Below are 48,227 nucleotides of genomic sequence, written 5' to 3' on the forward strand. Positions count from 1 at the left end.
GGTCTAATCCAGCTCTGTTATAAAAAATAAAGGAGGCTCAGGCCTCCTTTTTTGTTGGTGTAATATTTAATTTCAGTATTTATATATATTCTTTAGTGAGCTAAATTAAGATTGATATTCTTAATTCAAAGTTACAAATCAAGTTTCATCTGATCTATCTAACGTAATAATTTTTCGAAACCTATAGTTACGCTACCTTTGCGATTTTCCATCAATGTTCATCTTGGTACCTATTCTGGTTATATAATTTTACCTAAAACTATTCTTTATATTTTTTAATTACTACTAGGTTTGCAAGTCCAGAGTCTGTGGGAGATTAGTATTATATTTAGGTTGGAAGTTTTAAATAAAATAATATTGAGGTAAGAACAGATTATCTATTTAGACTGTAATAAGGATAGTTTTATTTTTAAATTAATAGTCTATTATCCTGGCATGCAATAGCATTCTTGTACCAAGCGCTGATGTTTGTGCAGCTTTTAGCAAGGTCGAAATCCCTATAATTAAATTTTTGTCTGACCATCAACTGGAAGTGTTATGAAAAAAAATTCTTTTGATCCTTGCTGCTATCTTTATGCTTCCCCGCGCTAATGGGCCCCAGAGTTCAAAGAGGGGGTCAACTATGATGTCCTCAAGCAAACAGCTACTGCTCAACCAGAGGTATTTGAGTTTTTCTCTTACTACTGCCCGCCATGTGCGAAATTTGAACCTATCGTTGAGCAATTACAATATGACCTTCCGAAAGAGGTTGCTATCAAGAAGAATCCGGTAGCTTTTTTTGGGCGCGATATGGCACAGAAGATGCTACTGGTTTATGCAACTGCGACCCTGTTTAATGTTGAAAGTAAGTTAACTCCATCACTCTTTAATAAAATCCAGGTACAGCGCCAAGCTCCACAAAATCGTGATGATATTAAACATCTCTTTGTAGAGAATGGCGTGCAGGTAGAGGCATTTTATAATACTGTTGATAGGTTTGCAGTTTCATCCATGGGGAGCCAGTTCGATCGTAACACAGAGAAATATAATATTCGTAGCACACCGACCTTTATTGTCAACGGCAAGTATATGATAAAGATTGAGTCTATCAACTCACAAGAGCAGTTCACTCGGTTGATCAAATATCTTTTGACAAAAGATGCATGATTTATTTTACTCGTATATAACGAGTGTTATTAACGAGTTTTGTTATTTTAAATAAAATAATACAAGAGATGATGTTGAGTAATCTGCATCATCTCTTTTTATTGGAGGTAGATCTCATTGCGTCTCCGACAGATCAATCAACGTTGATATTTTGTGGTTTATAGCAGGTCTTTCCCGTGATTGTATTGGCGTAGCCAAACAGGGGAGGGGGGATTGATGCCATTTATAAGTGATTATTGAGTTAACTGTCAGGTTGTATAGTATCTATCACCCTGGTTCGTCCTATGGAAACATCAACAGTGGCCCGCGCCAGCGTCAGAGCCGTGGTAAAAGACAGCAGACCAGATGTCGTTAACGTGGAGGGTAGTGGGACCTCTACCTGGTATGTGGAGCCTCTGTATTTCATTGTGTTTGACGGTGATCCATTGGCTTCCACGCTCATGCTCATAAGGTCGGATTGGCCTATACGACACGACTTCATAGGGTCTTCTAAATACATTTGTATGCCAACAAACTTGGTGTTGATAGCACTATTTTAAACAAGGGTAGGGGTAACTCGAGACTCACTTGATATAACAAAATGATTTCTAGGGAGAAAAGGGAACCTTAACTATGGTCAGCGAAGGGGCTTTTTTTGTATTATTCCCCTCTTGACCTTATTTAGCCTAAAGGCTCCTGTACCGGGAGTGGTGACGAGGAAGACATGCAACAGCTTGAAGAAGTAGTCGGCCAAGCCAGAGCCGAAATTGAGGGCGTGAGCGATATCGCGACCCTCGACGAGATCCGGGTCAAATATCTGGGTAAAAAAGGCTTTTTTACCGAGCAGATGAAGGGCTTGGGAGCCCTGTCTGCTGAAGAGCGTCCTGCGGCAGGTGCCGTGATCAACCAGGCCAAACAGCAGGTTCAGGATGCGTTGAACGAGCGTCGTGAAGCCCTCGAAGTCGCCGTGCTGAACCAGAAGCTGGCTGCTGAGACCATCGACGTCAGCCTGCCGGGCCGCCGCATCGAGAATGGCGGTCTGCACCCGGTGACTCGCACCATTGAGCGTATCGAACGCCTGTTTGGCGAGATGGGCTTCAAGGTTGCCCGTGGTCCCGAGATTGAAGATGGTTTCCACAACTTCGATGCGCTGAATATTCCGGCTCACCATCCGGCGCGTACCGATCACGATACCTTCTACTTCAATCCTGATCTGATGCTGCGTACCCACACCTCCGGTGTGCAGATCCGCACCATGGAACATCAGCAGCCGCCGATCCGCATCATCGCGCCGGGCCGCGTCTATCGTAACGACTATGACATGACCCACACCCCGATGTTCCATCAGGTTGAAGGTCTGCTGGTTGACGAACATGCCAGCTTCACCGAGCTGAAAGGGATCCTGCACGACTTCCTGCGCAACTACTTCGAGGAAGACTTGACCATTCGCTTCCGTCCTTCCTATTTCCCGTTCACCGAGCCGAGCGCTGAAGTCGACGTGATGGGCAAGAACGGCAAGTGGCTGGAAGTGCTGGGCTGCGGCATGGTGCACCCGAACGTGCTGCGTTCGGTCGGTATCGATCCGGAAAAATACTCCGGCTTTGCCTTCGGCATGGGCGTTGAGCGCCTGACCATGCTGCGCTACGGGGTCAACGACCTGCGTGCCTTCTTCGAAAACGACCTGCGCTTCCTCAAGCAGTTCAAGTAAGGGCGAGAGAACATGAAATTCAGTAAATCCTGGGTGATGGAGTGGGTCCGCACCGAGTTGAGTGACAATGCACTGGCCGAGCAGATCACCATGGCCGGTCTGGAAGTGGACGCCGTGGAAGCGGTGGCTGGCCAGTTCAACAATGTGGTGGTGGGTGAAGTGGTCGAGTGCGCCCAGCATCCGGACGCCGACAAACTGCGGGTGACCAAGGTCAACGTGGGCGAGGCCGAGCTGCTGGACATCGTCTGCGGCGCGCCGAACTGCCGTCAGGGCTTGAAAGTGTGCGTGGCCAAAGTAGGGGCGACCCTGCCGGGTGATTTCACCATCAAGAAAGCCAAGCTGCGTGGCCAGCCGTCCCACGGCATGCTCTGCTCCTTCAGCGAGCTGGGTATCGACGTCGAAGCCGATGGCATCATCGAGCTGCCGCTGGATGCGCCTATCGGCACCGATATCCGCGAATACCTCGCGCTCAACGATGTCAGCATCGACGTGGATCTGACCCCGAACCGTGCCGATTGCCTCGGCATCGCGGGTCTGGCCCGTGAAATCGGCGTGCTCAACAGCGTTGACGTGGTCGAGCCGACCTGGGCGCCTGCTGTTGCCACTATCGACGCTACCTTCCCGATCCGGGTTGAAGCAACCGCCGATTGCCCCCGTTATTTGGGCCGCGTCATCAAGGGGTTGAACCTGCAGGCTCAGAGCCCGCTCTGGATGCAAGAGAAGCTGCGTCGTGGCGGCATTCGTTCCATCGATGCCATCGTCGACATCACCAACTACCTGCTGCTGGAATACGGTCAGCCGATGCACGCCTTCGATCTGGCAACGCTGGAAGGGGAACTGGTGGTGCGCCGTGCCCATGCGGATGAGCCGATGACCCTCCTTGACGGCAACGAAGTGAAGCTTAAAGAGACCACCCTGGTGATTGCCGATGCCAAAGGCCCTGCCTGCATGGCCGGTATCTTCGGCGGCGATCGCACCGGTGTGTCCGAGACCACCACCGACATCCTGCTGGAGTGCGCCTTCTTCGCACCGCTCTCCATCACCGGTCGTGCCCGTGCCTACGGTCTGCACACCGACTCCTCCCACCGCTTTGAGCGTGGGGTGGACCCCGAGCTGCAAGCCAAGGTGATGGATCGTGCCACTCGTCTGCTGCTAGATATCTGCGGCGGCGAAGCCGGCCCGGTCATCGAAGTCAAATCCGACGCCCATCTGCCGAAAGCGGCACCCATCAAGCTGCGTCGCACCAAGCTCGACAAGGTGATCGGTATCAGCGTGGCAGATGCTCAGGTGGTCGAGATCCTGACTCGCCTCGGCATGCAGGTCACTGTGGATGCTGACGGTTGGACTGCGCTGGCGCCCTCCTGGCGTTTCGACATCGCCATCGAGGAAGACCTCATCGAGGAAGTGGCCCGCATCTACGGCTACAACAACATCCCGAATCTGAAACCCGCCGCATCTCTGGCGATGGTAGAGCAGGCAGAAGGGCAGGTGACCTTGAAGCGCGTGCGTGACCTGCTGGTTGATCGCGGCTTCCAGGAAGCGATCACCTATAGCTTCGTCGATCCCAAGACCCAGCAAACCCTGTTCCCGCAGAGCGATGCCATCGTGCTGCCTAACCCGATTTCGGTCGAGATGTCCGCCATGCGTGTCTCTCTGTTCCCGGGTCTGGTGCAGGCCGTGGTTTACAACCAGAACCGTCAGCAGCCGCGGGTGCGTCTGTTCGAGCAGGGTCTGCGCTTCATCAAGGACGAAAATGCCGAGAACGGCATCCGTCAGGAGCCGATGCTGGCCGGTATCATCACCGGCAACCAGAGCGACGAGCATTGGGACATCAAAACCCGCGCCGCCGACTTCTTTGATTTGAAAGGGGATCTTGAAGCGGTGCTGGATCTGACCGCCGAAGGGGCCACCTTTACCTTCGAGCGTGCCGAGCACAGTGCCCTGCATCCGGGTCAGAGCGCTGCCATTCTGCGCAATGGCGTGGTGATGGGCCACATTGGCGTGATCCACCCGAGCCTCGAGAAGAAGTTGGGTCTGAAGAGCCGCGCCGTCATGTTCGAACTGGAGCTGGACAAGCTGACCCCGGCCAAAGTGCCGGTTGCTGCCGAAGTATCCAAGTTCCCGGCTAACCGTCGTGACATCGCCGTGGTGGTTGATCGTCAGGTTCTGGCAGGGGATGTTCTGGCAGTAATTAAAAAAGTTGGCGGAAATCAGGTAGTTGGAATAAACTTGTTTGACGTATACCAGGGTGCTGGTATGGCCGAGGACAAGAAGAGCCTGGCCATCAGTCTTGTTCTGCAAGATACCCAGCGCACCCTGGAGGAGAAAGAGATTGCCGAGACCGTAGACAATGTCGTGCGGGCCCTTGGTGAAGAGTTGAATGCATCCTTGAGGGATTGATCTATGGCGCTTACCAAAGCCGACATTGCAGAGCACCTGTTCACCCAGCTCGGGATGAGCAAGCGTGAAGCCAAAGATATGGTGGAAGCCTTCTTTGAAGAGATCAGACAAGCGCTTGAGCGTGGTGAACAAGTCAAAATCTCAGGCTTCGGTAACTTTGACCTTCGTGAGAAGAATCAGCGTCCCGGACGTAACCCCAAGACAGGCGAAGATATTCCTATCAGTGCCCGCCGCGTGGTGACCTTCCGGCCTGGCCAGAAACTCAAGGCCAGGGTAGAAAATGTTGAACCCAACGAGTGATAAAAAGCCAGGCAAATGCCTGGCTTTTACTTATCGATGATAAAAAGATCCCTGTTACTGTTGGGAGCAATGCTGGCCATGCCACTGCAGGCCATGATGCTTCCCCTCGATCCGGCAACTCAGGCCTACCTTCGCTCCATCAAAGAGCTCAAGGTGTGCTACCCGGCTGCACTTCCCCCGCCCTATGTCACCCCTGATGGTGGCTTGCTAAAAGATCGCCTGCTCCGTCTTGCTGATATGTTGCCTGTGCCACTGAAGCTCTCCGAGATGGCCGATTGGCAGGCTGCCCGCGCCGCCTTGCTGCGTGGTGCATGCGACATCATCCCCCATATCGGAACCTTGGGTAGAGAGGAGAGCGGCCTGCTGGTAAGCCGTCCCATGATGGAGACGGATGCCGCCATTCTCTATCGGGGCGATCTTCATCAGGCAACGTTTCTGGTCTCTTCCGCCACAGATACCCGCGCAATTTTGCGTGAATTGCATCCGGGGGCTGAGCTCAGAACCCTGAGGAGAGGGGAGAGTATCTACTCAGCTCTTGAGGGGGAGAAGGACACCGCCTATCTGGGGGACTATCTCCAGCTGCGCTACCTGATGCGCGAGTATCCTGCCGATGGCCTGCGTCTGCGCCGTCTGCTGGGTGATGAGCGGGTGGTCAGCTATCGCCTGATGATGCGCAACGATCCCGAGCTGGCCAAGTTTGTCGATACCCTCATTCGCTATATGCCCGCTGGTACCCTCTATACCGACCTGAGCCGCTACATGGATCAGGGAGCGCTCTATATCAACCGGCTCCATTTCAATGACGCCGAACAGGCCTGGCTTTCTGGCAGAAGGCGGGTTGTGCGTCTGGTTATGAACCCGCAGTTGATGCCCTACAGCGGCATCAACGACCAAGGGGAAGCAAAAGGGTGGAGCGTAGATATCCTGAACTGGGTAACTCAGGAGAGTGGCCTCAAATATATGCTGGTGCCGGCAGCCACCAAGGCCGAGGCGATAGAGAAACTGCGTAGCGGTGAGGCCGACATGATGGCAGGTTTGCCGGAGTCTCCCGAGCTCGCCGATGACTTTACTTTCAGCCGGATGATCTCCATCAACCGCTTTGCCCTGATCAGCAAGCGTACCATCAGCGCAGACAAATTCTCCCAGCTGGGCAAACAGCGGATCCTGGTACCGGAATCACTCTACGATCCCTCTCTGTTGGCGCAGTTGGGTGATCAGGAATGGGTCCGCACCGATGACCTGAGCCAGGGCATCGCGCTGCTGCAGCAAGGCAAGGCTGACGCCATGCTGAGCGAGCTGTACCAGTTGCAATATCCCCAGCGCACCCATCAGCTGGAAGGGCTTCAGATCAAGGAGCTGGATGACAGATTCGGACTCGGCTTTGCCATTCGCAAGGATCAGACCGAGCTGGCCGGCGTGATAGACAGAAACCTGATGGCCTTGACCAATACCCAGATCGATGAACTCAACCAGCGTTGGCGCCGTCTGGTGGTGATGCAGCAATCCGGAGTCAGTTATGGTGCCTGGTTTGGTTCCATCGCGCTGGCGCTGCTGATCAGTGGCATCGTGATCGGGGTGATCTGGCGCTCGCGCCAGCAGCTGGCCCGTGAGGTCGCTCAGCGGCTGGCGGCAGAAAAAGCGCTGGCAATCGAAAGTGAGCTGCGCGAAACCATGTTTCAGGCCCTTCCTGTTCCCGTCTATTTGCGCAACGAGCAGGGAAGGGTGATCAAATCCAACAAGCAGGGACACCGGCTTTCACTGCGTTATGGCGCGGAGCTGCTGCTGCCCGAGGTGCAATCACAAAAGAGCGAAGGGGAGTTGAGCCTTGGCGAGCAGGTGTTTGCCTATGTCCAGCATCCGCTGCGGCTGGAGAAGCAGGCGCCAGCGACCGATCTTATCGCCTTGTCCGATATCAGCGCCCTGCGCCAGCAGGCCCGCATCCTGCGTCAGGCTGAGCGGCGGCTGCGTGCATTGACCAATACCGTGCCCGGGGTGGTGCTGCAATTCCTTCTGGTTCAGGAGAGCGTGGGCACCATCGAGTTCATCAGCCGTGGCTGTTACGAGTTGTTGGGGCTGGCCAGCCAGCAGATCCGCCGTGAACCGGCTCGGGTGCTTGACCTGCTGGAGCGTGAAGATTTGCAACTGGCGCGCAGTACCATGTTCTCCATGCTGCATGAGGGCAAGCCCTTCGTCTGTACCCTGCGCTATCACCATCCCGAGCAGGGTCCGCGCTGGTTGCAGCTCTGCGGGCGTGGTCGCAGCCAGCCACAAGGGTGGCGCATCTATGCGGTCATGCAGGATGTGACGGCGCGGGTTGAACAGGAGCAGGCGCTGCAACTCTCTCATGAAGAGGCACAGCAGGCGGTGCAGGCCAAGGGACGTTTTCTGGCGGCCATCAGCCACGAGATCCGCACTCCGATGAACGCTATTCTCGGCCTGCTGGAGTGGCTCGCCAGCACCCCGCTCTCCCAGGAGCAGGGCTCGGCGTTGGCCCGGATCCGTCAGGCCGGGGACGAGTTGCTCGGCCTGCTCAACGATGTGCTCGATTTCAGCCGCAATGAGAACAGCACCTTGTCGCTCTCGCCCCAGCCGACCGATTTCACCGAGCTGTGCGAACACGTGGCGGCGGTGCACTGGACCAAGGCCAGAGCCAAGCAGCTGCAATTGCGTTTGCAGCTTGATCCGGCGATGCCCGCCTTGCAGACCCTTGATCCCCATCGCATCCAGCAGGTTCTGCACAACCTGCTCTCCAATGCCATCAAGTTCAGCCATCGTGGTGAGGTGGTGCTGTGGGCCGAGAGTATGGGCTCGACTCTTCGTTTTGGCGTGGACGATCAGGGGCCGGGGATTACCGACGAGATGCGGCCAACGCTCTTCATGCCGTTTGAACAGTTCGCGGTGGCGGGGCAGCTGAGGGCGCCGGGGACCGGCCTCGGGCTCGCCATCTGCAAGCAGCTTATCGAGCAGATGGGGGGGCTCATAGATGTCGAACCCAGAACGGGAGGCGGCAGCCGCTTCTTCTGCGAGTTGCCCCTCAAACTGCTCAAACAGGCGCATCATTGGCAGCCCAAGGTGCGAGAGCTGGCGCTCTCACTGCCTCCCGATGAGGTGAAGCAACTCGCTCCCTGGTTGGCAAGATTCGGGGTCACGGTATCTGGCACGGCACACGACAGGTTGCAGGCTCAGGTCGACGAGAAGGGATTCTATTACTGGGAGTGGCTGGGGGAGCCCTGGGTGCCCGGTACCGTCATCAATCTGTTGCAACCCAGGCTGGATGTCGCAGAGCCCTCTTCGGCAGCCCGCCCCGGTCTTGGCATGCGGGTGCTGCTGGTAGAAGATCACGATGTCAATCGGGAGCTGATCAAGCTACAGCTGGGACAGCTGGGGGCCGAGGTGCTGACCGCTGCCAATGGCCAGCTGGCACTCGATGTACTGGCCGATCATGAGGTGGATCTGGTGTTGACCGATCTGCAGATGCCGGTTATGAATGGCGCCGATCTCTGCCGCAAGCTGCGTGGCTCGCCTCGCTGGCGCAATCTGCCTGCCTATGTGATTACTGCAGATCTCAGTGAACAGGCGGCTATAGAACTGCAATCGTGCGGTTGCAACGGGCATCTCGACAAGCCTGTCGCGTTAAGGGAGCTGGCCGCCATGCTGCACCAGCTTGGCAAGAAAGAGGGGAGGATTGCCGAGCCTGCAACTGCTTCATCGCTGCTCTCAAAAGAGCTGGCCCAGCTCTATCTGGATACAACCAGAGCCGATCTGGCTGCTCTGGAGCAGTGTCTGGCAAATAAGGATGAGCAAGGGGTTAATGCCGCTTTACACAAATTGAAAGGGGCCGCCAGAATGGTAGGAGCAACCGCCATCGTCACTGTCATTGACGAGTGGCAGCAATCGAAGCACAGCGAATTGACTGTCAGGTTAACCCGGGCGCTGGATGGGGTCAGCCAGCATTTGACCAAGAGGGCTGAAGATGATCATCACTGATGAAGAACTGCTGGCGCTGCTTAACTCGGAAGATCCCGGGTTGGCCGGTTTTCGTCCTATTGCGCTCTATGCTCTCGATTGCGCCTCTTACGAGATGGCCAAGCAGGCGATGCTGCCAAATTATGTGGCGCTGCACCGCACCCAGCCTGATGCCTGTTGGCAGTGGGAGGGGCTCTTCTCGGCAGGAGCCATCGCACTCTATGATCCCGACTCGCACCGTACGGCGGATTATTTTCCCCAGCTCCAGCTGCATAACGGTATCTACGCCATCGAAGAGGATTGGCAGGGAGGTTTGCTCTCAAGCTATAAGGCGTGGAGCAACTGGCTTGCCGCCAGCCGGATCCTGCTGCTGGAAGATCACCCGTTTCAGGGGATGCAGTTGCAGCAAACCATCGCCGGACTGGGGCTGACCTGTCACTGGGTGCAGGATGAGCAAGCCTGCCTTACTGCGTTGGGTGAGGGGAGCACTCGTCTGCTCATCTGCGATCTCAGCCTGGTGGATCAGGATGCCATCAGCCTGCTGATGGGCCAGCCACAGTTGCAGTCAGACGGGCTGCCGATCATTTTGCTCTCCGCCCATGAGCAGACCCTGATCGATGGTGCTCGTCGCCTGCTGCACGATGCCGGCTTCAATATTCTGGCGGCACTGGCCAAACCGCTCGATTGCGATGAACTGCTCAGGTTGCTGCGCGGTCTCTATCTTGGCCCGCTGCGCCAGCGTCGACTGAGCGGTCAGCGCCGCACCATCACGACCTGGCAGGGTCAGGTACTGGGGCAACTTGGCTTGCTCTCTAGCCCCACCACTTCAGCACCGGTCTGGCTGGCCGTAAGCGGCTTGCCCCCTCGTTGGGAGCGGCTCAAGGAGTGGCTGGCGGAGCAGTCGCGAACCCCGTCCGAGCTGACGCTGCTTATCCATCGCCGTGATCACCTGCTCAGCAATCCGGATCGTTTTGCGCTGGTGCTGCAGGCCAGTCTGGCGGGGAGCAAGCTGGCGCTACTGCTCGACAACAACCAGCATCTGCCGTTCGATCTGCTGGAGCGGCTGCCGCTGCAATCCTTGTTGCTGGGGCAGGGGATGCTCTCCGATATCGAGTCGTTGAGTGCCGATTCGCTGCTTGGCCGCTTTATGGCGCGGGTGCGGGAACTCGGAGTCGACATCTATCTGGATGACCCCTACAACCTGCTTGATGTCGAGATGTGGCAAGAGCGCGGTATCGCGGGGCGTTGGTAGCCCATGCCCCGCTATCTCTGCTGGCCCATGCAGCGGGAGCGTCTGGCTAAAGGGCTGGAGGGGTGGCCTTATCCGGTGGCCCGCTCGGCCCTGCCGGTTGCGATGAATCTCTCCGGGGAAGCCTGTCTGCTGCGCGAGCAGCTCGGGGTCGAGCCGGCGCAGATGCTGGCTGCCTATGAGGATCTCAGCGCCCAGAGCATCTATCTGCGTTTCATGCGGGCCAAGAGAACCCCCTCGCCAGAGCTGGTATCACACTTTCTCGACTACAACCCGGAGCAGCAGATTGCCCTGTTGCTTACGGATATGGCGGGACGTCCGCTGGCACAGGCCCAATCCATTCGTCGCCGCCTTCATCCTGATCGGGCTGAATTTTCCTGCATCGTAGCGGATCACTTTCAGCACCGCGGGGCGGGGCGACGGATCTTGCTGGCGCTGGCCCTGCTCGCCAGAGCCGGGGGGATTGCCGAGTGGACGGCCGAAGTGCTGGCCCAGAATCGCCCCATGTTGCTGATGCTAAAGCGGTTGGGGCTGCCGCTGACTCTGGTGACCGGTCGCGAGATGGTCTTTGCGCGCCTCGATTTGAGCGTGCTGGACGAGTGGCTGCCAGCAGAGGTTGTCCACGCCATGACTAAGACCAAGGGCGAATAGAGCCACTTTTTACCCTGTGCTAAGGTCACATCTACTGCGCAGGGAGAGACGGAGCATGTTATGGGGCAGACAATCAAAAATATCGTGATCCTCACCGGAGCGGGGATCTCTGCCGAGTCGGGGATCAAGACCTTCCGCGCCTGCGACGGTTTGTGGGAGGAACACCGCGTCGAGGATGTGGCAACGCCGGAAGGGTATGCCAGAGATCCGGAACTGGTGCAGCGCTTTTACAACTCCCGCCGCAAACAGCTCCAGCAACCTCAGGTACATCCCAATCCCGCCCACTATGCGCTGGCTCGCCTCGAGCGTCTTTTCCCCGGCACCGTGACCCTGGTGACCCAGAATATCGACAACCTGCACGAGAGCGCAGGGAGCAAGAACCTGATCCACATGCATGGCGAGCTACTCAAGGCCCGCTGTCCCGAGTCTGGTCAGGTGATCGAGTGGCGTGGCGATCTTCATCAGGAGGAGCTCTGCTCCTGCTGTCAGTTCCCCCAGCCGCTGCGCCCCCATGTGGTCTGGTTTGGCGAGATGCCGATCGGGCTTGATCGCATCTACAGCGCGCTGGCCCAGTGTGATCTCTTTATCTCCATCGGCACCTCGGGGGCTGTCTATCCGGCGGCCGGTTTTGTGCACGAGGCGGGGTTGAATGGTGCTCACACCATAGAGCTCAATCTCGAGCCGAGCGAGGTGGGCAGCCAGTTCGATGAAAAACGCTACGGGCCAGCCTCCCTGCTGGTGCCGGCCTACGTGGATGAGTTGCTTGAAGTGTGTGGCATCCATCAGCCCAGACAGATCGAGGGGCACAACTGGATGGAGATGCGCGACCGCTAGAGGCGGCGGCAAAGAGAAAGGCGACTGTGAGTCGCCTTTTTTGTTGTTATCTACTTTTGCTTCGGCGGCCAGGGGGCGCAGGATTGCCTGATCACTAAATCCGGGTCAACCGTGATCAGGTGGTCTGCAACAGCCTCGCCGTTGATGCGAGCCAACAGGCGGGTGACGGCGAGGCGCCCCAGCTCCTCTTTGGGCTGGTTGACGGTAGTGAGCGGCGGCGACATGAATTCGGCCAGCGCCACATTGTCATAGCCGACGATGGAGATATCCCGCGGGATCACCAGCCCCGCCTGATGGGCGGCACTGATGGCTCCCATCGCCATCATGTCGTTGCAGACAAAGAGGGCGGTGGGGCGCTCGGGCAATGCCAGCAGACGAGTCATCGCCTGATGGCCGCTGGCGCAGTCAAAATCACCCTCCTGGATCCACTCTTGATTGAGCGTGAGACCTGCCTCCTGCAACGCCTGCTCAAAGCCAGCTTGGCGCTGGTTGGCGGGGGCGCGGCTGTGGGGCCCTGTGATGCAACCGATGGCGGTGTGGCCCAGCTCAATCAGATGGCGGGTTGCGAGATAACCGCCGTGGAAGGAGTTGTCGGCGATAAGATCCACATCCTCGCTGACCAGCCCCCAATCCATCACTACCACCGGCAGGCTCTTGAGCCAGTCGAGCTGGTTGAACACCTCTTGCTGACCCTCGCTGCACATGATCAGCAGGCCATCTACCCGCTTGCGCAGCATCATCTTGAGGTAGGAGAGGGCCGTCTCGGCCTGACCCTCGGTATTGCCCAGCATCAGGTTGTAGCCCTGTTCGAAGCAGTAGCGCTCCACTCCGCGCACTACCTCGGCAAAGAAAGGGTTGCTGGAGGTGGTGACCAGCATGCCGATACTGTTGGTTTCCTTCACCTTGAGGCTGCGGGCAACCAGACTCGGGGCATAGTTGAGCTCACGCATGGCCGCAAAGACCCGCTCGCGGGTCTCCTCGGCCACAAAGCGGGTCTCGTTGATGACGTGGGAGACGGTGGTGGTAGAGACACCCGCCAGCGCCGCCACCTCCTTGATATTGGCCATCAGTGCCCCTGCGCAGTCTGCTCAAGCAGGAAGGTGTCGACCTCCTGCTTGCTCGGGATGGAGCTCTGGGCACCGAACCGGGTGACGGAGAGTGCCGCCGCCCCATGGGCAAAGCGCACCGCGCTGTGGAAATCGGCACCGGCCAGCTCGGCGGCCAGCAGGGCGCCGTTGAAGGTATCGCCCGCGGCAGTGGTATCCACCGCCTTGACCCGAAAGCCCGGGATCAGCTGTTGCTGCTGTGCGTTGCTGCAATAGACGCCCTGGGAGCCCAGGGTGATCATCACGTCCGCAATGCCCATCTGGTGGAAGTGGGCGGCCGCCTCGCGGGCGCTCGCTTCGTCGGTGACTTTGACGCCGGTCAACAGCTCCGCTTCGGTCTGGTTGGGGGTGATAAGGTCCACCAGTGTCAGCAGCTCGCTCGAGAGCGGACGGGCGGGGGCGGGGTTGAGCACCACCCGGGTGCCGTGGGCACGGGCCAAACGCGCAGCTTCATGGACGCTCTCGAGCGGCACTTCCAGTTGCAACAACAGGGTGTGGGCGTCGGCGATCATGGCTTCGTGGTTTTTCACCACGGCAGGGGTGATGGCACCGTTCGCTTCGGCTGAGATGCCGATGCTGTTCTCCCCCTCATCGCTCACATAGATGATGGCGATACCGGTCGGGAGCTTGGGATCGAGTTCGACAGCGCTGACGTCGATACCATCTTTGGCAAAGCCGGTTTTCATCTGGTGGCCGATGGCGTCATCACCGATGCGTGCGATAAAGGAGACGGGGGCGCCGAGGCGGGCGGCAGCGACTGCCTGATTAGCCCCCTTGCCACCGGGCACTACCTGATAGCTGTGGCCGGTCAGGGTTTCACCCGGGCGAGGAAAGTGGGGAACGCGCAGCACGTGGTCTGCATTGACACTGCCCAGAACGACGAGACGATTCATGTTGACTACTCCTGATGCATCTTGGCTTGAACACAATGACTGAGTGAGCTCAAGCCGGGAGGCACCGCAATTGAGGGGAAAAGGGGAGGCGAACCTCCCCTCGAGAACTTACTTGCTGACTACTTGCAGCGGTACCGGAATGGATTTCTCGACCGGCTGGCCCTTGAGCACCTTGTCGGCAGTCTCGACGCCGATGGCACCGATCAGGGCAGGTTGCTGGGCCACGGTGGCGGCCAGTTTACCCTTGGCAACGGCGGCTTTGCCATCGTCAGTGCCGTCGAAGCCGACGATCATCACCTCTTTACCGGCAGCCTGCACCGCGCGGATGGCACCCAGCGCCATCTCGTCGTTCTGGGCGAACACAGCCTGTACGGTCGGGTGGGCAGCCAGCAGGTTTTCCATGACGTTCAGACCCTTGGTGCGGTCAAAGTCGGCAGGCTGGGAAGCCAGCACCTGCAGCTTGTTGGCCGCCACGGCAAGGGCAAAACCTTCGCCACGGTCGCGGGCGGCGGAGGTACCGGCAATCCCTTCCAGCTGGATCACCTTGGCACCGGTGCCCAGTTTCTCGGTGATAAAGTCACCGGCCAGCTTGCCGCCTGCCACGTTGTCGGAGGCAATGTGGGCCTTGACCTCACCCTGCGCGGCGCCGCGGTCCAGAGTCAGTACCGGAATGCTGGCGCGGTTGGCCAGACGGATGGCGTTGCCGACCGCTTCGGAGTCGGTGGGGTTGATCAGGATGGCGCCGACCTTGCGCACGGTGAGATCTTCCATGTTGGAGAGCTCTTTGGCCGGGTCATTCTGGGAGTCCAGTACCACCAGCTCGTAGCCAAGCTCTTTGGCTTTGGCTTCGGCACCCTCTTTCATGGTGACGAAGAAGGGGTTATTGAGGGTGGAGACCACCATGGCCAGGGTTTGATCGGCGGCCTGGGCGGTGCCCAGCACGGACATGATGGCGGCAGCGAGCAGGGTATTGAGCTTTTTCATCATTTCATTCCTTGTGTGTGGCTTGTCTTATCAACGATTGCTTTTGTTATCGATCATCACGGCAAGCAAGATCACGCTGGCCTTGGCGATCATCTGGTAATAGGAGGATACGTCGAGCAGGTTGAGGGCGTTATTCAGGAAGCCGATGATCAATGCACCTATCAGGGTACCCATGATACGGCCCTTGCCGCCCATCAGGCTGGTACCACCCAGCACCACGGCGGCGATGGCATCCAGCTCGTAACCCATGCCCGCCGTCGGCTGGGCAGAGGAGAGACGAGAGGTAACGATAAGCCCTGCCAGCGCCGAGAGCGCGCCGCACAGACCATACACCGCCAGCTTCACCCGATCCACATTGATACCGGAGAGGCGAGTGGCAGACTCGTTACCGCCCAGCGCGTAGATGTAGCGACCGAGGCGGGTGTGGTTGAGCATGAACCAGGCGAGCAGGAAGACGATGGCCATCAGCCAGATGGGCACCGGCAGACCGAACAGGTAACCGGTACCGAGCCAGGCGAAGTGATCGGCGCCGTCACTGAAACCGGTAGAGATGGGGCGCCCCTCGGTATAGACCATGGTGATACCGCGCAGGGCGGTCATGGTGACCAGGGTGGCGATAAATGCCTGAACCTTGCCCTTGGCAATGATGAGACCGCTGACGCCGCCCAGCAGGGCACCGGCACCCAGAGTGAGAGGCACCACCAGCCAGATGGGCAGCTCCATGGCGACCATGGTCGCGGCCAGCGCGCCGCACAGGGCCAGTACCGAGCCGACCGACAGATCGATACCGGCGGTGAGGATAACCAGCGTCATACCGACCGCCATGATGGCGTTGACCGAGGTTTGGCGCAGGATGTTGAGCAGGTTGTCGGCGGTGAAGAAGTTGGGGCTCAAAAAGGAGACCACACCAATCAGGACCAGCAGCGCGACCAGGGATTTGTTCTCGATCCACCACGCCTTGCTCATGACGCCACGGCGGGAAAGGGTTTGGGTTGTCATTGGGATGCCTCTTGCTCTGCTTGCCACTGTTTACCGACTGCCGCCGCCATCAGCTTCTCCTGATTGGCATCGCGGGTGTTGAACTCTGCGCTGATGCGCCCTTCGTGCATCACCATGATGCGATCACTCATGCCGAGCACTTCCGGCATCTCGGAGGAGACCAGAATGATGCTCATCCCCTCCTTCTTGAACTGGTTGATCAGCTGATAAATTTCCTTTTTCGCCCCCACGTCGACGCCGCGGGTCGGCTCGTCGAGGATCAGCACTTTTGGCCTTGTCAGCAGTCCCTTGGCGATGGCCACCTTCTGCTGGTTGCCGCCGGAGAGCAGCTTTATCAGCTGATCCTGACTCGGGGTCTTGATGTTGAACAGGCGCACATAGTCGCTCACCGCCTGCCGCTCGGCCTTGCCGTCAATCTTGCCGTTGCTGATGAACTCGTCGAGGGCGCACAGACTCATGTTTTCGCGCACCGACAGCTCCAGCACCAGCCCGTCGCCTTTGCGATCTTCGGAGATATAGGCGATGCCTGCGGCCAGACCATCGGCCGGGCTTTTGGGCACCAGAGCATGACCGTCCACAGCTACTTCACCGGCGCTGATGGGACTGGCGCCATAGATAAGCTTCATCAGCTCGGTGCGGCCGGAGCCCATCAGGCCGCTGAAGCCCAGAATTTCCCCCTGACGCAGGGAGAAGCTCACCCCGCGCACGCCGGGACCGGCCAGATCTTTCACCTGCAGGCTGACGGGGCCGAGCTCGCGCTCAAGACGCGGGTACTGCTCTTCCAGTCGGCGACCTACCATCATCTCGATGATCCTGTCTTCATCCAGATCGCTCACCGCCTTCTCGCCGATCCACTTGCCATCGCGCAGCACAGTGACCCGGTCGCAGATCTCGAAGATCTCCTTGAGGCGGTGGGAGATATAGACGATGCCGCAACCCTGCTCACGCAGCTCGCGGACAACCTTGAACAGCTGCTCGGTCTCGGTATCGGTCAGCGCATCGGTGGGTTCATCCATGATGATGACGCTGGCATCGAACGACAGCGCCTTGGCAATCTCCACCATCTGTTGTTCGCCGATGGAGAGATCCCCGAGTCGGGTATCCGGGCCATGCTTGACGCCAAGTCGCGCCAACAGGCCACTTGCCCGCTCGCGCAGCTGTTTGTGGTCGATGCTGCCAAAACGGGTGCGCGGTTCGCGGCCGAGGAAGATGTTGGCGGCAATCGACAACTCCGGCAGCAGGTTCAGCTCCTGATGGATGATGCTGATCCCCTGATCCTGAGAGTCGCGCGGCCCCTTGAAGTGAACCGGTTGACCGCGGTAGCTGACGCTGCCCGCATCGGCCTGATAGATACCGGTCAGCACCTTCATCAGGGTGGATTTGCCGGCGCCATTTTCACCGAGCAGGGCCATCACCTGGCCCGGATAGACCCGCAGACCCGCTTCGTCGAGGGCGCGCACACCGGGGAAGGTCTTGACGATCCCGGTCAGCTCCAGAATGGGTGAGAGGGGGGAGGTTGTGCTCATTTGCAGCTTCCTTGAAGAGGCTTAAAACGCCACACCGGCGCAGAGGATCAGGTTGGCGTAGGGAGTCACCTCGCCGCTGCGCACGATCGCCTTGCTCTGGCGGGAGCGGGTTTTGAACTCCTCATGCAGGCAGTATTCGATGGCGATGGGCTTGCCCTGCGCGGCTGCGTGGGCCTCAAGCTGATCGACCAGCGCCTGATGGGTGGCGGGGCTGATCTGCTTGATCTCGCTCGCCATGATCACCTTCTCCACCACCAGATCGGTGAGCAGGGCGGTCAGTACGGTTTCAAGACAGGGCGTCCCCGCCATCAGCGCCAGATCGATCCGCTCCGGCCCTGCCGGAATGGGCAAGCCCGCATCGCAGACGGTGATCTCGTCGGTGTGACCCATCTGTGCTATCAGAGCACTCAGGGGAGCATTGAGCAGTACGCCTCGTTTCATACAGCACCTCATCAGGCTTTCGCCATCGCAGTTTCTTATCAGGCAACCGGTTACGCAACCGGTTGCGTTATGGCGCAAAGATAGGCTTTTTAGGATGGAAGAGCCATGGCAAAACCACGGAAATGTGAAAACGATCTCAAAGGCGGGGGAGGAGAAAGAAAGAAAGGTGCCAGCAGAGCCTCGGCACCCTGTCTATTGATTTTTTACTTAGTTGGAGAGGGCTTTGTTGACCGCCGGACGGGTCAGCATACGCCGATAATGATCGGCCACTTTGGGGAATTCACTGATCTCGACGCCATCGCTTTTCAGCCAGCCCGCGACCACGAACAGATAGATGTCCGCCACGCTGAACTGCTCGCCCAGTACCCAGGGACCGGCCAGATAGTGCTGCTCAATCTGGGCAAAGCCATCGCGCATATTGCTGGCGACTTTCTGCTGCATGGCGGCAATGGCCTGTTCGTCATCGGCCCAGCGGCTGCCACGGCGACCGTGGGCGTGGGAGACATGCACGGTGGAGGCGAGGAAACTGTTGACCTCCTGCATGCGGGCCAGCAGGAACGGGTTGTCCAGCGGTGCCAGTTTGGCTGCGGGGAAGCGCTGCGCCACATAGAGCAGCAGGGCCGGGGTCTCGGTCAGGGTGCCCTGCTCGGTGATCAGGGCAGGCACCCGCCCTTTGGGGTTGATGGCAAGATACGCAGGGTCACGTTGCTCCCCTGCGGCGAGGTTGACGAGACGGGGTTGGAACGGGGCATTCGCTTCCAGCAGGGCAATCTGCACGGCCATGGCACAGGTGCCGGGAGCGAAATAGAGGGTCAGATCGGACATGAATACTCCTGATTGGCTCAGGCCACCCGCGATATCGGCGGAAAACATGTTTTCCGTGATACCTCGAGGGGTCATGAAAAAAGAGAGGGGGCAACGCTTGCCCCCACAACCAATCTACACCCCTAAGGGGTAATGAAAAAGCGCAGAATTAATCGGCTTTGGCAGTTTTGTTGTTATCTATACATTAAGCCCTCGGTAAAAGTATGAGAGTGCGATAGGTTAGATCATGTCAGAGAGGTTACTGTGGTACCGAAAGGGCTGGGGTGCAATCGCACCCCGATAGTTTTCTTTATGTAGTTAGTCTTTATTGGAAGACTCTTCATCTGTTTCCAATTTTCGATTAAATCTTTCATGCAGCCGTCTTTTATTCCTGAGGTTTCTTATGTTCATAATGAAATCTACGTTTGAAGCAATCACAACGTAAATGGCAAGTAATTGAACATACGTCAGTAGTAGAATAAAAAATATTCCAAGGAAGTGAACCGCGTCGGGATAATTCTTATATATAAATCCATGGGTTATAAAAGGGGTGATGGCAGTGCCAATAAGCAGGCAGCACATAACTAATGCAGATACTGCAACCACTCCAACCATTAATATGATTCGACGTTCATCATCATCAGAAAAAATAGACTCTACGTTCTGTGTCTGAATTATGCTGAGAATTGCATTTGGATATACAAAGGCAATCCAGATGCCCATGATGGTAAAAATCATTGCGGAGGTATTTTGAAGAATAGATATTAAAGGCTCAATATCCACCATATTTAAGGTGGTTCGGTAACATAAGCTAATTAATATGATTAAAATAGCCACACCTAAGTGTATGGCAGTCATTCTTTTTTTGTTAACTATGGTCGAACTCATAATTATTCACCACAATACTAAATAATGCTCTCAGCGACTGGACTGGAAACTACATGCCCCCCACTAAAGGGCGAGAGCAGTCTATCACGAGTAAGATGCAATGCATTAAAGAGACGTTGAGTAGTATAATGGCCAGAGTCTTCATTTTGCTCACCTAACTCACTGACGAGTAGTGTATTTTTAACTACAAACTTGTCCAGCCAGCAGATACCACCAACACCATCCTTTTTGAATCCCAAGTTAGACCAGTCATCACCAACGTGACTAAATTCTTCATGGTATGTATCTAGCATACCTCTTAATTCATCAGCAGTTGGTGAAGCATCTACGATTATTTCAATCCGTCTTGTATCGCGTGTTATTTCATTTGAGATAAATGGGAGTGAGCCACATAACCGGCGCCATCCAGAGCTTTGCATTTCTCTAGCACTGATTACCTCACGTCGAACAAAATGTGTTATTTCAGAGGCTATCTGCCCTAAATCAGCTTGATTTGTTAGCTTCGTAAACTGTTCTGACTCAATGCTAAACCACAGGTTTTCGCCTGACTCAGAACGAAAATGGACAGATGTATACATTCCACCTTTGCTATTTTCTTTTGTTTCTCTGAATTTTGGACGCAATGTACTATGTAACCACATGAAGTCTTTAAGAAAAGAATTCATTAGTTTCGTATCAGCAATGGAGCTTGGAAATTTAATTGAGGCAAAAATATTGTGTCTAGGAATGAACCAATAATAAGATGGCTCACCCCATATGATGTCATCGCCATTGCCAGCATCATTTGCATTATATAATGCATTGTCATTTAATGCTGCGTTTGAACGTATGCCATACACCCCATTACCATTACCGACAGCACGCCATAGTATTAGGATGTAATCACCTGTTTCATTGTTATGTTGAATTGATTTTAAATATACTTTTTTCCTAAGCTGATAACCAGGTGTTTCATCGTCCCATAATAGAGTATCCGCTAATGATGTTCTGGTATTGAACCAAGAATGAAGGTTGGATAGCATATTGGCCATGCTTAATGGCTCACAATATTCAGTCCCTCTCTGATAAAACCCAAGCCGTTTATATTTGAAAAAAGTAACAAGCCCCTCAGCCATTGTGCATGCTCCATCATATATTGATGGAGGGATTCGAACAGCATCACACATTAAAGTCAATTGAATGGTGTCAAATTGCGTGAGAATCTGTGCTCCAACAAGCCTTTTTATAAAAGGGGGTGATTGCCCCCTTAATCCATTAACCCCGTCAGGGCTGATTAACCGCCGACTTAACCGGCCTTGGCCACCATGGCTTTCAACTGCAGGAAGTACTGCTCGTAAAGGCGGGAGGCATCTCCCACATCGGACTGGAACTCGCCTTTACGCTTGATCTCGTCGCTCGGGAAGACCATGGGGTTATTGCGAAACGCCGGGGTGAGCAGGGGAATGGCATCCTTGACCGGGGTGGGGTAGCCAATCGCCTCGGCCACCTTGGCGGCCACATCGGGGCGCATCAGGAAGTTGATCAGGGCGTGGGCTTCCTTCACATGCTTGGCCTTGGCCGGGATGGCGAGGTTGTCCATCCAGAGCACGGCACCTTCTTCGGGGTAGGTCATCTGGATGGAGGGGTATTCGCGCTGGGCGCCGTAGGCCGAGCCGTTCCACAGCATGCCGATATTGACCTCACCGGCGATAAAGGGGTCGGCCGGGTTGTCGGAGTTGAACGCCTTGACGTTGGGCATCAGCTTTTTCAGGTATTCGAACGCTTCGGCAATTTGCGCCTTGTCCTGGGTGTTGGGGCTGTAGCCCAGCTGCACCAGCGCGATATGGAACACCTCGCGGGCATCGTCCATCAGCAGCAGGCTCTCTTTCCACTCCGGCGCCCAGAGCTGTTTCCAGCTGGTAACGGGTTGCTCGATGATGTCGGTGTTGGTGCCGATCCCGGTTGCGCCCCAGATATAGGGGATGGAGTAGCGGTTGTCCGGGTCGTACTCGTGGTTGAGCAGGGTAGGGTCGAGGTGCTTGAAGTTGGGCAGCTGGGCGCGATCCAGCGGCTGCAGCATTCCCTCTTTGGCCATTTTCGAGATGAAGTAGGTGCTGGGCACCACCACGTCATAGCCGTCGCCATGGGTTTTCAGCTTGGCGTAGAGGGTCTCGTTGGATTCGTAGGTGGAGTAGATCACCTTGATGCCGGTCTCTTGCTGGAACTGCTCCAGCAGGCCATCCGGCACATATTCCGACCAGTTGTAGAAGTAGACCACCTTGTCATCGGCCGCGTGAGCGCTCTGGCTCAGCAGCGGGGTGGTGAGGGTGAGGGCGGCTGCCAGCAGGGCGCCGGCCTTGTGTTGGATTGTCATCAACAACTCCTTGGGGTTATGGGGCCTTGCGGCCCACCGTGACAGAGTTCGCCAAAGATGGCGGGGACGAAACGGGCAGGGTCAACCCTGCCGTTTGCGCAGTAACAGTTGTGCCAGCAGCACCATCCCGAGGGAGGCGACCAGCATCAGGGTGGCCAGGGCATTGACCTCGGGGGAGACGCCCACCTTGACCATGGAGTAGATCTTGAGCGGCAGGATCTCGTAGGCCGGGCCGGTAACAAAGGAGCTCACCACCACGTCGTCCAGCGACAGGGTAAAGGAGAGCAGCCAGCCCGCCATCACAGCCGGCAGCGCCAGCGGCAGTATGATGCGGCGCAGGATGATCCACTCGCCAGCCCCCAGATCCCGCGCAGCTTCCAGCATCCGCACATCAAAACCGCACAGCCGCGAGTAGACGGTGATCACCACGAACGGCAGGCAGAAGGTGATGTGGGCGATCAGCAGCGACCAGAAGCCCAGCGCAATGCCGGTCACCACAAACAGGGTCAGCAGCGAAATGGCCATCACGATATCGGGGGACATCATCACCACGAACAGCATGCCGCTCACGTACTGCTTGCCGCGAAAACGGTAGCGAAACAGTGCCACGGCGGTGAGGGTGCCGATCAGGGTGGCTGCGGTGGCGGTGAGGGCGGCGATGGTCAGGGAGTGCTGGGCCGCCTGCATCAGGCTGGCGCTGGCAAACAGCTTCTCATACCAGCCCAGGGTAAAGCCGCGCCAGTCGATGCCATATTTCGACAGGTTGAAGGAGTTGGCGATCAGCACCCCGATGGGCACATAGAGATAGCCAAACACCAGCAGCAGGAACAGAGTTTTCAGTGCGCGCATCATGCCAGCTCCCCCTTCTTGCTGAGTAGCTTGCCTGCCCGCCAGTAGCAGTAGACCAACAGCGCCATCAGCACCGTCAGCATCACGCTGATGGCCGCGCCAAAGGGCCAGTCACGGCTGTTGAGGAACTGGGTCTTGATCAGGTTGCCAATCAGCAGGTGCTTGGCGCCCCCCAGCAAGTCGGAGACATAGAACATCCCCATGGCGGGCAGGAACACCAGCAGACAACCGGCGATGATGCCGGGCAGGGTGAGGGGCAAGATGATCCGTACCAGCCGCTGCAAGCCGTTGGCGCCAAGATCTCGCGCCGCCTCCAGCAAACGACCATCCAGCTTCTCGATGCTGGAGTAGAGCGGCAACACCATAAAGGGGAGCAGCACATAGACCAGCCCGATGATGACGGCCACCTCGGTATACATCATCTGCAGCGGCCGCTCGATAAGCCCCAGATCCAGCAGCCAGCCATTGATCAGCCCCCGGGTGCCGAGCAGCACTTTCAGCGCATAGGTGCGGATCAGTGAGTTGGTCCAGAACGGCACCACCACCAGAAACAGCAGCAGCGGGCGGATGCGCGTTGGCAGATGGGCCAGCAGCCAGGCAAAGGGATAACCCACCAGCAGGCAGATGGTGGTAGCGAGCAGCGCCAGCCAGAGGGAGTGGAGCAGCACCTCGAAATAGAGGGGGTCCAGCAGGCGGCCATAGTTGCTCAGGGTAAAGAGCGGCGCGATAAGCTCGGACTCGTCACGGCTCAGGAAGCTCACGCCGATGATCATCAGGTTGGGCAGGAAGACAAACAGTGTCAGCCAGCCCAGGATCAGCGCGATGGCCGTGTTGCGAAAGCCGTTGTGGGCAAAGCTGTGCGGTACCCGCAGATTAGTGAGGCTCATAGGGCAGCACCACCTCCCAGCTGTCGACCCAGTGGATCGCCACCTCCTGACCCAGACGGTAGTCAAAATCGGGGTCATCCTCGTCGAAGAACTCGGAGATAAGCAGCTGTTTGCCACTTTCGAGCTCGATCACCGAATCCAGCGTCGCCCCCTTGTAGTTGCGCTCGCGGATATTGCCCCGCAGCGCGCCACTTTGATCGTCATCCTGATCGAGAATGCGCAGATCTTCCGGGCGCAGCAGCACCAGCACCTTGTCGTCTGGCTGGAACGGCAAGGCGGTATGGAGCAGGCATTCTCGCCCCTCTACCTCCGCTTGCCAGATACCGGGTTCGCGCTGGCTGATCAGCTTGCCATCCATCACGTTGATCTCGCCGATAAAGCGGGCCACGAACAGGTTGGCTGGCGATTCGTAGATATCGCGCGGGGTGCCGCGCTGGATGATCTTGCCGCCTTCCATCACCAGGATGCGGTCAGACATGGTGAGCGCCTCTTCCTGGTCATGGGTGACAAAGACAAAGGTAATGCCAAGACGACGCTGCAGCGCCTTGAGCTCGCTCTGCATCTGTTTGCGCAGCTTGTAATCGAGCGCCGAAAGGGATTCATCGAGCAGCAGCAGGCGGGGCTTGTTGACCACGGCGCGGGCGATGGCGACCCGTTGCTGCTGACCGCCGGAGAGCTGATCCGGGCGGCGGTTGGCCAGCTCGGTGAGCTGCACCATGGCGAGGGTCTCCTCGACCCGCTGGCGGATCTCGCCGGCCGGTACTTTCTGCATCTCGAGGCCAAAAGCGACGTTTTCAAACACTGTCATATGGGGGAAGAGCGCATAGCTCTGGAACACGGTGTTGATGTGCCTGTGTTCGGCGGGGATATGGGTGATCTCGTCACCGGCCAGATGGATGGTGCCACCATCGACCGATTCGAGCCCCGCCAGCAGGCGCAGCAAGGTGGTCTTGCCGCAGCCGGAGGGGCCCAGCAGGGTAAGAAACTCACCGTCATAGATCTCAAGGTCAAGGTCGCTCAATATCGCCTTGCCGTCATAAAGTTTGCTGATCTTGTTCAGCGCGACAATTACCTGTGGATTGTTCATCATCCGCCAGTCTCACCCCAGCCAGTGGCCATCATGTTGAAAGAGGGCCGCATTCTATGCAGCCAATCCATGAAATTAAAGGCTTTTTGGCCGCAAGTGGTCAGGAAAAACGACTACGAATAGCAGGCCAAGTCGCTATAATGTGCCACCTGATTTGGTCGTTTTCGATATTGGATAGTCAATTGAGTAACAGAATGCGTATTGGCGGCTCGCTCGAGCAATCTTTGAACAAGGGTTATCGCCTGGACCTGAAAGGGGTCATTCAAGAGGGGTGGCAACAGACCCGCCGTACCGGATTTGGCCTGCTGCTGGCGATTGTCGGCGTCACGGCGATCTGGATCCTGCTCAGCAACATGGTGCTGGTGCCCTATATCGGCGATGACAGCCAGATGAATGTGGCCATGATCCTCAGCCTGCTGATCACCGTCATCATGGCCCCCATGACCAGTGCCCTCGACATGCTCGGTTTGCAGCAGTCAGTCGGAGTACGCGCCCGGGCAAACCAGGTGTTCGACTTCTTCCGCCATTTTGTGCGCCTCGGCATGCTGAGTCTGCTCGGCAGTCTGCTCACCAGCCTGTTTGGCCCGCTGTTCGAACTGATTGGGTTGCCGGTGATGTTCTCGTTTATTCCTTCCGCACTGATCGGCATGGGGCTGCTCTTTACCGTGCCACTGGTGCTGGAGCGCGGCATGACGCCGCCGCAGGCCATTGTGGTCTCTCTCAAGATCTTCCTGCGCGGCTGGCCGAGCCTGGTGCTGTTTCACGGCGTGATGGCTGCGCTCTTCTTTGTGGCCCTGATCCCGATGGGATTGGGTCTTATCTGGGTGGCACCGCTCTACTTCAACTGCAAGGGGATCCTCTATCGGGATCTCTGCGGGGTGGCGGTAGAGGTTAACGAGGTGGCTGAAGGACCCAACCATTTCAATGCATGATGCAAAAGGACGCTGAATGATCTGTCGATATGGAGTGATCTCTACCGTACGCCGTACCCTGCTGGCCAGTCTGTTGCTGCCGACAGTGGCGATGGCCGAGCAACCTGTGCTGGAGCTGCAATATGGCGCCTTCTACAGCCAGATGAAGACCTTCGCCAAGGGCGAGTTTGGCCATGCCAGACTGGGGTTTTATCTGACCGATCCGCAAAATGGCAAGCGCTGTGCGCTCGACTCAGCCCGGGTCTCGACGCAGGACAAGGATGTGAAGGGGGAGGTGACGATCGACAGCGAACTGCGTCTGCCGTTCGATGACGACCTCAATCTCGACAAGGCGGTGGTTGCGGTCACCCTGAAAGAGCCGCACGCGACCTGCGATATGACGGTGCAGGTGATGGCCGATGCACCGGCTGTTCCCGACATGCCACTGGCAGAGCTTGCCAAGCGTCAGCAGCAGATGCAGCAGTTGCTGGACAAGATGGCGGGTATGGTCGGCAAGTACTTCTTGCCGAAGATGGAGGGTATCCGGATCGCACTGGTTGAGCCGCAAGGGACTGCCTACCTTGTCGATGGGGCCCGGCAGGAGCCTGTTGCGTGGCAGGATGGCCAGTTGCTCTTGAGCAATGCGCAGCTGAGTGCATTTGCGGCTGGTACCTTGCGTCTGCAGGGCGAGGTGTTGCGGTTGACCCCCTGGCTGCACAAGGGGTGATGCCAACGGCGCTGTCACGTTGGCAACAGGCAGATCGAGAAAGCAAAAAAGGAGCGATAATCGCTCCTTTTTTATTGTGTGGCGTTTGCCCTGTGAGAGCGGCTTAGCGCACTTCAATCACATCCAGCATGTCCATCTCGTCGATGTCCAGCAGCGGCGCTTTTGGCATCTCGGGCGGATCAAAGGCCTTGTCACCGCCATCGATGATGCCGGAGTCGCGGTTGATGCTCTTGAAGTCAAACAGCTTGTGGTCGAGCAGATGGCTCGGGATCACGTCCTGAATGGCTGTGAACATGGTCTCGATACGACCCGGGAAGCGGCGATCCCAATCCTGCATCATCTGCTTGATGGCCTGACGCTGCAGGTTCTCCTGCGAGCCGCACAGGTTGCACGGAATGATGGGGAAGGCTTTGACGTCGGCGTAGCGGATCAGATCCTTCTCTTTGCAGTAGGCCAGCGGGCGGATCACCACGTTCTTGCCATCGTCGCTCACCAGCTTGGGCGGCATGGACTTGAGCTTGCCACCGTAGAACATGTTGAGGAACAGGGTCTCGAGGATGTCGTCGCGGTGGTGGCCAAGGGCAATCTTGGTGCAACCCAGCTCCTGGGCGGTGCGGTAGAGAATACCGCGGCGTAGCCGTGAGCAGAGGGAGCAGGTGGTTTTGCCTTCCGGTACCTTCTCCTTGACGATGGAGTAGGTATCCTCTTCGACAATCTTGTACTCGATGCCGAGGGAGTCCAGATACTCGGGCAGCACGTGCTCGGGGAAGCCGGGCTGCTTCTGATCTAGGTTGACGGCAACCAGATCGAAATGGATGGGGGCACTGGCTTTGAGGCTCATCAGTATGTCGAGCATACCGAAGCTGTCCTTGCCGCCGGAGAGGCAGACCATGACCTTGTCGCCCTCTTCAATCATGTTGAAGTCGGCAATGGCCTGACCTACGTTGCGCCGCAGGCGCTTTTGCAGTTTGTTGAAACTGTATTTTTCTTTGGCGTTCAGCTCTTCTAGCATGCTCGTAAAACCCGGGACACAAATAAGCGCGTTATTATAGCCATGTCCCGGGGGAGGGCAAGGTGCCAGGCACCTTATGATTGATTGCGACGGCTGTCGACCGGGCAGCTGTAGTCGGCCGGTTTGAGGATCAGCAGATCGCAGGAGAGACGGTCGATCACATGTTCGGCGGTATTGCCGAGCAAGGCGGCCGAGAGACCGGTGCGGCCGACGCAGCCCATGATCATCAGATTGGCATCCAGCTCTTCGGCCATGTCAGGCAGCACCTCTTCCGGCAACCCTTCCGCCACCCGGGTCCAGAGATGGCCGATACCGAACTTGTCGGCATGGCTCAGCAGCAGGGTCTCGTGGTGTTTGCGGATAGCCTCGTTGTAAGCGTTGGGATCAAACTCCGGCAACTCGATGGCTACATTGACCGGAGTTCCCGGATAGGTGTTGACCAGATAGAGACTGGAGCCGAGCAGCTCGGCGATATCGCCACCTTCTTGGGTGATCCGCTCGTTGAGCAGTTTCTGATCCGGATCGTCGCTGGAGCAGTTAATGGCGGCGATGATATTGCCGCCCCGTTTCCAATGGCCCTCTTTTACCAGCAGCACCGGGCAGGGACATTTGCGCAGCAGATGCCAGTCGGTCGGCGTAAAGATGAAGGTTTGCAGGAAGCTGTGATGGTGGGTGGCCTTGACCACCAGATCGTGGCGTTGCTCCAGCACCTCCTGAATGACGGATTCGAAGGGGCGGTTGTGCCAGATCACTTTGACCTCGCAAGCGATCCCTTGCGAGCGGTAGGGGGTGAGGATCTCGTCCAGCCACTCTCGCCGCTGGGAGATAACGCCGTTACGCATCTCTTCACGCTCCTCGACGGAGAGCATGGCGGTCATTTCATACGAGAAGTCATAGATGGTGAGCAGCAGGGTCAGGCGGGCATTGTCGTCCAGCTCGGCGATCTTGACGGTCCGTTCGAGGGCAATTTGACGCTCCTCTTCTGGATTGATAACTACCAGAATATTCTGATATTTGACCATCTTCTCCTCCTTGGAAAAGTCCAATGACGGCAGAATCTTAGTCATTACAGCTTAGCGCAGGAGGAGGGGAGCTGGAACGTACCGGATCACATTCCAGAGGAAAGGATCCGGCAGGGAAAGCGGAATAAAAGCGGGGTTGTAAGGAGAACAATCAGCCGCAGGGCGGACGGGTAGCTCCGGCCATCATGCCCAGCGCGACCTGATCCAGCACGGTAATGTACTTGCCTTTGACGCTGATGAGACCGGACTTCTGGAAGCGGCCGAGCAGACGGCTGATGGTCTCGACGGTCAGACCCAGATAGTTGCCGATATCGCCACGGGTCATGGCCAGACGGAACTCCTTGGCAGAGAAACCGCGTTCGGAGAAGCGCACCGAGAGGTTGTGCAGGAATGCGGCGAGGCGCTCTTCAGCATTCTTCTTGGAGAGCAGCAGAATCATCTCCTGATCGCCCATGATTTCACTGCTCATCAGACGCATGATCTGCTGGCGCAGTTTGGGCATCTTGCCGGAGAGATCATCCAGCACTTCAAAGGGGATCTCGCACACCATGGCCGTTTCCAACGCCTGAGCAAAGGAGGGGTGAGCCTGTTTGTTGATGGCGTCAAACCCGACCAGATCACCAGCCAGGTGGAAGGCGGTGATCTGCTCATCGCCCTGTTCTGTGATGGTGTAGGACTTGATGGTCCCGGAACGAATGGCGTAGAGCGACTTGAACTCATCACCGGCCTTGAACAGCTCCTCACCCTTCTGGATCGGCTTTTTGCGCTCGATGATGCTATCGAGCTGATCAAGCTCGTTGTCGTTCAGGGTGAAGGGGATACAGAGCTGACTGATGCTGCAATCCTGGCAATGAATTGCACAGCCACCGCTCTGGATACGTCTGCCAGGTTTCTTTTCCGGGATCATAGGCTCATACGAATAATTGATTTATATCAAACAAGTTTACCACCAACTCATCCGTTTTGGATAGGGTTTCAAAAGGCGGCTATGCCAACCCACAGGGTATGAACCCCGAACAAAATGAGTAACAGAGCACCGCCAAGGCGCAAACTGCGCAGGGTTAACCAGTATCTGAGGCGATCGGCAAGCCCTCCCAGCGCGAACAAGGTCGGCAAGGTGCCGAGGCCAAAAAAGAGCATGATCAGCGCCCCGCCAGCGGCAGAGCCGGCAGCCGCGCTCCAGGTCAGCATGGAGTAGACTAGCCCGCAGGGAAGCCAGCCCCAGACCATGCCAAAAGGGAGTGCCTGCAGCGGCGAGGTGAAGGGGAGAAACTTGCCGGCAAGGGGTTTGATATGGGGCCAGAGTTTGGCGCCGAGGCGCTCCAGCAGCAGGATCCCCTGCCACCAGCCGGCCAGATAGAGACCAAGGGCGATCATCAGCAATGCGGCTACCAGCCGCAGTCCTTCGATGGCATGTTTGCCTGCGCCCAGTTCACTTGTGGTGGCGAGCAGGCCGCCCACCAGCGCGCCTGCCAGCACATAGCTCAGGATCCGCCCCAGGTTGTAGTTGAGCAGGTAGCCAAGGCGTCCACTGAAGTACTGTTTGTCGGCCGGGATGGCCATGGAGAGGGCGGCGGAGACGCCACCGCACATGCCGATGCAGTGAGCCGAGCCTGCCAGTCCTACCAGCAGGGCACCCAGCAGATCAAGGTTGTGAGTCATGGGAGGAGGGCTTCACCGCTTTTTGTTGGGGTTCATCTTCATCGAACAGGATGTTGGAACCCTGGCGATCGAGATCTTCAAATTGTTCGGAGCGAATGGCCCAGAAAAAGACCACGCCGGCGATGACGACGAAGAGAATGGCGATGGGGATCAGGACAAAAATTATGTTCATGAGAGGTACCTTGGCATTCATCCGCGGCAAGCGTCCTCCATGGTAACCCCGTTCGGGAGGAGGGCCAGCCGCTATCGGTCAAAAATGTGGCCTGCATCGGAGGCAGGCCACTATTTCAGCTATTTTCTTGCAGTTTGCTTATCTGTTGAGGCGCATCGAGTTGGTCACCACGATGAGTGAACTGAGCGACATGCCCGCAGCCGCCAGATAGGGAGGCAGCCAGCCACAGGCTGCCAGCGGCAGTACCAGCAGGTTGTAACCGATGGACCAGGTAAAGTTCTCGATGATGATCTTGCGGGTGCGCAGCGCGAGCCTTCTGGCATCGAGCAGACGACTCAGGTCATCAGCCAGCAGAATGGCATCGGCGCTGTTTTTGGCCAGGTCAGTGCCGCCCGCCATGGCAAAGGAGGCGTGCGCTCCGGCCAGCACGGGGGCATCGTTGATGCCATCACCCACCATGATGCTGATCTCGCCCTCTGCTTCACGGGCTTTGAGATACGCCAGCTTGCCATCCGGCGTCACCCCCTTGACCAGCTCGTCGACCCCAAGGGTTCGGGCAATCTCGTCAGCCTGGGGAGAGCTGTCACCGGTCAGAATAGTCGTCTGCAGACCGGCAGCCTTGAACGCTTCGATCAACGCTTTGGCATCCGGGCGCAAGGTGTCATCCAGCTCGAAACGGGCGAGCAGTCGCTGTTCGTCGGCAAGGTAGATGGCAAGACCATGCTCGGGATTGTCGTTACTCTCCATGCCAAGCCAGCGGGCGCTGCCGATACGATAGCGAACGCCGTCTACCAGCCCGGTGATGCCGTGACCGATGACTGGCGTGATTTCGCTTGCTTGCTGCAACTGCGCCACTTCATCGGCGGGTAGCCTGAAAGCACGGGCGATGGGGTGCTCGGACTGGGCCTCCAGCGCCCGGGCGATACTCAAGCAGCGGTCTGCATCCAGCGTGCCGAGCACAGTGGTGGCGCACAGGCGGATCTCACCTGTGGTGAGCGTGCCAGTCTTGTCCATCACGATCCGATTGGCCTTGGTCAATATATCCAGCACATGGCCGCGGCGCAGCAGGATGCCGTTGCGGGTCAGATTGGCGGTCGCCGAGGTCAACGCGGTCGGCGTTGCAAGCGAGAGTGCGCAGGGGCAGGTAGCCACCAGCACGGCCAGCGCGATCCAGAATGCCTGTTCCGGTTGGTGGAAGTGCCAGAAGGTCCAGACCGCTGCGGCAATGATAAGCAGCACCAGAATAAAGTGGCGCGACAGCTGGTCCGCCATCTGGGCGATGGCCGGTTTGTCATCGAGGGCATGATCCTGCAGGCGCATGATCTGGGAGATGCGCGACTCTTCGATGCGGTGGGTCACCCGGATCTGCAGCGGCGCATCGGTGTTGATGGTGCCGGCATAGACCAGATCGCCGCACTGCTTGAACAGCGGTAACTGCTCGCCGGTCAGCATCGCCTCGTTGAGGCTTGCCTCTCCCGTCACGATGACGCCATCCGCGGGCAGCGTCGCTCCAGCCAGTACCCGCACCCGATCGTCGACCTGCAGGGTCTTGGCTGCCACCTCATGCTCACCATCCTGGTCGATCAGGGTCGCCATGATGGGCACCAGCCGTGCCAGGTTGGAGCTTGATTCGGAGGCTTTGCGCCGGGCCCGTAGCTCAAGAAAACGGCCGAGCAGCAGAAAGAAGACGAACATGGTGATGGAGTCGTAGTAGACCTCACCGGTATTGAACACGGTGGCCCACATGGAGGCGATAAACGCCCCGATCAGTGCCAGCGATACCGAGACATCCATCGACAGATGGCCCTGTTTCAGGCTGCGCCAGGCGTTGATGTAAAAGGGCTGGGCCGAGTAGATCATGATGGGGGTGGAGAGCAGCAAGCTTATCCACTTGAAGTAGACCATGAATTCATCTTCGACGCTGATGAAGAGATCCATGTAGAGCGCGACGGCGCACATCATCACCTGCATCGACCCCAGCCCCGCCAATGCCAGCCGGAACATGTAGCTGCGCACCTCTTTGGCGTAGAGGGCTTCCTGCTGATGGGTCTGGAAGGGGTAGGCGCGATAGCCAATCTTGGCGAAACCCTTGAGAATGTCGCTCAGGGAGAGCTGGGCCGGATCCCATTTGATACGGGCGCGATGGGTCGTGGTGTTGACGTTGATGTAGCGCAGACCGCTTAGCGTCATCAGATGGCGCTCGATAAGCCAGGCGCAGGCGGCGCAGGTCAAGCCCTCTACCGTCAGCTGAATTTCGCGCGTTGTCTCGCGACCAGTGCTGCTGTCGGTGACAAACTCCTGCTGCACTTCCGCCAGATCGTAGTGGGTGAGTGCGGCGAGCTCCTCGGGCACCAGTTCGCCCTTGATGCCGGGGGCGGTGCGGTGATCGTAATAGCTGGCAAGGCCGCACTCCATGATGGTCTCTGCCACAGCCTGACAGCCTGGGCAGCACATGGGCCTGACGATCCCCTTGATCTCGAGGGAATAGCCGCTATTGGCGGGAACCGGCTCGCCACAGTGAAAACAGCCGGTCATGACTTAGCGTCCTTTCGGATCGAGTTCGACAGGTGCATGGGTGGGCAGTTGTACCGTCTCTTGCAGGCGCCACTCGTGGTTGAACGCATCCACCCGGATGTGCCATTTACCGGTGAGGGGCTTGTCGAAGTGGAGGCGATAAGTGCCGCTCGCATCGGCGGTGATCATGTGTTCGCTGTCCTGACCGGCCAAAGTCGGATGAAACAGTGAGAGATAGAGGGCTTGCCCGGCGGGAATATCACCGCTGATGGGCTTGAGGGTCAGCTCGTTGCCGTCAACTTCCAGCCCAAAGCGGATATTGAGGGCCTCGGAGCGATCGAACTTGCTCAGATCCTGATTGATCTCTTTCCCTTGTTTGTAATAGTCCTCGGCCACCAGATTGACCCCATCCTTGCTGGCAATGATGGCGGTAGAGATGCTGCCGACAACGGCGGCAGTGGGGAGGGCGATGATAAACCAGGGCCAGAATTGGCGATACCAGGGTTTGAATACAGGTTGGGTCATGATGCTACTGCCGTGAAACGAATGATTAACGAGTAAGAGAGCTTTTCTGCAACACAAGATAACAAAAAGCCTCGAGGAGTCGAGGCTTTTTGCTGTGTAATCACGTGTTTATCACATGTTACGACTTATGTGAGCGACCTTTATTTAGCAGGCTGATGGGACAGGCTGTAAACGTAGGAAGCCAGCAGGTGTACCTTGTCTTCACCCAGGATGTCTTTCCAGGCCGGCATCACACCGTGGCGACCGTGGGTGATGGTCTGCACCACCACTTCGCGGGAACCGCCGTAGAGCCAGGTGTTGTTGGTCAGGTCCGGTGCACCAACGGCGATACCGCCCTTGGCATCGGGGCCGTGGCACGCAGCACAGATGGTGAAGCGCGCTTCGCCCTTCTTGGCTTCGACCAGATCAACCTTGCGACCGGAGAGGCTCAGCACATAGGATGCCACCTCTTGCACACCGTCTTTACCCAGAATTTCACCCCAAGCAGCCATGATCCCCTGACGACCGCCCATGATGGTGGTCTTGATTTGATCAGGCTGACCACCCCATTGCCATTCGCTGTCGGTCAGGTTCGGGAAACCGCGACCGCCGCGGGCATCAGAGCCATGGCACTGGGAGCAGTTCTGCAGGAACAGACGCTGACCCACTTTCAGGGCTTCCGGATCCTTGGCGATTTCGGTGATGGCACGGTAGGTCTTGCCATCTGCCTCATAGGTCAGTTCACGGAACTTGGCACCATAGATCTCGTCAGCTTTGGCGACCTCACGGTCGTACTCCACGGCGCGACCTTCAGCCTTGGCTGATTCGGTTGCCGTCTTGGATTCGGCCAGCGAACGTACATCCTGGTTGGAACTTTGCCAGCCCAGCAGGCCTTTGAAGTTGCCAAGACCCGGGAAGGCGACCAGATAGACCAGACCGGTGACGATGAAGAAGAGGAACATGTAGGTCCACCACTTCGGCAACGGGTTGTTGATCTCCTCGATGCCATCGAAGGAGTGGCCCATCGGCTTGCCTTCTTCGACGCCCATCTTGTCCTTGAGGCACCACATCAGCAGCAAGAAGCAGCCAAGGATGGTCCCCAGGGTGATGACGGTTACGAAAATACTAAACAGAGTGCTCATTCTTGTTTCGCTCCTGCGTTCTTTTTATCAGCACCGGTTTGCTCATCATCGGCAAACACCAGATTGGCGGCCTCATCAAAAGAGGTCTTGCGGCGTTTGCTGTAGGCCCAGACGATGATGCCAATCATGATGGCCATCAACAGCAGGGTATACAGACCGCGAAATGTGCCGTAATCCATCTCAGGCTCCTTATTTCAGGGCATGACCCAGTGATTGGAGGTAGGCGATGAGGGCTTCCAGCTCGGTCTTGCCTTTAACTGCTTCCCCTGCACCCTGAATATCCGCATCGGTATATGGCACACCGAAGTGATCGCGGAACAGCGCCAGTTTTTTGCCAGTCATCTCGCCGGTCAGCACATTGGTGTCGAGCCAGGGATAGGCAGGCATATTTGACTCGGGTACCACATCACGCGGGTTGATGAGGTGAGCGTGGTGCCATGCATCGGAGTAGCGACCGCCTACGCGGGCCAGATCCGGACCGGTACGCTTGGAGCCCCACAGGAAGGGGTGCTCCCACACGCTCTCGCCGGCAACCGAGTAGTGACCGTAACGCTCGGTTTCGGCACGGAACGGACGGATCATCTGGCTGTGGCAGTTGGTGCAGCCTTCGCGAATGAAGATGTCGCGCCCTTCCATTTGCAGTGCTGTGTAGGGCTTGAGGCCCTCCACCGGCTCGGTGGTCTGCTTCTGGAAGAACAGCGGGGTGATTTCAACCAGGCCCCCCAGGCTGATGGCGAAGATGATGCCGACCACCAGCATGGGAACGCTTTTTTCAAATATTTCGTGACGGTTATTGTTGCTCATTCTTGGACCTCTTCAATCATGCTGGCTGGGCGACAGGTTCCAGGGAACCTTTGGGCGCAGTGATGGTGCGATAGGCGTTGTAGGCCAACAGCAGCATACCGGTGACGAAGAAGCAGCCACCCAGGAAGCGCACGAAGTAGAAGGGATAGGAGGCCTGCAGCGCTTCTACGAAGCTGTAGGTCAGAGTGCCGTCTTCGTTGACTGCACGCCACATCAGGCCCTGCATCACGCCGGAAATCCACATGGCAACGATGTAGAGCACGGTGCCCACGGTCGCCAGCCAGAAGTGGACGTTGATGAGCTTGATGCTGTACATGCGGCCCTGACCGAACAGGTTCGGGATCAGGTGGTAAACCGCACCGATGGAGACCATGGCTACCCAGCCCAGCGCGCCGGAGTGTACGTGACCGACGGTCCAGTCGGTGTAGTGGGAGAGGGCGTTGACGGTTTTGATCGCCATCATCGGGCCTTCGAAAGTCGACATGCCGTAGAAAGAGAGGGAGACGATCAGGAAGCGCAGGATGGGGTCATAACGCAGTTTGTGCCACGCACCGGAGAGGGTCATGATGCCGTTGATCATGCCGCCCCAAGAGGGCACGAACAGGATCAGGGACATCACCATGCCTAGCGACTGAGCCCAGTCAGGCAGTGCGGTGTAGTGCAGGTGGTGCGGACCGGCCCAGATATAGAGGGAGATCAGCGCCCAGAAGTGCACGATGGAGAGACGGTAGGAGTAAACCGGACGTCCAGCTTGCTTGGGCACGAAATAGTACATCATCCCGAGGAAGCCGGCGGTCAGCAGGAAGCCTACCGCGTTGTGGCCATACCACCATTGCACCATGGCGTCCATGGCGCCGGAGTACATGGAGTAGGACTTCATGCCGGAGAGCGGCACTTCCATGTTGTTGACGATGTGCAGCACCGCAACGGTAATAATGAAGGCGCCGAAGAACCAGTTCGCCACATAGATGTGGGAGGTGGTGCGCTTCATCAGGGTGCCGAAGAAGACAATGGCATAGGCGACCCATACCACTGTGATGGCGATATCAATCGGCCACTCCAGCTCGGCATACTCCTTGGCGGAGGTATAACCCAGCGGTAGAGAGATGGCGGCAGAGAGGATGATCGCTTGCCAGCCCCAGAATACGAAGGTTGCCAGCGGGCCACCAAACAGCCGGGTTTGGCAGGTGCGCTGAACAACGTAGAACGACGTTGCCATCAGAGCGCTGACGCCAAAGGCAAAAATCACCGCGTTGGTATGGAGGGGCCGCAGACGACTGTAGGTCAGCCACGGAGTGTCGAAGTTAAGGGCAGGCCAGATAAGCTGGGCTGCGATCAGTACGCCAACCGACATGCCGACAATTCCCCAGACAATCGTCATGACGGTAAACTGGCGAACAACGGTGTAGTTGTACTCAGGATGGTTAGTTGTATGGCTCATCGTTATATTCCGCTTCCGATGCTGCTGTTGTTTGGTTTTTTGTCCGGCAAACCGGACGGACTTCATCGAGCTATCTTCAACCACTTGTTAACACCTGTTAACGAAAGGAAAAGTAAAAGATGGCTAAATGAAAACTCCATGGGAATGATACTGAACTGACAGGTAAAATAACAGTATAAACAGTGATATATTTGGCTCCGCCCGGTCTCGTTTACACGCTTGTTTTACCTTGTGCGAGATCAAAAAAAGACCATTTTTATTACATCTTTACAGGGTGTTTTTGATGAAAGAGAGACTGACTGCACAGAAAGTAACGCATCTTGTGCTAGTGCTGGCCGTTCTGGTGGCGTTGGTGAGCTATCGCACCTGGTTTGCAGCCGATAACTCACAAAATTCCGAACCAAAAAAAGATCAAATTTGTGATCTTTCCCACAGCAGTTGTGACGTATTAATTGGTGAAAAGTCGATGGCAATTGCTATTTCACAATTACCTGTGCGCGCTGAACGCGATTTTATAATTCGATTGGAGGGCGGGGAGCCCGGGATTAAACCGATCAAAGCCTGGCTCGAGGGGCGAGATATGTTTATGGGCACCATTCCTGTCAATTTTGAATCAAGTGGCAATGGCTGGCAGGCAAATGCGCTGGTAGGAAGCTGCACATCGCCCATGATGGTCTGGTTGCTCAATATTGAGTGGAGCAATGGCCAACGCCAACAGTTGGCACTTTCAGTCGCTCGGGAATCGTGATGTCGTGGTAGGGAAGGGGGACTCTGGAAAAAATATTTGAAATTTTTGTCTCAGAGGTTACCTTCCCTTCAGTCTACAGGGAGTGAAGTGCATTTAATCATGAGTGACAAGAACGCCTTTTATCGTACCCTCAACCGGCAAGCGCAGGCGCTGCTGGAAGGGGAGCCAGATCTGATCGCCAAACTCGCCAACCTCTCCGCCTTGCTCAATCAGGAGTTGACCGGTATCAACTGGGTCGGTTTTTATCTGTTGCAAGGGGATACCCTGGTGCTCGGCCCCTTCCAGGGCAAGCCGGCCTGTGTCCGGATCCCGGTTGGCCGTGGTGTCTGTGGTACGGCCGTTGCCCAAGGCAAGACCCAGTTGGTGGATGATGTGCACCAGTTCGAGGGACATATTGCCTGTGACGGTGCCAGCAACGCTGAAATTGTGATTCCGCTGCGCCGGGGTCACGAGATCATCGGGGTGCTGGATATCGACAGTCCGATTTTTAACCGTTTCGACCAGGAAGACCGGATTGGTCTTGAAGAAACGGTGCAAATTTTGGAAAGCATGCTTTAAGTCATTGCTAGATGGTTCGCAAAAGGCCCCAAGCTCTCTATAATGGGGCCTTTGTTGTGCTCGGGAAGTGCCCGTGCGTTTATTGAAAGCCAAGGTTATACATGGAAAACACTGAGAAGCTGAAGAACAGTAAAGAGATCGTTGCCTACCTGGTCGAGAAATTCCCGGCCTGCTTCGTTGCTGAAGGAGAGGCCAAGCCGCTCAAGATTGGCATCTTCCAGGATTTGGCCGAGCGTCTTGCTGACGATGCCAGAGTCTCCAAGACCATGCTGCGTTCCGCACTGCGTCAATACACCTCCAGCTGGCGCTATCTGCATGGGCTAAAAGCCGGTCAGGCTCGCGTTGATCTGGATGGTAACCCGGGCGAACTGCTGACCGAAGAGCACATCGAGCACGCCAAGCAGGCTCTGAAAGAGAGCAAAGAGCGCGTCTTTGCCAGCCGTCGCACCAATACCAAAGAGAAGGATGAAAAGGCCAAGAAGCCCCGTCGTCCCGCTCCCCGCAAAACCGAGAAAGCTGAAGTAGCTGCCAAGCCGAAAGCGCAGGAGAAAGCACCGGTCGCTGAAGCTCCGCTGGTAAAAGTGGATGCCGCTACGCTGAAAGTGGGTCAGGGTGTGCGCGTTGTCATGGGTAAATCCCCGGTTGCGGCCACCATCAAGGAAGTGACCAAAGATGATGTACAGGTCCAACTGCAGACCGGCATGATGCTGCGGGTCAAATCAGAGCACTTGGTTCTCTAAGGAGACAAATGTTGAAGCATGGCGTAATTCGTTTTTCCCTCGTTGCCTGTAGCCTGGCGTTTGTCGGGCTTGCACAGGCCATCGAGCCGGTGCTCAAGGAGAGTGATTTGCCTGTGTTGGCTCAAGAGAGCCAACATGCTACGGCCAGCAAGCGAATTACCAATCTGTTTACCCGCTCGCACTACAAACAGTTCAAGCTGGATGATGCCTTCTCCTCCGTGATCTTCGACAAGTATCTGGAGAACCTGGATTACAGCCGCAATCTGTTTTTGGCCTCTGATATCAGCCGTTTTGAAAAGTACCGTAACGGTTTTGACACCGACCTTGAAAGAGGCCGTCTGGCGCCCGCCTACGAGATGTTCAACCTGAGTCAGCAGCGACGTTATGAGCGGTACGAATACGCCCTCAAACTGCTCGATACTCCTTTTGATTTCACCCAGAACGACAACTATGTGTTTGATCGGGAAGGGGCGGCTTGGCCAAAAGATGAGGCCGAACTCAATGAGTTGTGGCGTCAGCGGGTCAAGTTTGATGCCCTGAGCCTCAAGCTCAGCGGCAAGGAGTGGCCCGAGATCAAGGAGCTGCTTGGCAAGCGTTACAACAACGCCATCAAGCGGATGTCCCAGACCGAGAGCGAGGATGTGTTCCAGCTCTTCATGAACTCCTTCGCTCGTGCCATCGAACCGCACACCAGTTATCTCTCTCCGCGCAGTGCCGATCGTTTCAATACCGAGATGAACCTCTCGCTCGAGGGGATTGGTGCCGTGTTGCAGGCAGAGGATGATTTCACCGTCATTCGCTCGCTGGTTCCCGGCGGCCCGGCTGCCAAGTCCAACCGCCTCAAGCCCGATGACAAGATCACTGGGGTAGGGCAGGACGATGGCAAGATTGTCGATGTGATCGGCTGGCGTCTTGATGACGTGGTCGAGCTCATCAAGGGGCCCAAGGGGAGCAAGGTCAAGCTGGAGATCCAGCGTGGCAAGGGGGCAACCGCCAAGACCGAGCTGATTGACCTGACTCGCGACAAGGTGCGCCTCGAAGATCGCGCTGCCAAGTCGAAGGTGATCACGGCTGAAGGCAAGAAGATCGGTGTCATCGAGATTCCGAGCTTCTACGTCAATCTGCATGATGATGTGATCAAGGAGCTCTCTACCCTCAACAAGCAGAAGATCGACGGCCTGATCATCGATTTGCGCGGTAACGGTGGTGGTGCCCTGACCGAGGCGTCTGCCCTGAGCGGCCTCTTCTTCGGCAGTGGCCCGGTGGTTCAGATCCGTGATCACATGGGGCGTATCACGGTCAATGGTGACGATGATGGCAACGTCTATTACGGCGGCCCCATGACTGTGCTGATCGATCGCTACAGCGCTTCGGCGTCCGAGATCTTCGCTGCAGCCATGCAGGATTACGGCCGGGCTCTGATCCTCGGTGAAAACTCGTTCGGCAAGGGGACGGTGCAGCAGCATCGCAGCCTCGCCAAGGTCTACGACTTCTACGAGCAGCCGCTGGGTCACGTGCAGTACACTATCGCCAAGTTCTACCGGATCAACGGTGGCAGTACCCAGAACAAGGGGGTTGCACCGGATATCAGCTTCCCGACACCGGTTGCACCGGAAGAGACGGGTGAGAGCCGTGAGTTTAATGCGCTGCCTTGGGACAAGATCGCTTCGGCCAAGTATGACAAGCTCGGCAACTTTGCCAGCCTGCTGCCCAAGCTGAAGTCGGCCCACGATGCGCGCATCGCCAAGGATCCTGAGTTTGCCTACGTGATGCAGGACATTGCTGACTACAAGGAGGAGAAGGACAAGAAGTCAGTCTCCCTCAATGAAGCGGTACGTCTGGCAGAGCAGGCCAAGCAGGATGAGAAGGCGCTCAAGCGTACCAATGAGCGACTGGCTCGCCTTGGCAAGCCGCCGGTGAAGAGCCTGGATGAACTGCCTGCCGATTTTGAGGCCCCTGACGAATATCTGGTCGAAGCGGCCAATATTACGGCAGATCTGGCCAAAACCGGCAAACGCAGCTGATCTGACTGAGATAACGAGCAAGGGCGACTCCGGTCGCCCTTTCTTTTTGTTTGGTTTGTTTGGCGTCTATGACTGAATGCAAATTGTTTGACCCTGCCAGTTGGTTGTGACAGCCTCTTTCTCGCCTTTAACAAGCGTGGAAGCAGACAATAATGAACGATCACTCCCAGGCCATGACGGCCAAATATCGTCAGGACTATCAGGCACCGCTCTACTGGATCGACACCATCGACCTCGATTTCCAGCTGCAGGAGCCACAGACCCGGGTTACCGCCATTACCCGCATCCGCCGCAACGGTGAGCACAATGCGCCGCTGGTGCTGGATGGTGAGCAGCTGATGCTAGAGAGCATCGCCATCGATGGCATCCCCTGCGAACACTACGAGCAGGGCGAGAGCACCCTGACCATCTTCAATCTGCCCGCCGAATGCGTGCTGACCATCGTCACCCTGCTGGATCCGGCCGCCAATACTGCGCTGGAAGGGCTCTACAAATCGGGTGATGCCTACTGTACCCAGTGTGAAGCGGAAGGGTTCCGCCGCATTACCTACTATCTGGATCGCCCCGATATTCTGGCGCGCTACAGCACCCGCATCACCGCCGACAAAGCCAAATATCCCTTCCTGCTCTCCAACGGCAACAAGGTAGATAGCGGCGATCTGGGCGACGGCCGCCATTTCGTGCAGTGGCAGGATCCGTTCCCCAAGCCCAGCTACCTGTTTGCCCTGGTGGCCGGTGATTTCGATGTGGAACGCAACCACTATGTCACCAAGAGCGGTCGCAAGGTGGCTCTCGAGATCTTCGTCGACAAAGGCAATCTGGATCGCGCCGGTTTCGCCATGGAGAGCCTCATCAACTCCATGCGCTGGGACGAGCAGCGCTTTGGCCTCGAGTATGATCTCGACATCTACATGATCGTGGCGGTGGACTTCTTCAACATGGGCGCCATGGAGAACAAGGGGCTGAATATCTTCAACTCCCGTTTCGTACTGGCCAACCCAGCGACCGCCACCGACAACGATTACAACGATATCGAACGGGTGATCGGTCACGAATATTTCCATAACTGGACCGGTAACCGCGTCACTTGCCGTGACTGGTTCCAGCTCAGCCTGAAAGAGGGGTTGACGGTGTTCCGGGATCAGGAGTTCTCCTCCGATCTGGGTTCTCGTGGCGTCAACCGCATCGACAACGTGCGTACCATGCGCGGGCCGCAGTTTGCCGAAGACGCGGGCCCCATGGCGCACCCCATCCGTCCGGATGTGGTGATCGAGATGAACAACTTCTACACCCTGACCGTCTATGAGAAAGGGTCGGAAGTGATCCGCATGATGCACACCCTGCTGGGTGAGACCGCCTTCCAGGCGGGTATGCGCCTCTACTTCGAGCGTCACGATGGCTCGGCGGCCACCTGCGATGATTTCGTGCAGGCGATGGAGGATGCGTCCGGCGTGGATCTCGGCCGTTTCCGCCGCTGGTACAGCCAGTCCGGCACTCCCGAGCTGACCGTGACCGACGAGTATGATGCCGCGAGCGGGGTTTACCGTCTGCATGTGAGCCAGCACACCCCGCCGACTCAGGATCAACCGCAAAAGCTGCCGCTGCACATTCCGCTCGATATCGAACTCTATGACGAGCAGGGCACCGTTATTGCGCTGCAGTATCAGGGCAAGGCTATCGGCAACGTGCTCGACGTGCTGGAAGCAGAGCAGACCTTCGTGTTCGATCAGGTGCCGGTCAAGCCGGTTCCCTCCCTGCTGCGGGACTTCTCCGCGCCGGTCAAGCTGCACTTTGATTACAGCGATGAGGCGCTTGCCTTCCTGATGCGTCATGCCCGCAACGAATTTGCCCGCTGGGATGCGGCGCAGATGCTGATCAACAAGGCGGTTATCGACGGGGTAGCCCGGGTGCAGCATGGACAGGGGGTTGAGCTCTCCCAAACCCTGCTGGCAGCCTTTATCGCCATTCTGGAAGATGCCGAACTCGATCCGGCGCTCAAGGCGGAGATCCTGACCCTGCCGGGCGAAGCAACCCTGGCCGAGCTGTTCGAGGTGGCGGATATCGATGCCATCCATCAGGTGCGCAACGAGATCACCACCTCGCTGGCGCAAGCCTTTGGCGCCCAGCTGCTGGTGACCTACGAGAGCCTTCATTTGCCGGGTTATCAGGTGGTGCATGCCGATATGGCCAAGCGCGCGCTCAAGAGCGTGGTGCTCGGCTATCTGGCGGCCCTCGATGCCGGCAGTGCCGACCTGCTGGTGCGCCAACAATATGCCGCCGCCGACAACATGACCGACACTCTGGCGGCGTTGCAGGTAGCCAACAGCTATCTGTTGCCGTGCCGCTCCGAGCTGCTGGCCGATTTCGAAGGCAAGTGGGCCAGGGATGGTCTGGTGCTGGATAACTGGTTGCGTCTGGTGGGTAGCAAGCCGGCGGAGGATGTGCTTAGCGAGGTGCAACAGGCGATGGCTCACCCGACCTTCAGCATTCGCAACCCGAACCGTCTGCGTGCGCTGGTCGGCAGCTTTGCCATGAACAACCAGGTGCAGTTCCACGCCATCGATGGTCGCGGTTATCGCTTCCTGACCGATCTGCTGATCGAGCTCAACGAGGTCAACCCGCAGGTGGCTTCCCGCCTCATCACCCCGCTGATCCAGTTCAAGCGGCTCGATGAGGGGCGCAAGGCGCTGATCCGCGCCGAGCTGACCCGTCTGGCCAACCTCGAGGGGCTGGCGCGGGATCTGTTCGAAAAAGTGAGCAAGGCGCTGCAGCAGTAACATCGACGGGGCAGGGGAGTGTCATCCTTTGCCCCGTTTTTTGACCCTCTCTGCTTGCCAGCGGGGTAAACAGGGCATCTATCGGGAGTAAACGTGAAGCAATTTACCTTTCGGCTGTCGCTGAGCAGTGACGAGGTGATGTTGATGTATCAGGGCCACGCCAGACGGCTGGTGGTGCGCAGTGAACAGGGGCTGACCATCGAGCTTGGCATCGATAAAATCCGGCCTTTTGTCGCTATCAGCGGGGTACATGGCTATTTTCGTCTCAAAACGCAGGACGATTATCGCTTTATCAGCCTCGAACGCATAAGTTAACAAAAAACGAACAGTTTACCGACTGATTATCTGATTATGCTCACTATCTATCCGGAAAAGTGGCACAAAGGCAGTGGGAATTTCTGTTTTTTTGCCTGTTGGCAAAATATCTCACAGTTTAAGCCGTGATCTGCACCTTGTTTTTAACAGTCCGTTAGCATCTTCTCTCGCCTTCCTTGATCCAAGCCATTACACTTCGCAACAACTCTGCACCAGCGGGTAACCAGGGTGGTTGCCTCTGCGTCGGTGGTTAATGTCGTCCGATAAGGAATATAAAAATGGCATTGAAAGACGCCCCTACCTCAGTTTTGCTCGAAAACGTTCTCGGCCTGATCCATCAAAAACTGCCCAAGAAGAGTGCCTCTCTGGTCGAATGCTTCGTGGCCAAGTTTTACGGCAACATGGCGAGCTCCGACATGCATGATCGCAACGACAGCGATCTTTACGGCGCGGCGCTTAGCCTCTGGAATGCCCTCAATCAGCGTAGCGGCACCGAACCCTATATCCGGGTCTACAACCCCGAGCTGACTCGCCATGGCTGGCAGTCCCCCCATACTATCGTCGAGGTGATCCTGCAGGATTCCCCCTTCCTGGTGGACTCCATCCGGATGGCGCTCAAGCGTCTCAATATCACCGCCCACATGATGCTGCACCAGCCGCTGCACCTGATCCGCAGCGAAGAGGGCAAGATCAGCGCCATTCTGGATCTCGACAATACCGACGGGCAGACATCGGTCGAAACCGCCTTCCTCATCGAAATCGATCACCTTACCAGCGAAGCGCAGATGGAAGCGTTGGCAGCCGAGCTCAAATCCGTTTCTGGCGAAGTTGCTCTGGCGGTTGGCGACTGGCAGCCGATGCTGGCCAAGCTCAATGAAATCATCGATGAGCTGCCCAAGCGCAACCATCCGGTGAGCAAGGAGGAGGTCAACTCCTGCATCGCGTTTCTCAAATGGGTAGCGGCCCATAACTTCACCCTGATGGGGTATCGCCGCTACGACGTCAAGGCAGTGGAGGGGGATCACGAGATCCTGCCGCAGGCGAACTCCAGCCTCGGTCTGATGAAGAACTCCATCAAGGATGAGGGGCAGCGTCTTGGCAATATGCCGGCCAGCGCCCGTCACGCCGCCCTCAGTCAGGATCTGCTGATCCTCACCAAATCCAACAGCAAATCCCGTGTTCATCGCCCGGCCTATGTGGATTACATCGGCATCAAGCGCTTTGACGAGCATGGCAAGGTGGTGGGGGAAGATCGCTTTATCGGTCTGTATGCCTCCTCCATCTACAACACCAGTGCGACCCAGATCCCGCTCATCAGCCATCGTCTCGAGCGCATCATGGCCTCCTCCGGCCATGAGAAGGGCTCCCACGCCTACAAGGCGCTGCTGAACGTGCTGGAAACCTACCCCCGTGACGAGCTGATCCAGGCCCGCGAAGAGGAGCTGCTGGCTACCGGTCTGGGTGTGCTGGAGATGCAGGAGCGGGACATGCTGCGCCTGTTTGTGCGCCGCGATGTCTATGGTCGCTTCTTCTCCTGCATGGTCTATGTCACCAAGGAGCGCTACAACACCGCGCTGCGGATCAAGACCCAGCAGATCCTGCAACAGTATTTCGGCAGCAGCGAAGAGGTGGAGTTCAACGTCTACTTCACCGAGGGAGTGCTGGCGCGGACTCACTACATAGTGCGGGTTAACAACAACAACGTGGATGTGGATGTGAACGAAGTACAGAACAACCTGATTGAAGCGGCCCGCAGCTGGGATGACAGACTCGACTCCGTGCTGCTCTCCCACTATGGCGAAGCGCGCGGCAACGAACTGCGTCGTCGTTTCAGCACCGCTTTCCCCCGCGCTTACAAGGAAGATGTGCTGCCGGGCTCAGCCGTGGCCGACATCATGGCGCTGGACAATCTGAGTGAAGCCGAGCCACTTGGCATGTTGTTCTACCGCGCTCAGGAAGAGGAGAACGATCGCCGGGTACGCCTCAAGCTGTTCCACCGTACCGAACCTATCCACCTCTCCGACGTGTTGCCGATGCTGGAGAACATGGGGCTGCGTGTCATTGGCGAGACCCCGTATCAGGTGCGTACTCCGGCAGGCGAGCTGTTCTGGATCCTCGACTTCTCCATGCTGCTGCACAGCGATCAGCCGTTCGATCTGGAGCAGAGCCAGCAGCGTTTCCAGGAAGCCTTCGCGGCCATCTGGAACAAGCAGCTGGAAGATGATGGCTTCAACCGGCTGGTGCTGGGGGCCAACCTCACTGGCCGTCAGGTCTCGGTGCTGCGCGCCTATGCCAAATACATGCGCCAGACCGGCGTCTCCTTCAGCCAGTCCTATATCGAAGAGACCTTGACCCGCTATCCCGATATCGCCGGCCTGCTGTTTGGGCTTTTCGAGCAGCGTCTCAATCCGGCCATGACCCGCAATGCGGAAACCGAGGCCAGACTGCACGAGGAGCTTGCCGCCAAGCTGGATCAGGTTGCCAACCTCGATGACGACCGCATCATCCGCCGCTATGTGGAGATGATCGACGCCACCCTGCGTACCAACTACTACCAGAAGGACAAGGCGGGCAACATCAAGCCCTACATCTCCTTCAAGCTGGCGCCGTCCAGCATCACCGATATGCCGCTGCCGCTGCCCAAGTTCGAGATCTTTGTCTACTCGCCCCGAGTGGAAGGGGTACACCTGCGCTGGGGCAAGGTAGCTCGTGGCGGTCTGCGTTGGTCCGATCGCAAAGAAGACTTCCGCACTGAAGTGCTGGGTCTGGTCAAAGCCCAGCAGGTGAAGAACACCGTCATCGTGCCGGTGGGGGCCAAGGGTGGCTTCTACTGCAAGCAGATGCCGGCGGGTGCCCCTCGCGCCGTCATTCAGGAAGAGGGCAAGGCCTGTTATCGCCTGTTTATCCGCGGTCTGCTCGATGTGACCGACAACATCATCGCTGGCGAGGTGATCCCGCCCAAGGATGTGGTGCGTCACGACGAGGATGACTACTACCTGGTGGTGGCTGCCGACAAGGGGACGGCCACCTTCTCCGATATCGCCAACGAAATCAGCCTGGAGTACGGCCACTGGCTGGGCGATGCATTCGCCTCCGGCGGTTCGGTCGGTTATGACCACAAGAAGATGGGCATCACAGCGCGCGGCGCCTGGGAGTCGGTCAAGCGCCACTTCCGCGAGCTGGGTATCAACTGCCAGACCACCGATTTTACCTGCGTCGGGATCGGCGACATGGCCGGCGACGTGTTTGGCAACGGCATGCTGCTCTCCGAGCACACCCGACTGGTGGGCGCCTTCAACCACATGCACATCTTCGTCGACCCCAATCCGGATTCGGCCAAGAGCTTTGTCGAGCGCAAGCGTCTGTTCGAGCTGCCGACCTCGACCTGGGATGACTACGACAAGAGCCTGATCTCGGCAGGGGGCGGTATCTTCCTGCGTTCGGCCAAGTCCATCAAGCTTACCCCCGAGATGCAGACCCTGCTCGGCAGCGACAAGGCCAGCATGGCGCCGAACGAGCTGATCAAGGCGCTGCTCTGCCTGAATATCGACCTGCTGTGGAACGGCGGTATCGGCACCTACGTGAAGAGCGCCCGCGAGAGCGACGCCGAGGTCGGTGATCGCAGCAACGATGCTCTGCGGGTCAATGGCCGTGATCTGCGTGCCCGCATTGTGGGTGAAGGCGGCAACCTTGGCTTTACCCAGCTTGGCCGGGTGGAGTACGCCAGTCAGGGCGGTCGCATCAATACCGATTTTACCGACAACGTGGGCGGGGTGGACTGCTCCGATAACGAGGTGAACATCAAGATCCTGCTGAACCAGTTGGTGGCGGCCGGGGATATGACCCTCAAGCAGCGCAACCAGATGCTCTACGAGATGACCGACGATGTGGCGCAGATCGTCATCACCAACGCCTATCGCCAGTCCCAGTCCATCTCGGTCACCAGCTTCCGCGGCTCTGAACAACTCAAAGAGCAGCAGCGCTTTATTCAGGGGCTGGAGCGGGAAGGCAAGCTCGACCGCGCTTTGGAGTTCCTGCCATCCGATGAAGAGCTCTCCGAGCGGATGGCGGCGGGGCAGGGACTGACCCGACCCGAGCTGGCGG

General features: G+C 57.3%; 40 protein-coding genes and 1 pseudogene. 17 read left to right on the forward strand and 24 right to left on the reverse strand.

From position 1 onward, the window contains the following. Window positions 1–705: 705 nt before the first annotated feature. The 8 genes and pseudogenes from AACS24_RS20280 to cobB all read left to right on the forward strand — a co-directional run. Window positions 706–1,146, forward strand: a pseudogene (locus tag AACS24_RS20280) (DsbA family protein); the annotation flags it as partial. 703 nt (window positions 1,147–1,849) lie between these two features. Then, the gene (pheS, locus tag AACS24_RS20285) at window positions 1,850–2,833 is read left to right on the forward strand and encodes a phenylalanine--tRNA ligase subunit alpha (RefSeq protein WP_005336686.1); all 984 of its coding nucleotides are present in this window, start codon (window positions 1,850–1,852) and stop codon (window positions 2,831–2,833) included. A 12-nt stretch (window positions 2,834–2,845) separates the two neighbouring features. Continuing rightward, window positions 2,846–5,233, forward strand: a complete 2,388-nt coding sequence (gene pheT / locus AACS24_RS20290; RefSeq protein WP_108571806.1) for a phenylalanine--tRNA ligase subunit beta — start codon at window positions 2,846–2,848, stop codon at window positions 5,231–5,233. A 3-nt stretch (window positions 5,234–5,236) separates the two neighbouring features. Further along, window positions 5,237–5,533 carry an integration host factor subunit alpha gene (gene ihfA / locus AACS24_RS20295; RefSeq protein WP_005300715.1) on the forward strand — a complete coding sequence of 99 codons (297 nt, stop codon included), beginning with the start codon at window positions 5,237–5,239 and terminating at the stop codon, window positions 5,531–5,533. A gap of 15 nt (window positions 5,534–5,548) precedes the next feature. Beyond that, complete coding sequence (locus AACS24_RS20300; RefSeq protein WP_108571807.1) at window positions 5,549–9,520, forward strand: ATP-binding protein; 3,972 nt, start codon at window positions 5,549–5,551, stop codon at window positions 9,518–9,520. Beyond that, the gene (locus AACS24_RS20305) at window positions 9,507–10,751 is read left to right on the forward strand and encodes a response regulator (RefSeq protein WP_108571808.1); all 1,245 of its coding nucleotides are present in this window, start codon (window positions 9,507–9,509) and stop codon (window positions 10,749–10,751) included. The genes AACS24_RS20300 and AACS24_RS20305 overlap by 14 nt, the downstream gene beginning before the upstream one ends. Window positions 10,752–10,754: 3 nt before the next feature. Beyond that, window positions 10,755–11,399, forward strand: coding sequence for a GNAT family N-acetyltransferase (locus AACS24_RS20310; protein WP_108571809.1), 645 nt, complete (start codon window positions 10,755–10,757; stop codon window positions 11,397–11,399). A gap of 60 nt (window positions 11,400–11,459) precedes the next feature. Beyond that, window positions 11,460–12,233 carry a Sir2 family NAD+-dependent deacetylase gene (gene cobB / locus AACS24_RS20315; RefSeq protein WP_108571810.1) on the forward strand — a complete coding sequence of 258 codons (774 nt, stop codon included), beginning with the start codon at window positions 11,460–11,462 and terminating at the stop codon, window positions 12,231–12,233. 50 nt (window positions 12,234–12,283) lie between these two features. Here the strand turns inward: cobB and AACS24_RS20320 are convergent, their stop codons facing one another. From AACS24_RS20320 to potA, 13 genes are all read right to left on the reverse strand, one after another. Beyond that, on the reverse strand, window positions 12,284–13,300 hold the full coding sequence (locus tag AACS24_RS20320; RefSeq protein WP_108571811.1) for a substrate-binding domain-containing protein: 1,017 nt from the start codon (window positions 13,298–13,300) through the stop codon (window positions 12,284–12,286). Next, window positions 13,300–14,232 (reverse strand): ribokinase, encoded by a 933-nt coding sequence (gene rbsK / locus AACS24_RS20325; protein ID WP_108571812.1) that lies wholly within the window; start codon window positions 14,230–14,232, stop codon window positions 13,300–13,302. Before rbsK ends, AACS24_RS20320 begins: the two co-directional genes overlap by 1 nt. A gap of 108 nt (window positions 14,233–14,340) precedes the next feature. Next, window positions 14,341–15,216, reverse strand: coding sequence for a ribose ABC transporter substrate-binding protein RbsB (gene rbsB, locus AACS24_RS20330; RefSeq protein WP_005360585.1), 876 nt, complete (start codon window positions 15,214–15,216; stop codon window positions 14,341–14,343). A 30-nt stretch (window positions 15,217–15,246) separates the two neighbouring features. After that, a complete protein-coding gene (gene rbsC, locus AACS24_RS20335) occupies window positions 15,247–16,215 on the reverse strand; it encodes a ribose ABC transporter permease (RefSeq protein ID WP_005336670.1) in 969 nt (322 codons plus the stop codon). Next, window positions 16,212–17,741 (reverse strand): ribose ABC transporter ATP-binding protein RbsA, encoded by a 1,530-nt coding sequence (rbsA, locus tag AACS24_RS20340; protein WP_108571813.1) that lies wholly within the window; start codon window positions 17,739–17,741, stop codon window positions 16,212–16,214. Before rbsA ends, rbsC begins: the two co-directional genes overlap by 4 nt. A gap of 21 nt (window positions 17,742–17,762) precedes the next feature. Beyond that, entirely contained in the window at window positions 17,763–18,182 is a 420-nt protein-coding gene (gene rbsD / locus AACS24_RS20345) for a D-ribose pyranase (protein WP_108571814.1), read from the reverse strand. Between the two features lie 207 nt (window positions 18,183–18,389). Beyond that, window positions 18,390–19,007 (reverse strand): glutathione S-transferase family protein, encoded by a 618-nt coding sequence (locus tag AACS24_RS20350; RefSeq protein ID WP_108571815.1) that lies wholly within the window; start codon window positions 19,005–19,007, stop codon window positions 18,390–18,392. A 297-nt stretch (window positions 19,008–19,304) separates the two neighbouring features. Then, window positions 19,305–19,874 (reverse strand): hypothetical protein, encoded by a 570-nt coding sequence (locus AACS24_RS20355; RefSeq protein WP_052447215.1) that lies wholly within the window; start codon window positions 19,872–19,874, stop codon window positions 19,305–19,307. A gap of 17 nt (window positions 19,875–19,891) precedes the next feature. After that, a complete protein-coding gene (locus AACS24_RS20360) occupies window positions 19,892–20,989 on the reverse strand; it encodes a hypothetical protein (protein WP_108571816.1) in 1,098 nt (365 codons plus the stop codon). Window positions 20,990–21,159: 170 nt separating this feature from the next. Continuing rightward, a complete protein-coding gene (locus tag AACS24_RS20365) occupies window positions 21,160–22,227 on the reverse strand; it encodes an extracellular solute-binding protein (protein ID WP_005345409.1) in 1,068 nt (355 codons plus the stop codon). An 81-nt stretch (window positions 22,228–22,308) separates the two neighbouring features. Beyond that, window positions 22,309–23,079, reverse strand: a complete 771-nt coding sequence (gene potC, locus AACS24_RS20370) for a spermidine/putrescine ABC transporter permease PotC (protein WP_108571817.1) — start codon at window positions 23,077–23,079, stop codon at window positions 22,309–22,311. Further along, a complete protein-coding gene (gene potB / locus AACS24_RS20375; RefSeq protein ID WP_108571818.1) occupies window positions 23,076–23,963 on the reverse strand; it encodes a spermidine/putrescine ABC transporter permease PotB in 888 nt (295 codons plus the stop codon). The genes potC and potB overlap by 4 nt, the downstream gene beginning before the upstream one ends. Next, window positions 23,950–25,053, reverse strand: a complete 1,104-nt coding sequence (gene potA / locus AACS24_RS20380; RefSeq protein ID WP_108571819.1) for a spermidine/putrescine ABC transporter ATP-binding protein PotA — start codon at window positions 25,051–25,053, stop codon at window positions 23,950–23,952. Before potA ends, potB begins: the two co-directional genes overlap by 14 nt. Window positions 25,054–25,244: 191 nt before the next feature. Between potA and AACS24_RS20385 the strand changes: the two genes are divergently transcribed. Beyond that, window positions 25,245–25,982 (forward strand): hypothetical protein, encoded by a 738-nt coding sequence (locus AACS24_RS20385; RefSeq protein WP_181364251.1) that lies wholly within the window; start codon window positions 25,245–25,247, stop codon window positions 25,980–25,982. 16 nt (window positions 25,983–25,998) lie between these two features. After that, window positions 25,999–26,688: a DUF2987 domain-containing protein gene (locus tag AACS24_RS20390; RefSeq protein ID WP_108571820.1), complete on the forward strand. Its 690-nt coding sequence runs from the start codon at window positions 25,999–26,001 to the stop codon at window positions 26,686–26,688. 103 nt (window positions 26,689–26,791) lie between these two features. Here the strand turns inward: AACS24_RS20390 and ttcA are convergent, their stop codons facing one another. The 11 genes from ttcA to ccoN all read right to left on the reverse strand — a co-directional run bounded on the left by ttcA (window position 26,792) and on the right by ccoN (window position 36,961). Further along, a complete protein-coding gene (ttcA, locus tag AACS24_RS20395) occupies window positions 26,792–27,700 on the reverse strand; it encodes a tRNA 2-thiocytidine(32) synthetase TtcA (protein ID WP_005336634.1) in 909 nt (302 codons plus the stop codon). A 74-nt stretch (window positions 27,701–27,774) separates the two neighbouring features. Then, on the reverse strand, window positions 27,775–28,722 hold the full coding sequence (gene uspE / locus AACS24_RS20400; protein WP_108571821.1) for a universal stress protein UspE: 948 nt from the start codon (window positions 28,720–28,722) through the stop codon (window positions 27,775–27,777). A gap of 151 nt (window positions 28,723–28,873) precedes the next feature. Further along, window positions 28,874–29,629 (reverse strand): FNR family transcription factor, encoded by a 756-nt coding sequence (locus AACS24_RS20405; RefSeq protein WP_033113524.1) that lies wholly within the window; start codon window positions 29,627–29,629, stop codon window positions 28,874–28,876. A gap of 68 nt (window positions 29,630–29,697) precedes the next feature. Next, window positions 29,698–30,384: a sulfite exporter TauE/SafE family protein gene (locus tag AACS24_RS20410; RefSeq protein WP_108571822.1), complete on the reverse strand. Its 687-nt coding sequence runs from the start codon at window positions 30,382–30,384 to the stop codon at window positions 29,698–29,700. After that, window positions 30,368–30,556, reverse strand: coding sequence for a cbb3-type cytochrome oxidase assembly protein CcoS (gene ccoS, locus AACS24_RS20415; RefSeq protein ID WP_033113556.1), 189 nt, complete (start codon window positions 30,554–30,556; stop codon window positions 30,368–30,370). The genes AACS24_RS20410 and ccoS overlap by 17 nt, the downstream gene beginning before the upstream one ends. A gap of 138 nt (window positions 30,557–30,694) precedes the next feature. Beyond that, a complete protein-coding gene (locus AACS24_RS20420) occupies window positions 30,695–33,091 on the reverse strand; it encodes a heavy metal translocating P-type ATPase (RefSeq protein ID WP_108571823.1) in 2,397 nt (798 codons plus the stop codon). 3 nt (window positions 33,092–33,094) lie between these two features. After that, window positions 33,095–33,595 (reverse strand): FixH family protein, encoded by a 501-nt coding sequence (locus AACS24_RS20425; RefSeq protein WP_108571824.1) that lies wholly within the window; start codon window positions 33,593–33,595, stop codon window positions 33,095–33,097. Window positions 33,596–33,735: 140 nt separating this feature from the next. Beyond that, on the reverse strand, window positions 33,736–34,716 hold the full coding sequence (ccoP, locus tag AACS24_RS20430) for a cytochrome-c oxidase, cbb3-type subunit III (RefSeq protein ID WP_033113528.1): 981 nt from the start codon (window positions 34,714–34,716) through the stop codon (window positions 33,736–33,738). Beyond that, on the reverse strand, window positions 34,713–34,895 hold the full coding sequence (locus tag AACS24_RS20435) for a CcoQ/FixQ family Cbb3-type cytochrome c oxidase assembly chaperone (RefSeq protein ID WP_033113529.1): 183 nt from the start codon (window positions 34,893–34,895) through the stop codon (window positions 34,713–34,715). The genes ccoP and AACS24_RS20435 overlap by 4 nt, the downstream gene beginning before the upstream one ends. 10 nt (window positions 34,896–34,905) lie before the next feature. Continuing rightward, window positions 34,906–35,520: a cytochrome-c oxidase, cbb3-type subunit II gene (gene ccoO / locus AACS24_RS20440; RefSeq protein ID WP_108571825.1), complete on the reverse strand. Its 615-nt coding sequence runs from the start codon at window positions 35,518–35,520 to the stop codon at window positions 34,906–34,908. 16 nt (window positions 35,521–35,536) lie between these two features. After that, window positions 35,537–36,961 carry a cytochrome-c oxidase, cbb3-type subunit I gene (gene ccoN, locus AACS24_RS20445; RefSeq protein ID WP_181364249.1) on the reverse strand — a complete coding sequence of 475 codons (1,425 nt, stop codon included), beginning with the start codon at window positions 36,959–36,961 and terminating at the stop codon, window positions 35,537–35,539. Between the two features lie 283 nt (window positions 36,962–37,244). On the opposite strand from ccoN, the gene AACS24_RS20450 reads away from it, so the two are divergent. The 7 genes from AACS24_RS20450 to AACS24_RS20480 all read left to right on the forward strand — a co-directional run. Continuing rightward, window positions 37,245–37,709 (forward strand): hypothetical protein, encoded by a 465-nt coding sequence (locus tag AACS24_RS20450; RefSeq protein WP_108571827.1) that lies wholly within the window; start codon window positions 37,245–37,247, stop codon window positions 37,707–37,709. A gap of 99 nt (window positions 37,710–37,808) precedes the next feature. Continuing rightward, window positions 37,809–38,267 carry a GAF domain-containing protein gene (locus AACS24_RS20455; RefSeq protein WP_033113533.1) on the forward strand — a complete coding sequence of 153 codons (459 nt, stop codon included), beginning with the start codon at window positions 37,809–37,811 and terminating at the stop codon, window positions 38,265–38,267. A 101-nt stretch (window positions 38,268–38,368) separates the two neighbouring features. Further along, window positions 38,369–39,007, forward strand: a complete 639-nt coding sequence (gene proQ / locus AACS24_RS20460; protein WP_108571828.1) for an RNA chaperone ProQ — start codon at window positions 38,369–38,371, stop codon at window positions 39,005–39,007. An 8-nt stretch (window positions 39,008–39,015) separates the two neighbouring features. Further along, the gene (prc, locus tag AACS24_RS20465) at window positions 39,016–41,031 is read left to right on the forward strand and encodes a carboxy terminal-processing peptidase (RefSeq protein ID WP_033113535.1); all 2,016 of its coding nucleotides are present in this window, start codon (window positions 39,016–39,018) and stop codon (window positions 41,029–41,031) included. A gap of 152 nt (window positions 41,032–41,183) precedes the next feature. After that, window positions 41,184–43,808, forward strand: coding sequence for an aminopeptidase N (gene pepN / locus AACS24_RS20470; protein ID WP_108571829.1), 2,625 nt, complete (start codon window positions 41,184–41,186; stop codon window positions 43,806–43,808). 93 nt (window positions 43,809–43,901) lie between these two features. After that, window positions 43,902–44,123, forward strand: a complete 222-nt coding sequence (locus AACS24_RS20475; protein ID WP_041207791.1) for a DUF2835 domain-containing protein — start codon at window positions 43,902–43,904, stop codon at window positions 44,121–44,123. A gap of 278 nt (window positions 44,124–44,401) precedes the next feature. Next, window positions 44,402–48,227, forward strand: a 3,826-nt coding sequence (locus AACS24_RS20480; RefSeq protein WP_441296537.1) for an NAD-glutamate dehydrogenase, incomplete at its 3' end; no start/stop codon positions are given.

Origin of the sequence: Aeromonas sp. HMWF016 (assembly GCF_963878195.1) — a bacterium.
Lineage (GTDB): Bacteria > Pseudomonadota > Gammaproteobacteria > Enterobacterales > Aeromonadaceae > Aeromonas > Aeromonas lacus.

Coding starts and splice junctions, on each gene's coding strand:
- ccoO (WP_108571825.1), bottom strand. CDS start 35,520: ATGAGCAACAATAACCGTCACGAAATATTTGAAAAAAGCGTTCCCATG.
- ccoP (WP_033113528.1), bottom strand. CDS start 34,716: ATGAGCACTCTGTTTAGTATTTTCGTAACCGTCATCACCCTGGGGACC.
- cobB (WP_108571810.1), top strand. CDS start 11,460: ATGGGGCAGACAATCAAAAATATCGTGATCCTCACCGGAGCGGGGATC.
- potA (WP_108571819.1), bottom strand. CDS start 25,053: ATGATGAACAATCCACAGGTAATTGTCGCGCTGAACAAGATCAGCAAA.
- AACS24_RS20450 (WP_108571827.1), top strand. CDS start 37,245: ATGAAAGAGAGACTGACTGCACAGAAAGTAACGCATCTTGTGCTAGTG.
- potB (WP_108571818.1), bottom strand. CDS start 23,963: ATGAGCCTCACTAATCTGCGGGTACCGCACAGCTTTGCCCACAACGGC.
- AACS24_RS20420 (WP_108571823.1), bottom strand. CDS start 33,091: ATGACCGGCTGTTTTCACTGTGGCGAGCCGGTTCCCGCCAATAGCGGC.
- AACS24_RS20410 (WP_108571822.1), bottom strand. CDS start 30,384: ATGACTCACAACCTTGATCTGCTGGGTGCCCTGCTGGTAGGACTGGCA.
- rbsA (WP_108571813.1), bottom strand. CDS start 17,741: ATGAGCACAACCTCCCCCCTCTCACCCATTCTGGAGCTGACCGGGATC.
- AACS24_RS20385 (WP_181364251.1), top strand. CDS start 25,245: ATGCGTATTGGCGGCTCGCTCGAGCAATCTTTGAACAAGGGTTATCGC.
- AACS24_RS20350 (WP_108571815.1), bottom strand. CDS start 19,007: ATGTCCGATCTGACCCTCTATTTCGCTCCCGGCACCTGTGCCATGGCC.
- AACS24_RS20310 (WP_108571809.1), top strand. CDS start 10,755: ATGCCCCGCTATCTCTGCTGGCCCATGCAGCGGGAGCGTCTGGCTAAA.
- rbsD (WP_108571814.1), bottom strand. CDS start 18,182: ATGAAACGAGGCGTACTGCTCAATGCTCCCCTGAGTGCTCTGATAGCA.
- pheT (WP_108571806.1), top strand. CDS start 2,846: ATGAAATTCAGTAAATCCTGGGTGATGGAGTGGGTCCGCACCGAGTTG.
- ccoS (WP_033113556.1), bottom strand. CDS start 30,556: ATGAACATAATTTTTGTCCTGATCCCCATCGCCATTCTCTTCGTCGTC.
- potC (WP_108571817.1), bottom strand. CDS start 23,079: ATGATGCGCGCACTGAAAACTCTGTTCCTGCTGCTGGTGTTTGGCTAT.
- pheS (WP_005336686.1), top strand. CDS start 1,850: ATGCAACAGCTTGAAGAAGTAGTCGGCCAAGCCAGAGCCGAAATTGAG.
- AACS24_RS20435 (WP_033113529.1), bottom strand. CDS start 34,895: ATGGATTACGGCACATTTCGCGGTCTGTATACCCTGCTGTTGATGGCC.
- AACS24_RS20425 (WP_108571824.1), bottom strand. CDS start 33,595: ATGACCCAACCTGTATTCAAACCCTGGTATCGCCAATTCTGGCCCTGG.
- pepN (WP_108571829.1), top strand. CDS start 41,184: ATGAACGATCACTCCCAGGCCATGACGGCCAAATATCGTCAGGACTAT.
- uspE (WP_108571821.1), bottom strand. CDS start 28,722: ATGGTCAAATATCAGAATATTCTGGTAGTTATCAATCCAGAAGAGGAG.
- AACS24_RS20355 (WP_052447215.1), bottom strand. CDS start 19,874: ATGAGTTCGACCATAGTTAACAAAAAAAGAATGACTGCCATACACTTA.
- proQ (WP_108571828.1), top strand. CDS start 38,369: ATGGAAAACACTGAGAAGCTGAAGAACAGTAAAGAGATCGTTGCCTAC.
- ttcA (WP_005336634.1), bottom strand. CDS start 27,700: ATGCTAGAAGAGCTGAACGCCAAAGAAAAATACAGTTTCAACAAACTG.
- AACS24_RS20455 (WP_033113533.1), top strand. CDS start 37,809: ATGAGTGACAAGAACGCCTTTTATCGTACCCTCAACCGGCAAGCGCAG.
- AACS24_RS20320 (WP_108571811.1), bottom strand. CDS start 13,300: ATGGCCAATATCAAGGAGGTGGCGGCGCTGGCGGGTGTCTCTACCACC.
- prc (WP_033113535.1), top strand. CDS start 39,016: ATGTTGAAGCATGGCGTAATTCGTTTTTCCCTCGTTGCCTGTAGCCTG.
- AACS24_RS20405 (WP_033113524.1), bottom strand. CDS start 29,629: ATGATCCCGGAAAAGAAACCTGGCAGACGTATCCAGAGCGGTGGCTGT.
- AACS24_RS20300 (WP_108571807.1), top strand. CDS start 5,549: ATGCCTGGCTTTTACTTATCGATGATAAAAAGATCCCTGTTACTGTTG.
- rbsK (WP_108571812.1), bottom strand. CDS start 14,232: ATGAATCGTCTCGTCGTTCTGGGCAGTGTCAATGCAGACCACGTGCTG.
- rbsC (WP_005336670.1), bottom strand. CDS start 16,215: ATGACAACCCAAACCCTTTCCCGCCGTGGCGTCATGAGCAAGGCGTGG.
- AACS24_RS20305 (WP_108571808.1), top strand. CDS start 9,507: ATGATCATCACTGATGAAGAACTGCTGGCGCTGCTTAACTCGGAAGAT.
- ihfA (WP_005300715.1), top strand. CDS start 5,237: ATGGCGCTTACCAAAGCCGACATTGCAGAGCACCTGTTCACCCAGCTC.
- AACS24_RS20365 (WP_005345409.1), bottom strand. CDS start 22,227: ATGACAATCCAACACAAGGCCGGCGCCCTGCTGGCAGCCGCCCTCACC.
- AACS24_RS20360 (WP_108571816.1), bottom strand. CDS start 20,989: ATGGCTGAGGGGCTTGTTACTTTTTTCAAATATAAACGGCTTGGGTTT.
- rbsB (WP_005360585.1), bottom strand. CDS start 15,216: ATGAAAAAGCTCAATACCCTGCTCGCTGCCGCCATCATGTCCGTGCTG.
- ccoN (WP_181364249.1), bottom strand. CDS start 36,961: ATGAGCCATACAACTAACCATCCTGAGTACAACTACACCGTTGTTCGC.
- AACS24_RS20390 (WP_108571820.1), top strand. CDS start 25,999: ATGATCTGTCGATATGGAGTGATCTCTACCGTACGCCGTACCCTGCTG.